This is a genomic window from Streptomyces sp. NPDC048484 (assembly GCF_040651415.1).
In the GTDB taxonomy this organism is placed as follows: domain Bacteria; phylum Actinomycetota; class Actinomycetes; order Streptomycetales; family Streptomycetaceae; genus Streptomyces.
Genome location: NZ_JBEZJY010000034.1, coordinates 57,672 through 115,076, shown reverse-complemented (window position 1 = coordinate 115,076; position 57,405 = coordinate 57,672). Strand labels below are relative to the sequence as shown.

Below are 57,405 nucleotides of genomic sequence, written 5' to 3'. Positions count from 1 at the left end.
TACGCGACCCCGCGCGCGTGCCCTCCAACTGGCGCTCCCGGCGCTCGCTGGACGATGAACTCACCGAGCAGGGTGTCGTGGGCATCAGCGGCATCGACACGCGCGCGCTCACCCGCCATCTGCGCGAGCGCGGCGCCATGCGCGTCGGCATCTTCTCCGGCAACGCGCTGCCCGACGAGGGCACCATGCTGACCGAGGTGCGCCAGGCCCCCGAGATGAAGGGCGCCAGCCTCTACGAGGAGGTGGCCACCAAGGAGTCGTACGTCGTCCCGGCCATCGGCCCCGACGGCGAAACCGTCCCGATCGGTGCCGCGAAGTTCACCGTGGCCGCCGTGGACCTCGGCATCAAGGGCATGACCCCGCACCGCATGGCCGAGCGCGGCATCGAGGTGCACGTGCTGCCCGCCACCGCCACCGTGGAGGAGATCTACGCGGTCGCCCCCGACGGCGTGTTCTTCTCGAACGGCCCCGGCGACCCGGAGCAGGCCGATCACCCGGTCGCCCTGATGCGTTCGGTACTGGAGCGTAAAACGCCTCTCTTCGGCATCTGTTTCGGCAACCAGATCCTCGGCCGCGCCCTCGGCTTCGGCACCTACAAGCTCAAGTACGGGCACCGGGGCATCAACCAGCCGGTGCAGGACCGCACGACCGGCAAGGTCGAGGTCACCGCGCACAACCACGGCTTCGCCGTCGACGCGCCGCTCGACAAGGTCTCCGACACCCCCTACGGGCGGGCCGAGGTCAGCCACGTCTGCCTGAACGACCAGGTCGTCGAGGGGCTCCAGCTACTCGACCAGCCCGCGTTCAGCGTCCAGTACCACCCCGAGGCGGCCGCGGGCCCCCACGACGCCGCCTACCTGTTCGACCGCTTCACGTCTTTGATGAACACAGTCCAGATGGAGGGCCAGCGTGCCTAAGCGCTCCGATATCCAGTCCGTCCTGGTCATCGGCTCCGGCCCGATCGTCATCGGGCAGGCCGCCGAGTTCGACTACTCCGGCACCCAGGCCTGCCGCGTCCTCAAGGCCGAGGGCCTGCGGGTGATCCTGGTCAACTCCAACCCGGCGACGATCATGACCGACCCGGAGATCGCCGACGCGACGTACGTCGAGCCGATCACCCCGGAGTTCGTCGAGAAGATCATCGCCAAGGAGCGGCCCGACGCCCTGCTGCCGACGCTCGGCGGCCAGACCGCCCTCAACACCGCCATCTCCATGCACGAGCAGGGAGTGCTGGAGAAGTACGGCGTCGAGCTGATCGGCGCCAACGTCGAGGCGATCAACAAGGGCGAGGACCGCGACCTCTTCAAGGGCGTCGTCGAGGCCGTACGCGCCAAGATCGGACACGGCGAGTCCGCCCGTTCGGTCATCTGCCACTCCATGGACGACGTGATCCAGGGCGTGGAGACGCTCGGCGGCTACCCCGTCGTCGTGCGCCCCTCCTTCACCATGGGCGGCGCCGGCTCCGGCTTCGCGCACGACGAGCAGGAGCTGCGCCGCATCGCCGGGCAGGGACTCACGCTCTCGCCGACCACCGAGGTGCTCCTGGAGGAGTCCATCCTCGGCTGGAAGGAGTACGAGCTGGAGCTGATGCGCGACAAGAACGACAACGTCGTAGTCGTCTGTTCCATCGAGAACTTCGACCCGATGGGCGTCCACACCGGCGACTCGATCACCGTCGCGCCCTCGATGACGCTGACCGACCGCGAGTACCAGCGCCTGCGGGACATCGGCATCGCGATCATCCGTGAGGTCGGCGTCGACACCGGCGGCTGCAACATCCAGTTCGCGGTCGACCCCGACGACGGCCGCATCATCGTCATCGAGATGAACCCGCGGGTCTCGCGCTCCTCGGCCCTCGCGTCGAAGGCCACCGGCTTCCCGATCGCCAAGATCGCCGCCAAGCTGGCCGTCGGCTACACGCTCGACGAGATCCCGAACGACATCACCGAGAAGACGCCGGCCTCCTTCGAGCCGACCCTCGACTACGTGGTCGTCAAGGCGCCCCGGTTCGCCTTCGAGAAGTTCCCCTCCGCCGACTCCACGCTGACCACGACCATGAAGTCGGTCGGCGAGGCCATGGCGATCGGCCGGAACTTCACCGAGGCGCTCCAGAAGGCGCTGCGGTCGCTGGAGAAGAAGGGCAGCCAGTTCACGTTCGTCGGCGAGCCCGGCGACAAGGCCGAGCTGCTGGCTCAGGCCGCCCGGCCCACCGACGGGCGCATCAACACCGTCATGCAGGCCATCCGCGCGGGCGCCACCCCCGAGGAGGTCTTCGACGCGACCAGGATCGACCCGTGGTTCGTGGACCAGCTGTTCCTGATCAAGGAGATCGCGGACGAACTGGCCGCCGCCGACAAGCTGGAGCCCTCGCTGCTCGCGGAGGCCAAGCGGCACGGCTTCTCCGACGTCCAGATCGGTGAGATCCGCGGGCTGCGCGAGGACGTGGTGCGCGAGGTACGGCACGCGCTGGGCGTGCGGCCGGTCTACAAGACGGTCGACACCTGCGCCGCCGAGTTCGCGGCCAAGACGCCGTACTTCTACTCCTCGTACGACGAGGAGACAGAGGTGGCGCCCCGCGAGAAGGCCGCGGTGATCATCCTCGGCTCCGGTCCGAACCGCATCGGCCAGGGCATCGAGTTCGACTACTCCTGCGTCCACGCCTCCTTCGCGCTGAGCGACGCGGGCTACGAGACCGTGATGGTCAACTGCAACCCCGAGACGGTCTCCACGGACTACGACACCTCCGACCGGCTGTACTTCGAGCCGCTGACGCTGGAGGACGTGCTGGAGATCGTCCACGCCGAGACGCTGGCCGGACCGATCGCGGGCGTGATCGTCCAGCTCGGCGGACAGACCCCGCTGGGCCTGTCGCAGGCGCTCAAGGACAACGGCGTCCCGGTCGTGGGCACCCCGCCCGAGGCCATCCACGCCGCCGAGGACCGCGGCGCCTTCGGCCAGGTCCTCGCCGAGGCCGGACTGCCCGCGCCGAAGCACGGCACCGCCACCACCTTCGCCGGGGCCAAGGCCATCGCGGACGAGATCGGCTACCCCGTACTCGTCCGGCCGTCGTACGTCCTCGGCGGGCGCGGCATGGAGATCGTGTACGACGAGACGCGGCTGTCCTCGTACATCGCCGAGTCGACCGAGATCAGCCCGTCCCGGCCGGTCCTGGTGGACCGCTTCCTGGACGACGCGATCGAGATCGACGTGGACGCCCTGTACGACGGCCACGAGCTGTACCTCGGCGGTGTCATGGAGCACATCGAGGAGGCCGGCATCCACTCCGGCGACTCGGCGTGCGCGCTGCCCCCGATCACGCTCGGCGGGTTCGACATCAAGCGGCTGCGGGCCTCGACCGAGGCCATCGCCAAGGGTGTCGGCGTGCGCGGACTGATCAACATCCAGTTCGCGATGGCCGGTGACATCCTGTACGTCCTGGAGGCCAACCCGCGTGCGTCGCGCACGGTCCCCTTCACCTCGAAGGCGACCGCGGTGCCGCTCGCCAAGGCCGCCGCCCGGATCTCGCTGGGCGCGACCGTCGCCGAGCTGCGCGCCGAGGGGCTGCTGCCGGCCGTCGGCGACGGCGGTGAGCTGCCGCTGGACGCGCCGATCTCCGTCAAGGAGGCCGTCATGCCGTGGTCGCGCTTCCGCGATGTCAACGGCCGCGGCGTCGACACGATCCTCGGCCCGGAGATGCGGTCCACCGGCGAGGTCATGGGCATCGACTCGGTGTTCGGCACGGCGTACGCCAAGTCCCAGGCGGGCGCGTACGGTCCGCTGCCGACCAAGGGCCGCGCCTTCATCTCCGTCGCCAACCGCGACAAGCGCTCGATGATCTTCCCGGCCCGTGAACTCGTCGCCCACGGCTTCGAACTGCTCGCCACGTCCGGCACGGCCGAGGTCCTCAAGCGCAACGGCATCAACGCCTCCGTCGTGCGCAAGCAGTCCGAGGGCGAGGGCCCGAACGGCGAGAAGACCATCGTCCAGCTCATCCACGAGGGCGAGGTCGACCTCATCGTCAACACGCCGTACGGCACCGGGGGCCGCCTCGACGGCTACGACATCCGTACGGCGGCCGTGGCCCGTTCCGTGCCCTGCCTGACGACCGTCCAGGCGCTCGCCGCGGCCGTCCAGGGCATCGACGCGCTCACCCACGGCGACGTGGGCGTACGTTCACTGCAGGAACACGCCGAGCATCTGACCGCGGCCCGCGACTAGCAGCCCCCAGGGGGACACCGGAAACGGTGTCCCCCTCTCTGTGAGGCTGTGTAAGGACAAACTGATCATGTACAAGCTCGCCTTCCGGCTCCTCTTCAAGCGGATGGACCCGGAGCAGGCCCACCACCTCGCCTTCCGCTGGATCCGGCTGGCCGTCCGCGTCCCCGTCCTGCGGACCTTCGTCGCCGCCGTGCTCGCGCCCCGGTACAAGGAGCTGCGGACCGAGGCGTTCGGACTGCGGATGCACGGGCCGTTCGGCCTCGCGGCCGGTTTCGACAAGAACGCCGTCGCTGTCGACGGGATGTCGATGCTCGGCTTCGACCACGTCGAGATCGGCACGGTCACGGGGGAGGCACAGCCGGGCAACCCCAGGAAGCGGCTGTTCCGCCTTGTGCCGGACCGCGCGCTGATCAACCGCATGGGGTTCAACAACGAGGGCTCCGCGGCCGTGGCGGAGCGCTTGAGGGCCCGTACGCCCGTCTTCAGGACGGTCCTGGGCGTCAACATCGGCAAGACCAAGCTCGTTCCGGAGGGCGAGGCCGCCGCCGACTACGTGAAGTCCACCGAGCGACTGGCCTCGTACGCCGACTATCTCGTGGTCAACGTCAGCTCCCCGAACACCCCGGGGCTGCGCAACCTCCAGGCGACCGAGTCGCTGCGGCCCCTGCTCACCGCCGTCCGCGAGGCCGCCGACCGCACGGTGACCACGCGCCGCGTGCCGCTGCTCGTGAAGATCGCACCGGACCTCGCGGACGAGGACGTCGACGCCGTCGCCGACCTCGCCGTCGAACTCGGCCTGGACGGGATCATCGCCACGAACACCACCATCGCGCGCGAGGAACTGGGCCTGCGGTCCGACGCCTCCCTCGCCGGGGAGAGCGGCGGACTCTCGGGCGCACCGCTGAAAGCACGCTCCCTGGAGGTGCTGCGCCGCCTCTACGCGCGCGTGGGGGACCGGATCACCCTCGTGGGCGTCGGCGGCGTCGAGAACGCCGAGGACGCCTGGCAGCGCATTCTGGCGGGCGCCACGCTGGTCCAGGGCTACAGCGCCTTCATCTACGAGGGCCCCTTCTGGGGTCGCGCCGTCCACAAGGGACTCGCGGCGCGGCTTCGCACGAGCCCGTACGCCACCCTCGCCGACGCGGTCGGCGCCGACGTGAGGACGAAGGTATGAGCGCAGACGGTATGAGCCAGGAACCCTTCGGCGCACGCCTGCGCCGTGCCATGGACGAGCGCGGCCCGCTGTGCGTCGGAATCGACCCGCACGCCTCCCTGCTCGCCGACTGGGGCCTGAACGACGACATCGCTGGCCTTGAGCGCTTCAGCCGCACCGTCGTGGAGGCGCTGGCCGGCCGGGTCGCCGTACTGAAGCCGCAGAGCGCGTTCTTCGAGCGCTTCGGGTCGCGCGGTGTCGCCGTACTGGAGAAGTCGGTCGAGGAGGCGCGCGCGGCCGGGGCGCTGGTCGTCATGGACGCCAAGCGCGGTGACATCGGTTCGACCATGGCGGCGTACGCCTCCGCTTTCCTGGAGAAGGGCTCGCCGCTGTTCTCGGACGCGCTCACCGTTTCGCCGTATCTCGGCTACGGGTCGCTCAAGCCGGCGGTCGAGCTCGCCCGGGAGAGCGGCGCCGGGCTGTTCGTGCTCGCGCTGACCTCCAACCCGGAGGGCGCCGAGGTGCAGCACGCGGTACGCCCTGAGGACACGGCTCTTCGGAACGTAGGCGCGACGATGCTGGCGCATCTGGCCGAGGAGAACGCGGGACAGACCCCGATGGGCTCCTTCGGGGCGGTCGTCGGCGCCACGCTCGGCGACCTCTCCTCGTACGACCTCGCCATCAACGGCCCGCTCCTCGCTCCCGGGATCGGTGCCCAGGGGGCGACCCCGGCCGACCTTCCCCGGGTCTTCGGAGCGGCGGTGCACCAGGTGGTGCCGAACGTCAGCCGGGGTGTCCTGCGGCACGGACCCGACATCGCCGCGCTACGCGCGTCGTCGGACCGCTTCGCGGAGGAGATCAGGGCGGCGGTACGAGCGGCTTAGCGGGCCGTGTCGCGCCTTCGGCGTACGTCTTCCGGAGGGCCCGCGTCTGAATACATGCTCAAATCCGGGGAGTTTTGTCGGAAATGTCGGACTCGATAGAGGCTGACCAGGACTTTTCCGCTGTTCTCGCTGACTCCGGCGGACTTGCCCGCTAGTCTCCGACGAGAGTCAACGGGCAAGACAGTTGCTCGTTGCTCACCAGGTGTGGAGCGATCAGGTTCCGCACCGGTCCGTATCCGACAGTTCGACATCCGAGGTGACGTAGGCGTGGCTCTTCCGCCCCTTACCCCTGAACAGCGCGCAGCCGCGCTCGAAAAGGCCGCCGCGGCTCGCCGGGAGCGGGCCGAGGTCAAGAATCGACTCAAGCACTCCGGCGCCTCCCTCCATGAGGTCATCAAGCAGGGTCAGGAGAACGACGTCATCGGCAAGATGAAGGTCTCCGCTCTCCTGGAGTCCCTGCCGGGCGTGGGCAAGGTCCGCGCCAAGCAGATCATGGAGCGACTCGGGATCTCCGAGAGCCGCCGTGTGCGGGGTCTCGGCTCCAATCAGATCGCCTCCTTGGAGCGCGAGTTCGGCGGCGGTGCTGCCTGACGTTCTCAGGCACCCCTGAGAACCTGGATAATCGCCGCATGGCAGCAACACTCCGGGGGACGTCCCCCGTACCCCCGGACGCACGTCCGCGGCTGACCGTGCTCTCCGGCCCCTCCGGGGTCGGCAAGAGCACGGTCGTCGCTCATATGCGCAAGGAACACCCCGAGGTCTGGCTCTCGGTGTCGGCGACGACCCGTAGGCCACGCCCCGGTGAGAAGCACGGCGTCCACTACTTCTTCGTCAGTGACGAGGAGATGGACAAGCTGATCGCCAACGGCGAACTGCTCGAGTGGGCGGAGTTCGCGGGCAACCGCTACGGCACGCCTCGTGACGCCGTGCTCGAACGGCTGGAGTCCGGCGAGCCGGTCCTCCTGGAGATCGATCTTCAGGGAGCCCGGCAGGTCCGCGAGTCCATGCCCGACGCTCTGCTGGTGTTCCTGGCTCCTCCCTCCTGGGAGGAGCTGGTGCGCAGACTCACCGGGCGGGGCACCGAGCCGCCCGAAGTCATCGAGCGCCGGCTGGCGGCCGCCAAGATCGAACTGGCGGCCGAGCCGGAGTTCGATGTCACCCTGGTCAACACCTCTGTCGAGGACGTGGCTCGTGAGCTGCTAGCCTTGATGGAAGTTGTCTGATCTTTCAAGTCTCTTCTAAGGTCAGTATCCCCCTTTCGGAAGGCAGAGCGTGTCCTCTTCCACCACCGCGCCCGAGGGCATCATCAACCCTCCGATCGACGAGCTCCTCGAGGCAACCGACTCGAAGTACAGCCTGGTGATCTACGCGGCCAAGCGTGCCCGCCAGATCAACGCGTACTACTCGCAGCTCGGTGAGGGTCTCCTCGAGTACGTCGGTCCCCTCGTGGACACGCACGTCCACGAGAAGCCGCTGTCGATCGCCCTCCGGGAGATCAACGCGGGTCTGCTGACGTCGGAGGCCATCGAGGGCCCGGCTACGTAGTATTTTCGGTTTGCAGTTTGTTTATCCACAGGCCCGGCAGCGCGACTGCCGGGCCTGTGGTGTGTGATGGGGACGTACGTTTTCCAGACATACATTTTCCGGGCGTACGTGATCCAGAGGGTCGGGGAGAGACGTGGACAAGCCGAAGGTCGTGCTGGGAGTCAGCGGAGGCATCGCCGCCTACAAGGCGTGCGAGCTGCTGCGCCGACTGACCGAGTCCGGGCACGACGTGCGCGTCGTACCCACCGGGTCCGCGCTGCACTTCGTCGGCGCCGCGACCTGGTCCGCCCTCTCCGGACATCCCGTCTCGACCGAGGTCTGGTCGGACGTGCACGAGGTGCCGCACGTGCGGATCGGCCAGGGGGCCGACCTGGTCGTCGTCGCGCCCGCCACCGCGGACCTGCTGGCGAAGGCGGCCCACGGACTGGCCGGCGACCTCCTCACGAACACCCTGCTCACCGCCCGCTGTCCGGTCGTCTTCGCGCCCGCCATGCACACCGAGATGTGGGAACACCCGGCCACGCAGGAGAACGTGGCGACGCTGCGCCGCCGGGGTGCCGTCGTCATCGAGCCCGCCGTGGGCCGGCTGACCGGCGTGGACACCGGCAAGGGGCGACTGCCCGACCCGTCGGAGATCTTCGAGATCTGCCGCCGGGTGCTCGCGCGGGGCGCGGCCGGACCGGACATCGCGGAGCGTCCGGACCTCGCGGGGCGTCACGTCGTCGTCAGCGCAGGGGGCACACGCGAGCCGCTCGACCCGGTCCGCTTCCTCGGCAACCGTTCCTCCGGGAAGCAGGGGTACGCCCTCGCGCGCACCGCAGTGGCCCGGGGCGCGCGGGTCACACTGATCGCCGCGAACACCGGGCTGCCGGACCCGGCGGGCGTCGACGTCGTCCAGGTCGGCACCGCCGTGCACCTGCGCGAGGCCGTACTCAAGGCGGCTCCGGACGCCGACGTCGTGGTGATGGCGGCGGCGGTGGCGGATTTCCGGCCCGCGGCATACGCGGCGGGAAAGATCAAGAAGAAGGACGGGGAGGAACCGGAGCCGATCGTTCTCGTTCGTAACCCGGACATTCTCGCGGAGATCTCGGCGGACCGTGCCCGCACCGGACAGGTGGTCGTCGGTTTCGCCGCCGAGACGGACGACGTCCTGGCCAACGGCCGGGCGAAGCTCCGCCGCAAGGGCTGCGACCTCCTCGTCGTCAACGAGGTGGGGGAGCGCAAGACCTTCGGCTCAGAGGAGAACGAGGCGGTCGTGCTCGCCGCCGACGGAGGCGAGACCGCGGTGCCGTACGGACCCAAGGAAGCACTGGCCGAAACCGTGTGGGATCTCGTGGCGCGCCGCCTGGGATGAATGGCTCAATCGCATCAGGAGACCCAAGGCGTCACAAGGCGTGACAAAACATCACAAGGTGCCGCTTGGAACCGGCTTGCAGGAGTGTGGGAACCTGGCGGAGACGGTCATCGTGTCGCAGAATGCGCGTGCCGCAGGTCACAGCGCTTCCGAGAGGCGAGACAGTAGCCCTGCGGCGGAGTACGACCGATAAACTGTTCTCGGACGACGCCGGGCGCAGCTCCCGGCCGTCCGCCAATGATCAGCCAGCAGCCGCTGCAACCACAGGGAGCGTTGTGTCCCGTCGCCTGTTCACCTCGGAGTCCGTGACCGAAGGTCACCCCGACAAGATCGCTGACCAGATCAGCGACACCATCCTCGATGCGCTTCTGCGTGAGGACCCGCACTCCCGGGTCGCCGTCGAGACGCTGATCACGACCGGCCTCGTGCACGTGGCCGGTGAGGTCACGACCAAGGCCTACGCGCCGATCGCGCAGCTCGTGCGCGACAAGATCCTTGAGATCGGCTACGACTCCTCGAAGAAGGGCTTCGACGGGGCGTCCTGTGGCGTGTCCGTGTCGATCGGCTCCCAGTCGCCCGACATCGCGCAGGGTGTCGACACCGCGTACGAGAAGCGGGTCGAGGGCGACGAGGACGAGCTCGACAAGCAGGGCGCGGGCGACCAGGGCCTGATGTTCGGCTACGCGACGGACGAGACCCCGGAGCTCATGCCGCTCCCGATCCACCTCGCGCACCGGCTCGCGCGCCGCCTCTCCGAGGTCCGCAAGAACGGGACGATCCCGTACCTGCGCCCCGACGGCAAGACCCAGGTCACCATCGAGTACGACGGCGACAAGGCGGTCCGCCTGGACACGGTCGTCGTCTCCTCGCAGCACGCCTCGGACATCGACCTGGACTCGCTGCTGGCGCCCGACATCCGCGAGTTCGTGGTGGAGCCCGAGCTGAAGGCACTCCTGGACGACGGCATCAAGCTGGAGACCGAGGACTACCGGCTCCTGGTCAACCCCACCGGCCGCTTCGAGATCGGCGGCCCGATGGGCGACGCCGGCCTGACCGGCCGCAAGATCATCATCGACACCTACGGCGGTATGGCCCGCCACGGTGGCGGCGCGTTCTCCGGCAAGGACCCCTCCAAGGTCGACCGCTCCGCCGCGTACGCCATGCGCTGGGTCGCGAAGAACGTCGTCGCGGCGGGCCTCGCCTCGCGCTGCGAGGTCCAGGTCGCCTACGCGATCGGCAAGGCCGAGCCCGTCGGCCTCTTCGTCGAGACCTTCGGCACCGCGAAGATCGACGCCGAGAAGATCGAGACGGCCATCTCCGAGGTCTTCGACCTCCGCCCGGCCGCGATCATCCGCGACCTCGACCTGCTGCGGCCGATCTACTCGCTGACCGCCGCGTACGGCCACTTCGGGCGCGCACTGCCCGAGTTCACCTGGGAGAAGACGGACCGGGTGGACGCACTGCGGAAGGCGGCGGGGCTCTAACCCGCTCCGGTCGGCTCAAGTTCCGCTGTTCTCGCGCCGGTTCCCGGCATCCCTCGGGATGCCGGGAACCGGCGTTTTCCGTCGCGTGGCTTCGTGTATCCCGGGCGCGTGGCGGTGTCAGTGCGGTCTGGTAGGAATGCAGCTGTGAGCAGCGAGGACGGGCAGGCGGGCGGCGGGGCCGAAGGGGCGCCGCCGGAGCAGCTTGCGTTGATCCGGGATGCCGTGCGCAAAGCTCCGCGCGCCAAGCCGCGGACCTGGCGCGGGGCCGCGGTCGCCAAGAACCTTCCTGTCGCGCGGGTGCTCGTCGACAAGGGCGTACTGCATCTCGACCGCTACTTCGACTACGCCGTGCCCGAGGACCTCGACGCCGACGCGCAGCCGGGGGTGCGGGTACGTGTGCGGTTCGGGGCCGGCCGGCATCGGGTGCGGGAGGGGCGGCGCGAGGGCGGCGGGCTGATCGACGGATTCCTCGTCGAGCGGCTGGCCGAGTCCGAGTACTCGGGGCCGCTCGCGGCCCTTGCCCAAGTCGTCTCGCCCGAGCCCGTGTTGAACGAGGAGTTGCTCGGCGTCGCGCGAGCCGTCGCCGACCGGTACGCCGGGAGCCTGGCCGACGTGCTGCAACTGGCCGTCCCGCCGCGCAACGCCAGGGCCGAGGGAAAGCCGTCGCCCGAGCCGCTGCCCGCCCCCGAAGCGCCCGCCGTGGGGTCCTGGGTCCGGTACCCGCGAGGGGCCGCCTTCATCGAGTCACTCGCGGGCGGCGGGGCACCCCGGGCCGTGTGGAACGCGCTCCCGGGGCCCGGCTGGGCCGAGGAACTGGCGCGGGCCGTGGCGGCGACGCTCGCCTCGGGACGTGGCGCGCTCGTCGTCGTGCCGGACGGGCGGGCCGTCAGCCGGGTCGACGCCGCGTTGACCTCGGTGCTGGGGGAGGGCAGGCATGCCGTACTCACCGCCGAGGCCGGGCCCGAGAAACGCTACCGGCAGTGGCTGGCCGTGCGGCGTGGGTCCGTACGGGCCGTGGTGGGGACCAGGGCCGCCATGTTCGCGCCCGTCCAGGATCTGGGCCTGGTGGCTGTCTGGGACGACGGGGACGGCAGCCACAGTGAGCTGCACGCGCCTCAGCCGCACTCGCGGGAAGTGCTGTTGCAGCGGGCCGCCCATGACAAGTGCGCCTTCCTGCTGGGCAGTTGGAGCTGCACTGTCGAGGCCGCACAGCTCGTCGAGAGCGGCTGGGCGGCTCCGATCGTCGCCGAGCGGGAGACGGTACGGGAGGCGGCTCCGCTCGTACGGACCGTCGGGGACCAGGACCTGGCGCGGGACGAGGCGGCCCGGGCCGCGCGGCTGCCCACCCTCGCCTGGCAGGCCGTCAGGGAAGGGCTGAAGCACGGGCCCGTACTGGTGCAGGTGCCCCGGCGGGGTTACGTACCGCGGATGGCCTGCGCGCAGTGCCGGGCGCCCGCGCGGTGCAGGCACTGCGCCGGGCCGTTGGAAGGGCAGGACGCCGGCGGCCTGCGGTGCGGGTGGTGCGGGCAGGAGGAGAGCGGCTGGCACTGTCCCGAGTGCGGCGGGTTCCGGCTGCGGGCGCAGGTCGTGGGGGCGCGGCGGACCGCCGAGGAGCTGGGGCGCGCGTTCCCCGCCGTGCCGGTGCGGACCTCGGGGCGCGAGCAGGTGCTGGACACGGTGCCGGGGTCGCCCGCGCTGGTCGTCAGCACGCCGGGCGCCGAGCCCGTGGCCGAGGGCGGCTACGCGGCGGCGCTGTTGCTCGACGGCTGGGCGATGCTCGGTCGGCCGGACCTGCGGGCCGGAGAGGAGGCGTTGCGGCGCTGGATCGAGGCGGCGGCACTGGTGCGGGGGCAGCGGGACGGCGGGACCGTGGTGGTCGTCGCCGAGCCGACGTTGCGGCCCGTGCAGGCGCTGGTGCGGTGGGATCCGGTCGGGCACGCCGTTCGTGAGCTGGCCGAGCGGGCCGAGCTGGGGTTCCCGCCGGTGTCGCGGATGGCGTCCGTGGCCGGGACGGCGGAGGCACTCGCCGAGTTCCTCGCCGCGGCCGAACTGCCCGGAGAGGCCGAGTTGCTGGGCCCGGTGCCGCTGCCTCCGCCGGATCCGGGGCGGCCGAGGCGGGCGGGCGCGGCGCCCGCCGGCGAACCGTGGGAGCGGGCGTTGATCCGGGTACCGCCGGGGAAGGGAGCCGCGCTGGCATCCGCCCTGAAGAGCGCGCAGGCGGCTCGGATGGCTCGTGGGGGGAGCGGGGGCAGCGGCGGGAGTGAGGCCGTACGGATTCGGATCGATCCGCCGGACATCGGGTGATCTCCCGACTGTCGCTGTCGCTGTCGCTGTCGCCGTTGCCGCCGACGCTGCTGTCGCTGCGGTGAGGGCGGCCGATTGGTGGCCGGTACGCGTCTGCCCCCGAGCTCTTTCGGGGGCAGACAGGCGCGTGTTCAGGGGCGGACGGGTGAGTACGTCAGCCGTTGCGGGGGCCCGGGAAGGCGCTCGGCCTGGCCTCCTCGCGGAGGGTGGGGCTGCCTGCCGTCGGCTGAGTCGGCATGGGCATCGGCACGGGCATGGGCATCGGCATGGAGCGGGCGGCCGGGACCGTGGGGATGCCCGTGTTGACGGCGACCGTGCGGGCTCCCGACGGCTCGGTCGCCCGCTCGGCCTCGGCGGCGGCCTGCGCGGTCGCCCGGCGAGCGCCGTACCGGCGGTGCACCGCCTGTTTCGTGACACCGAGGGCCGAGCCCACCGCGTCCCAGGAGAAGCCCAGTGAGCGGTCGAAGTCCACGGCGGCCGTGACCAGGGTCTCGACACTGTCCCGCAGCTCCTGGGCGAGACGGACGGTCGGAGCGGGTGCGCGTCCGTAGACGACGAAGCCCGTGGAGGGGCCGGAGCGGCGCGGGCGGTAGACGTTGCCCAGTTGGGCTGTCAGCGTGCGCAGTGCGTCCACCTGCCGGCGGACTCGCTCGATGTCCCGCACCAGCAAGTGCAGGCTGGCCCGAGCCTGGGCGTCGTGGGTTGCGTGGTCGGCCATGAACAAGCCTCTCGAACCGGCGTTGAAAAGGTCCGGGCCGCGATTGCGGCCCGTTTTGGTCAACTCTTTCTTGACCAACGCGTTTCACGGTGAGTGGTCACGCATCAGGGGCGTGGGACCGGATACGTACGCCCCCGGCGGTCTGCTGAGCGCTCGCCTCGGCACCGTCCTGACGAGGGCCTTTACCGCCTGGGGCAGCCGTGCGGCAGCTCCGCGGCGGTTTTGTCGGGTGGTCCGAATCCGTCGATGGCCGCCGGTCATGGGTGCGCCGGACGGGGGAGGGAACCCGCTCAGCCGTCGTCGTGCGTTGCCGTCCGGGGCCGTCCGGTCCAGCCTGCTCGGTCCGGTCCGGTGCGCTGGGGCCAGGTCCCGTCCCGTACGTGACCGCGGCCGAGGGGAGCTTCGGCAGTGCGCCCCATAGACTGGTGCGCTGCCCGTTGTGAATCCGCCCGAGAGGCCGACTGCCACCCATGAAGCTCGTCTTCGCCGGTACCCCCGAGGTCGCCGTTCCCGCTCTGGACGCCCTGATCGCCTCCGGGCGGCACGAGGTGGCCGCCGTAGTCACGCGGCCCGACGCGCCGGCCGGACGGGGGCGCAGGCTCGTCGCGAGCCCCGTCGCCCAGCGCGCCGAGGACGCCGGGATCGAGGTGCTCAAGCCGGTGCGGCCACGGGACGAGGACTTCCTCGCACGGCTGCGGGAGATCGCCCCCGACTGCTGTCCCGTGGTGGCCTACGGTGCGCTGCTTCCCCGGGTCGCGCTCGACATCCCCGCACACGGCTGGGTCAACCTGCACTTCTCGCTGCTGCCCGCCTGGCGCGGCGCGGCGCCCGTACAGCACGCGGTCATGGCCGGGGACGAGATCACCGGTGCGTCCACGTTCCTCATCGAGGAGGGGCTCGACTCCGGGCCCGTCTACGGGACCGTCACCGAGGAGGTGCGGCCCACCGACACCAGCGGGGACCTGCTGACGCGGCTCGCCTTCGCCGGGTCCGGACTGCTCGCGGCGACCATGGACGGGGTCGAGGACGGCACCCTCAAGGCCGTACCGCAGCCGGCGGACGGCGTCACCCTGGCTCCGAAGATCACCGTCGAGAACGCCCATGTGGACTGGACGGCGCCGGCGCTCCGGGTCGACCGGGTCGTACGCGGCTGTACGCCCTCGCCCGGTTCGTGGACCGTCTTCCGCGGGGAGCGGCTCAAGCTGATCCAGGTTGCGCCGGTTCCTGAGCGGACGGATCTGGCGCCGGGGGCGTTGTCGGTCGCGAAGAACAACGTGTACGTCGGAACCGGGTCGTATGCCGTCGAGTTGTTGTGGGTGCAGGCTCAGGGGAAGAAGCCGATGCGGGCGGCCGACTGGGCCCGGGGGGTTCGGATCGCCTCCGGCGAGGTGGTCGGGGCGTAGCCGGCCTTCGCGGCCGGCCGCGCCCACGCGGCGGAGCGGCATGGATGGCACAGCCCCCTCGACACCGGCGCCCTGGGAAGGGTGCTGCCCCGGGGCGACGTACGCTGGACCTGTATCTCTTCCACTAGCCGGAGCACCTTTTACGTGAACGAGCAGTCTCGTAGGCCCCGTCAGCAGGGCAAGCCCTATCGCCGTCCGAAGAAGGACGCCGTGCGGATGCTCGCCTTCGATGCGTTGCGGGCGGTGGACGAGCGGGACGCGTACGCGAATCTCGTGCTGCCGCCCCTGCTGCGAAAGGCGCGGGAGAAGGGCGACTTCGACGGACGCGACGCGGCACTGGCCACGGAGCTCGTGTACGGGACGCTGCGCCGGCAGGGGACGTACGACGCCGTCATCGCGGCGTGTGTGGACCGGCCGTTGCGCGAGGTCGATCCGCCGGTCCTTGACGTGCTGAGCCTGGGTGCGCATCAATTGCTCGGGACGCGGATCCCGACGCATGCCGCCGTGTCCGCGACCGTCGACCTCGCGAGGGTCGTGCTCGGGGACGGGCGGTCGAAATTCGTCAACGCCGTGCTGCGGAAGATCTCGCGGCAGGATCTGGACGGCTGGATCGAGCAGGTCGCGCCGCCCTACGACGAGGACGCCGAGGACCATCTCGCCGTCGTGCACTCGCATCCGCGGTGGATCGTCTCGGCGTTGTGGGACTCGCTGGGCGGCGGGCGCTCGGGCATCGAGGATCTGCTCGAAGCCGACAACGAGCGGCCCGAGGTGACCCTGGTCGCCAGGCCCGGGCGTTCCACCGCGGAGGAGATCCTCGGCGCGCTCGGCGAGGAGACCGCGCTGCCGGGGCGCTGGTCGCCGTACGCCGTGAGGTTGTCCGAAGGCGGCGAGCCGGGCGCCATCGACGCCGTACGCGAAGGGCGGGCCGGCGTCCAGGACGAGGGCAGCCAGTTGGTGGCCCTCGCTCTCGCCAACGCGCCCCTGGAGGGGCCGGACAAGGCCTGGCTCGACGGGTGCGCGGGACCCGGCGGCAAGGCGGCCATGCTCGCCGGGCTCGCCGCCGAGCGCGGGGCCGTGCTGCTCGCCTCCGAGAAGCAGCCGCACCGGGCCAAACTGGTCGCGAAGTCGCTCGCCGGGAACCCCGGGCCGTACCAGGTCATCGCCGCTGACGGGACGCGGCCGCCATGGCGTTCGGGGACCTTCGACCGCGTACTGGTGGACGTGCCCTGCACGGGGCTCGGTGCCCTGCGGCGGCGGCCCGAGGCCCGCTGGCGGCGGCGGCCCGAGGACCTGGACGGGTTCGCGCCGTTGCAGCGCGGGCTGCTGCGTACCGCGCTCGACTCCGTGCGGGTCGGCGGTGTCGTCGGGTACGCCACCTGCTCGCCGCACCTCGCCGAGACCCGGGCCGTGGTCGACGACGTACTCAAGCAGCAGGACGGCGAACTGCTCGACGCCCGGCCGCTCTTTCCGGACGTCCCGGCTCTGGGCGACGGTCCGGACGTCCAGCTGTGGCCGCACCTGCACGGCACGGACGCGATGTATCTGGCGCTGATCCGCCGGACCGGCTGACCACCGGCTGACCCGGCTGACCACCGGTCGGCCCCTGCCGACACCCATGCCGCCCGTCGTGGGCCCGGACTACTCCGCCGGGCCACCCGGTCGTGAAGCTGGCCCTGAAGTCGGTTCTGAAGCTGGAGCTGGGGCTGGGGAGTCCGCGCCGGTCGCCGGGGCCTTCGGCGGACGGTCCGTGTCTGCGCTGCCGTTGCCCGGGCCACCGTCCTCGTGGGCCAGCCGGTGCGGCCACCAGACCTTCGGCCCCACGTCCAGGAACAGCGATGTCACCAGGACCGATCGCACGACGAACGTGTCGAGCAGTACGCCCAGGGCCACCGCGAACCCGATCTCGGCGAAGGCGACCATCGGCAGTGTCCCCAGGGCGGCGAAGGTGCCCGCGAGGACCAGGCCCGCCGAGGTGATGACCGCGCCGGTGGCGGCAAGGCCGGTGACCACGCCCTTGCGCGTCCCCTGACGGGCGGTCTCCTCGCGGATGCGGGTGCTCAGGAAGATGTTGTAGTCGATGCCCAGCGCCACCAGGAAGACGAAGACGAACAGCGGGAAGTCCGTCGACTCGCCCGCGTAGTCGAACAGGTACCGGAACGCGAGCGCGCTGATGCCCAGCGCGGTGGCGAAGGACAACACCACCGTGCCGATCAGGAGCAGCGGGGCGACCAGGGCGCGGAGCAGGGCGCAGAGGATCAGCAGCACCACGACCAGCACCAGCGGGATGATCAGGACGTTGTCGTGCGTCGTCGCCCTGTCCATGTCCAGCAGAGCCGCCGTACCGCCGCCGACCTGGGCGTCGGCGTCCGGTACCGCGTGCACGGCGTCCCGTACCCGCTCCACCGTCCGCTTCGCGGCCTCACCGTCCGCGGGATCGGTCATGGTGGCCTCGACGAGGAACCTGCCCTCGAACCCGGGTTTCGTGCCGGGCGGCAGAACGAGGGATTCCGGCACGACACCGCGGGTGTCCGCGACCGCCCGGCGGACCTCCTGCGCCCGGGCGCGGTCGCCGACGACGACGAGCGGATCGCCGCTGCCCGCGGGGAAGTACCGCGCGGACACCTCCTGGCCGGTGATCGAGTCGGGTTCACCGGTGAAGGCGTCGGCGTTGCTGATGCCCTCCGCGCGCAGCTGGACGAGGCCCAGCGACAGCAGCGCGAGCGCCGCCGCCGTGACGCCCCAGACCAGCCGGGGGCGGCGGGAGAAGCGGTTGCCCATCCGCGCCCAGACACCGTGGGCGGTCGGATCGGCGGAGCCGGAGTGCGGGATCACCGGCCAGAAGATCCAGCGGCCGAAGATCACCAGCAGGGCCGGGAAGAGCGTCAGCATCGCCGTCAGCGCCACGGCGACACCGATGGCGGCGACCGGGCCGAGGCCGCGCGTCGAGTTCATCTCGGCGGCGAGCAGCACCAGCATGCTCAGGACGACGGTGGCGCCGGACGCGACCACGGCCGGGCCCGCCCGGTGCAGGGCCAGCGCCATGGCCTCGTGGCGGTCCTCGTGGCGGCGCAGCTCCTCCCGGTAGCGGGCCACCAGGAGCAGGGCATAGTCCGTCCCCGCGCCGAAGACGAGAACCGTGAGGATGCCCGCGCTCTGGCCGTTGACCGTCAGCCCCGCGTGCTCCGCGAGCAGATAGATCAGCGCCTGCGCGGTGAACAGCGCGGCGACCACGCCGAGCAGCGGGACCACCAGCAGGGTCGGGCTGCGGTAGGTGAGCAGCAGCGTCACGATGACGACGGCCATCGCCGAGATCAGCAGGGTGGAGTCGATGCCCTCGAAGGCCTCGGAGAAGTCGGCTGACGTGCCGCCCGGGCCTGTGATGTGCACGGCGAGCCCGTCGCGCCCCTTGCCGCCCTCGTCGGTGTACTCACGGATCGCGTCGACCGCGGGCGCGATGCGCTCCCAGCCCTTCTCGTCCATCGTGATCGGCACGGAGACCTGGGCCGCCCGTGGGGCCGTCCTCCGGTCGTACGCGGGGCCGAGGGTCTCCGCACCCCGCAGGCCGTGCGCGTGCAGCTCCTTGAGCTCTCGTACGTCCTCGGCGATCCGGTCCCGGTCCGCTGCCGTGAGGCCGTCCGCACGGGCGTACACGACGATCGCGGGGATCTGCTGCGGCCTGAAGTCCTCCGAGGCCTCCAGGACTTGGGTCGACTCGGCGGAACCGGGCAGCCAGGAGGCCGCGTCGTTGTCCTGGGCGTCGGTGAGCTTCTGGGCGAAGGGTGCCGTCAGCACGAGCAGCACCAGCCACAGTCCCACCACGAGCCACTTGGACCGCCGGCCGCAGACCAGTCGGCCGACACCCCGCCGTTGCTTTCCCCGCGCGTCCGACATGGCCACCCCCGTAGCCGCTCATGGAGCCGCTGAGCCGACAAGGATGGCATGGCCCGTCCCGCTGGTGCAGCCCCTCGACTCGAACGAGTTGGTACATACCGAACGGTCCGAGCCGGGACCGGGAGGCAACCGGCTCCGGACATGGCAGGCTTGTGGCATGGCCGCGCAGATCAACCCCAGCATCCTCTCCGCCGACTTCGCCCGCCTTGCCGAGGAGGCAAGGGCGGTGGAAGGGGCCGACTGGCTGCATGTCGACGTGATGGACAACCATTTCGTCCCGAACCTCACACTCGGTGTGCCGGTCGTAGAGTCTCTGGCACGTGCGACGGACACGCCGCTGGACTGCCATCTGATGATCGAGGACGCCGATCGGTGGGCTCCCCAGTACGTCGAGGCGGGTGCCGGTTCCGTCACCTTCCACGCCGAGGCGGCCGCGGCGCCCGTACGGCTCGCCCGCGAAATCCGCGCCAAGGGTGCCCGCGCCTCCATGGCGCTCAGGCCGGCAACCCCCATCGAGCCGTACGAGGACCTGCTCCCCGAACTCGACATGCTGCTGATCATGACCGTCGAGCCGGGCTTCGGGGGACAGGCGTTTCTCGACATCATGCTCCCGAAGATCCGCCGCACGCGTGAGCTGATCAGCAAGCACGGTCTCGAACTGTGGCTGCAGGTCGACGGCGGGGTCTCGGCCTCCACCATCGAGCGCTGCGCCGAGGCGGGGGCCGACGTCTTCGTCGCCGGCTCGGCCGTCTACGGGGCCGACGACCCCGCCCAGGCGGTACGTGCATTGCGCACGCAGGCGGAGGGGGCGACGGCCCAGGCAGCATGGGCATGCGACCACTGAACCAAGGGAACGTGAACGCCGCCCCTCAGGGCTGATCAAGTACGCCGGATCTGCAAGGATGAACGGCGAATCCAGAGTGTGAACAGCAGTGAGGAGATCCCCGTGTCGGGTATGTCGGCGGGCCGGGCAGCCATGCGGATGGGACCCGCCGAGCTGGTGCAGGCGGCGGCCATGGCCCGCCGCTTCTACCTTGAGGGCAAGTCCAAGATCCAGATCGCCGAGGAGTTCGGTGTCAGCCGCTTCAAGGTGGCCCGGGTCCTGGAGACCGCTCTCGAACGGGATCTCGTGAGGATCGAGATCCGTGTTCCCGCCGAGCTGGACGCGGAGCGCTCCGACGCGCTGCGCGCCCGCTACGGTCTGCGGCATGCCGTTGTCGTCGAGTCCCCGGCCGAGGCCGAGGAGTCGCCCGACCCGGAGAACCTCGGTGAGGTGGCCGCCGACCTGCTCGGTGAGCTGGTGGCCGAGGGCGATGTGCTCGGCCTCGCCTGGGGCCGCTCCACCATCCACATGGCGGCGGCGCTCGACCGGCTGCCGCCGTGCACGGTGGTGCAGCTGACGGGTGTCTACGACGCCGGGACTGCCGAGCGCGGCTCGGTCGAGGCCGTCCGCCGGGCCGCCCAGGTCTCCGGCGGCGACGCCCATCCCATCTACGCGCCGATGCTGCTGCCGGACGTGGCCACCGCATCCGCGCTGCGCAGTCAGACCGGGATCGCCCGGGCCTTCGAGTACTTCGACAAGGTCACCGTGGCCTGCGTGTCCATCGGGTCCTGGGAGGCCGGGATCTCGACGGTGCACGACATGCTCACCGAGGAGGAGCGCGCCCACTACGCGTCCCTCGGAGTCGAGGCCGAGATGTCCGCGCACCTCTTCGACGCCGAGGGCCGCCGCGTCGGGCGGGACCTGGGGGAGCGGTGCATCACCGTCGAGGCCGACCGGCTGCGGAGGATCCCCGAGGTTGTCGCGATCGCCGGCGGGGCTCGCAAGGCGGCCGCCATCGACGCGGTGCTGCGGTCGGGCCTCGTCACCAGCCTGGTGACGGACACGGCGGCCGCGGACGCCCTGATGACGGCGGGCCGGACACCGCGTCCCGCCCTCGACCGGGAGGACCCCGACGGGCCCTGATCCGCTTCCCCGTCCGGTCCCGGTCCGCGACACCGATGATCACTACAACTCGTTCAGGGCGGTGCTGAGATGACGCACGACGTGCCGGGCCCGCACGTGGTCACGCTGGACCTCGACGGCGTCGCGGACAAGGCGGGCCTCATGGAGCGCTGCGTACGCGCCCTGGAGCTGCCGGACTGGTTCGGCCGCAACTGGGACGCGCTCGCCGACAGCCTCACCGACCCGTCCGTGTGGCCCCCGGCCGCCGGCGACGCAGGGCTGCTGGTCGTCGTCACCGGCTGGCGGGCGTACGCGCGCACGCGGCCCGACGAGTGGGATATCGCCGAGGACGTCTTCGCCCAGGCGGCGGGCCGCACCCCGGCGCTCACCGTGGCGCTGGCCCTTGGAGGTTCCCACCAGTAGCCGGCGGGCCGGCCTGGATGATCGGCCGAGGGCGTGCATACCCCCCGACATGGGACGATGCAGTACGTGCTCTTCCCTCGGGCTGTCCTGTTCGGGGGCCACCTCTGATCGACTGGGATGTGCAGCACGTGCGTTTCCTCAACGACATCCAGCCCGCGTACGACCTGACGTACGACGACGTCTTCATGGTGCCGAGCCGTTCCGCGGTCGGCTCGCGGCAGGGCGTCGACCTGGCTTCGCCGGACGGCACCGGCACCACGATTCCGCTGGTGGTCGCCAATATGACCGCGATCGCGGGCCGCCGGATGGCCGAGACCATGGCCCGCCGCGGCGGGCTCGTCGTCATCCCGCAGGACATCCCGATCGAGGTCGTCACCGAGGTCGTCTCCTGGGTCAAGAGCCGCCATCTCGTGCTGGACACCCCGATCGTCCTCGCCCCGCACCAGACCGTCGCCGACGCGCTGTCCCTGCTCCCCAAGCGCGCGCACAACGCCGGTGTCGTGGTGGACGGCGAGAGCAGGCCGGTCGGTGTGGTCACCGACGCCGACCTGAGCGGAGTCGACCGCTTCACGCAGCTGTCCGAGGTCATGTCCCGTGACCTGTTGCTGCTCGACGCCGGGATCGAGCCGGGCGAGGCGTTCACCAGGCTCGACCACGCCAACCGCAGGTACGCCCCGGCCGTCGACAAGGACGGCAGGCTCGCCGGCATCCTCACCCGCAAGGGCGCCCTGCGCGCCACGCTCTACACCCCCGCCACCGACGCGGACGGCCATCTGCGCATCGCGGCCGCCGTCGGTATCAACGGCGATGTCGCGGGCAAGGCCAAGCAGCTGCTCGCGGCGGGCGTCGACACGCTCGTCGTGGACACCGCCCACGGCCACCAGGAATCGATGATCTCCGCGGTCCGGGCCGTCCGCGGCCTCGATCCCCAGGTGCCGATCGTCGCGGGCAACATCGTCGCCGCCGAGGGCGTACGCGACCTGATCGAGGCCGGCGCCGACATCATCAAGGTCGGTGTCGGACCGGGCGCCATGTGCACCACGCGCATGATGACCGGCGTGGGCCGCCCGCAGTTCTCGGCCGTCCTGGAGTGCGCGGCCGAGGCGAAGAAGCACGGCAAGCACGTGTGGGCCGACGGTGGTGTGCGGCACCCGCGCGATGTCGCCATGGCGCTGGCCGCGGGCGCGTCGAACGTCATGGTCGGCTCGTGGTTCGCCGGTACCTACGAGTCCCCGGGCGACCTCCAGCAGGATGCCCAGGGACGTCTCTACAAGGAGTCGTTCGGCATGGCGTCCGCGCGTGCGGTGCGCAACCGCACGACGGAGGAGTCGGCGTACGACCGGGCCCGCAAGGCGCTGTTCGAGGAGGGGATCTCGACCTCCCGGATGTTCCTCGACCCGTCCCGGCCGGGCGTCGAGGACCTGATCGACTCGATCATCGCGGGTGTGCGCTCCTCGTGCACCTACGCCGGCGCCAACTCCCTGGAGGAGTTCGCCGAGCGGGCCGTCGTCGGAATCCAGAGCGCCGCGGGCTACGCGGAGGGCAAGCCGCTGCACGCCAGCTGGAGCTGAACGCCGCGCCCGCGCTGCGGAGCCGCAGAGCTCCGCAGCCCCGCGCAATGAACGTCCGCCCCGCGCCGAGGAACGCAACGATCCTGCGGAGACGCGCAAGGGTGCTGCATTACGGCCGGAAAGTCCGGCCTCATAGAGTCGTGCGCTGAACGTAGTGTGGCGGGGACCCCGTGCACGGTGGTCCCTCACACCGGGCTGTCGTGGGGCCGCGCCGCCTTGACCGGCAGCGATGAAGGAGCCAGCCGCGTGCACGACCACGGCGCACCCCTGCAGTCCCGCAGTCACCCCACTCCCAGCCCCGCCTCCGTTCCCACGCCCCCGGGCTCGGGGTCGGGCTCGGGTCTGATGCGCCGCAAGCCCGTGGAGAGCCTGGTCGCCGAGAGCGGGCAGGGGGAGGGCGGCAGCCTTCGGCGCTCCCTCGGCCTGTGGCAGCTGACGATGATCAGCATCGGTGCCACGCTCGGTACCGGCATCTTCGTGGTGCTCGGCGAGGCCGTCCCGAAGGCGGGCCCGGCCGTCACCGTCTCCTTCGTGATCGCCGGACTCACCGCGCTCTTCTCGGCCCTCTCGTACGCCGAGCTCGCGGGCACCATCCCGGTCTCCGGATCCTCGTACTCGTACACGTACGCGACCATGGGCGAGCTGATCGCCTGGATCTGCGGCTGGTGTCTCGTCCTGGAGTACGGCGTCTCCGTCGCGGCCGTGGCCGTCGGCTGGGGCGAGTACCTGAACGAGCTGCTCGACGGCACGATCGGCGTCACCATCCCGGACGCGCTCTCCGCGCCGCCCGGCGACGGCGGGATCTTCAACCTGCCCGCGCTGATCGTCGTCCTGCTCGCCATGGCGTTCCTGCTCGGCGGCGCCCGCGAGTCCGCGCGCGCCAACACCGTCATGGTCGTCGTCAAGATCGCCGCGCTGCTGCTGTTCTGCGTGATCGGTCTGCAGGGCTTCCGTTCCGGGAACTACGAGAACTTCATGCCGGTCGGCATGGCCGGCGTCAGCGCCGCCGGAGCCACCCTCTTCTTCTCGTACATCGGGTTCGACGCGGCCTCCACCGCGGGCGAGGAGGCCAAGAACGCCCAGCGCGACCTGCCCCGCGCCATCATGCTCTCCCTGATCATCGTGACCGCGCTGTACGTGCTCGTCGCTGCCGTCGCCGTCGGTGCCAGGCCCTGGCAGCGGTTCACCGGCTCGGAGGCCGCGCTCGCCGGGATCATGAAGGACGTCACCGGTCACGCCTTCTGGGGCACGCTGCTGGCGGCCGGAGCGGTCGTCGCCATCGCGAGTGTCGTGCTGACCGTGCTCTACGGGCAGACCCGCATCCTCTTCGCGATGTCCCGAGACGGACTCGTGCCCAAGGTCTTCTCGCGCGTCCACCCGAGGAGCGGGACCCCGCGCGTCAACACGGTCATCGTGTCCCTGTTCTGCGGTGTCCTCGCCGCCGCGATCCCGCTCGGGCAGCTCGCCGACGCGACCAGCATCGGCACGCTCTTCGCCTTCGCGCTGGTCAACGTGGCCGTGGTGGTGCTGCGGCGTACCCGGCCCGAGATGCCCCGTACGTTCCGGGTGCCGCTGTCGCCGGTGATGCCCGCGGTGGGCTTCGGCCTCTGTGTGTGGATGATGGGCAGCCTCGACACCGTGACCTGGGTGGTCTTCGGGGTCTGGATGGCTGTCGGGCTCGTGTTCTACTTCAGTTACGGCTACCGGCGCTCACGTCTGGTGCTGTGACCGGGCCGGTCGGCTGAGCGGGGGCCCAGCCGTCGGCAGCCCGTCCCAGCCGTCAGCCGTTCCCCGACGCCGTTCCCGGCGGGCCCCAGCGGGTCCCCCGGTTTCCGAAGAGAAGTGATCCGCCCGCAGTGCTGAACGATCTCGACGAACGCATCGTGCACGCCCTCGCCGAGGATGCCCGGCGCTCCTACGCCGACATCGGTCAGGAGGTCGGGCTGTCCGCGCCCGCCGTGAAACGGCGGGTGGACCGGCTGCGGTCCACCGGGGCCATCACCGGGTTCACCGTTCGCGTGGACCCGGCGGCGCTCGGGTGGGAGACCGAAGGGTTCGTCGAGATCTACTGCCGCCGCAACACCTCGCCCGAGACCATTCAGCGAGGGCTTGAGCGGTATCAGGAGATCGTGGCCGCATCCACCGTCACCGGGGAGGCCGATGCGGTCGTGCAGGTCTTCGCCTCCGACATGCGGCATTTCGAGCGGGTGCTGGAGCGGATCGCCGGGGAGCCGTTCGTCGAACGGACGAAGTCCGTGCTGGTGCTTTCGCCGTTGTTGCGGAGGTTCTCCTCAGGGGCGCCCACGTAGCGCTCTGCGGGGACGGGCGCCCCTTGTGGGGCTCTGGGGGAGTCGGATATTTCGCTGGGCAGGCCGGTTGGCCCGGACTAGCATCGGTGTCATGACCTGGCGACATTGATTCACCAGCCGTGCCTTCCGAAGGTCCCGAGGACCGCCTCGGACGCCGTACCTCCGGCGTCCGAACTCTCTCCGCGGTCCCTTCGGGAAGGCCTCATGACACTCTCACCTGCGCGTGTGCCCGACGCCGGTGCCGGTTCCGGCTCCGCCGTCCGGCAGCTGACGGCCACGCTGTACGGCTACGCGTTCCTCGACGACTTCGTCCTGCTCTATCCGGTGTACGCGCTGCTGTTCGCCGACTCCGGGCTCACGGTCTGGCAGATCTCCTCGCTGTTCGCCCTCTGGTCGATCACCGGTGTGTTCCTGGAGGTCCCCTCCGGCGCCTGGGCCGACTCGGTGTCCCGCCGGACGCTGCTGTGGCTGGCCCCGCTGCTCACCGCCACGGGCTTCGCCCTGTGGGTGACCGTCCCGTCGTACGGCGCCTTCGCGCTCGGCTTCGTCCTGTGGGGCGCCGGGGGAGCGCTCAGCTCGGGTGCGCGGGAGGCACTCGTCTATGACGAACTGGACCGGCTCGGCGCCGCCGACCGGTACGCGCGCGTCATGGGCCGGGCACGAGCGGTGGGCCTGCTGGCCGTGATGGCCGCGATGGCGCTCGCCGGCCCGGTGTTCGCACTGGGCGGCTACCCGGCCGTGGGCACGGCCAGTGTGCTGGCCTGCCTGCTGGGCGCGGCGACGGCGACCCGTTTCCAGGAGCACCGGGTACCGAAGGCGGCCGACGACGACGGCGAGAGCAAGAGCGATGGCAAGAGCAGTGGCTGTGGCGGCAGTGGCGGTGGCGGTGGCGGCTGGACGGTGTCCCTGCGGGGCGGACTGGCCGAATGCCGGGAGAACCGGTCCGTGCGCCGCGCCCTGCTGCTCGTACCGGCCGTCGCCGCGGTGTGGGGCGCTCTCGACGAGTACACGCCGCTGCTGATCCGTGACACCGGGGTGGCCGACCGTACGGTGCCCTACCTGCTCCTGCTGGTCTGGGCGATCGTCACGGCCGGCAGTTTGCTGGCCGGGGCCGCCGAACGCCTGGGCACGACCGGGCTCGCGGTGCTGCTCGCGGGCGGCGGGCTCGCCCTGGCCGTGGGCGCGGCCACCCGGACCCCGGCCGGTCTCGTTCTCGTGGGCGTCGCCTTCGGCTGCTTCCAGCTGGCGGAGGTGCTCGCCGACGTCCGGCTCCAGCACCGTATCGACGAGACCCGCAGGGCCACCCTGACCTCCTTCGCGAGCCTGGGCACGGAGGTGGTCACGGTCGCCGTGTTCGGCGTGTACGCGCTGATCGGTACGACCGCCGCGCACAGCACCGTCTTCGCCGTGCTCGCGGTGCCCTACCTGGTGACGGGGCTGGTGCTGGCGGCCAGGAAGCGGGGTGCCGAGGCACGGCCGTGAAGCCCCCGGTGCCCTTCCTGACCTGACGACCCGGACGCGCAGCCATGCAGCGACCCGGGGCGCGCAACGAATCGCCGCCCGGCCCCTCATGCACGCAACGATCAGCTCACCGACGCGCAACGGCTGCTCCTTGTCCCCCGGAACCCGCCGCCCGTACCGTCGATCTGGCTGCCCGTCCGGCCCTCCAGACCCTTCGCCCCCGGTGAGGAACACGCATGCGCACCGCCCTGCTCCAGAGCTCCGGCCGCCCCGGATCCGTCGTCGAGAACCTCAAGGTCCTCGACGGGGCCGCGCGCCGTGCCGCCGCCGCGGGCGCCGGGCTGCTGATCGCCCCGGAGCTGTTCCTCACCGGCTACGCGATCGGCGCCGATGTGCACCGGCTGGCCGAGCCCGCCGACGGCGACTCCGCGGACGAGGTCGCCGAGATCGCTGGCCGGCACGGCGTGGCTATCGTCTACGGCTACCCGGAGCGCTCCTCGGACCTGGTCTTCAACTCGGCCCAGCTGATCTCCTGCGACGGCACGCGCCTCGCGAACTACCGCAAGACCCATCTCTTCGGCTGCTTCGAGCAGGAGTGGTTCACCCCCGGCGACGAGCCGGTGGTCCAGGCCGAGCTGGACGGGCTCCGGGTCGGCCTCATGATCTGTTACGACGTGGAGTTCCCGGAGAACGTCCGCGCGCACGCCGTCGCCGGCACCGACCTCCTCGTGGTGCCCACGGCCCAGATGCACCCGTTCCAGTTCGTCGCCGAGTCCGTCGTGCCGGTGCGCGCCTTCGAGAACCAGATGTACGTCGCGTACGTCAACCGGGTCGGCGCGGAAGGGGAGTTCGAGTTCGTCGGGCTCTCCACCCTGGCGGGCCCCGACGGCGGCGCCCGGGCCCGCGCGGGCCGCACGGAGGAACTCGTCCTCGGCGAGGTGGACCCCGTTTTCCTCGCCGCCTCGCGCGAGGCCAACCCGTATCTGAAGGACCGTCGCCCCGGCCTCTACGGGGCCCTGGTCTGACACCCCCACACAACCAGCCCCACCAGCCGCACCAAAAGCTTTCGTGCAAGGAGTCCGTACCCCATGACGTCCACGGTGCCCCCCGCCGTCCCGCACACCGGCGCACAGCCGCCGATCACCATGTTCGGCCCGGACTTTCCGTACGCGTACGACGACTTCCTCGGGCATCCCGCGGGCCTGGGCCAGCTGCCGGCGACCGAACTCGGCACCGAGGTGGCGGTCATCGGCGGCGGCCTCTCCGGCATCGTGGCCGCGTACGAGCTGATGAAGATGGGTCTCAAGCCCGTCGTGTACGAGGCCGACGAGATCGGCGGCCGGCTGCGGACGGTGGGTTTCGAAGGCTGCGACCCCTCCCTCACGGCCGAGTTGGGCGCGATGCGTTTCCCGCCGTCCTCCACGGCGCTCCAGCACTACATCGACCTGGTGGGGCTGCGGACCGAGCCGTTCCCCAACCCCCTGTCCCAGGCCACGCCCTCGACCGTCGTCGACCTCAAGGGCCAGTCGCACTACGCCGAGACGCTCGCCGACCTGCCGCAGGTCTACCGTGACGTGGCGACCGCCTGGAACGCCTGCCTGGAGGAGGGCGCCGACTTCTCCGACATGAACGAGGCGATGCGCGAGCGCGACGTCCCCCGCATCCGCGAGATCTGGGCGAAGCTCGTGGAGAAGCTCGACGACCAGACCTTCTACGGATTCCTCTGCGACTCCGAGGCGTTCAAGTCCTTCCGCCACCGCGAGATCTTCGGTCAGGTCGGCTTCGGCACGGGCGGCTGGGACACCGACTTCCCGAACTCCATCCTGGAGATCCTGCGCGTCGTCTACACCGAGGCCGACGACCACCACCGCGGCATCGTCGGCGGCAGCCAGCAGCTCCCGCTGCGCCTGTGGGAGCGCGAGCCGGAGAAGATCGTGCACTGGGCGTACGGGACCTCGCTGGCCACGCTGCACGACGGGGAGCCCCGGCCCGCCGTGACCCGCCTGAACCGCACCGCGGGCAACCGGATCACCGTCACCGACGCCTCCGGCGACATCCGTACGTATCAGGCGGCGATCTTCACCGCCCAGTCCTGGATGCTGCTCTCCAAGGTCGCCTGTGACGACGCGCTGTTCCCGATCGACCACTGGACCGCGATCGAGCGCACCCACTACATGGAGAGCTCCAAGCTCTTCGTGCCGGTCGACCGGCCGTTCTGGCTCGACAAGGCCGTCGACGACAGGGGGAATCAGACCGGCCGGGACGTCATGTCGATGACGCTCACCGACCGTATGACGCGCGGCACCTACCTCCTCGACGACGGTCCGGACCGGCCCGCCGTGATCTGCCTCTCCTACACCTGGTGCGACGACAGCCTCAAGTGGCTGCCGCTGTCGGCGAACGAGCGGATGGAGGTCATGCTGAAGTCGCTCGGCGAGATCTATCCGAAGGTCGACATCAGGAAGCACATCATCGGCAACCCGGTCACCGTGTCCTGGGAGAACGAGCCCTACTTCATGGGCGCGTTCAAGGCCAACCTGCCCGGCCACTACCGCTACCAGCGGCGCCTGTTCACGCACTTCATGCAGGACCGGCTGCCCGAGGACAAGCGGGGCATCTTCCTCGCGGGCGACGACATCTCCTGGACGGCCGGCTGGGCCGAGGGCGCCGTACAGACCGCGCTCAACGCCGTGTGGGGCGTCATGCACCACTTCGGCGGCGCGACCGACCCGGCCAACCCCGGCCCCGGCGACGTCTACGACGAGATAGCTCCGGTGGAACTCCCCGAGGACTGAGGCGGTGCCCTTCGGGGGCGCGCCTCGGCGGTTTCCAGGGGCGCGGGGAACTGTGCGACCAGCCCCCACCGGCCCGCAGGTAAGTCACTGCCCGGGCAGCGCAAGATCCGGCCCAACTCCCAGCGGGGTAAGCAGACAACGGCCCACCAGCCCGACCCCCGTGTCGAGCCGCTCGACGAACTCCTCGGCCAGGTCGGGGAGTTCGCGCAGGGCCCACACGGCTCGCGCGGCGGACCACGCCGCGTCCCGCGCCCGCTCCAAACTCCAGGCGCCCAGCAGATGGGTCAGCGGATCGGCGATCTGGAGGAGGTCGGGCCCCGGCATCAGATCCTCACGGATCCGCTCCTCCAGCGAGACGAGGACATCACCCACCCGGTCGAACTCGTCCTCCAGCTCGCCCGGTTCGCAGCCGAGCGTACGACAGGCGTCCACCACCGCGAGCGCCAGATCGTGCCCGATATGCGCATTGATACCGGCGAGGGCGAACTGCAGCGGACGTACTCCGGGATGACCTCGCAGCTGGAACAGCGGCCGCCAGCACGCGGGGGGACGGCGCTCCTCCGCGACCGCCTCGACGGCCCCGAGGTAGCGCTCCGCGAACCGCACGTCCAGGGCGATCGCGGCCCGCGCGTCGGGGAAGCGCCCCGCGTCCAGGTGTCTGCCGACCTCCTCGGTGACGGCGAGGTAGACACGGTTGAAGACCGCGACCCCGTCACGCTCCGGCCAGCCCGCACCGAGCGCACGCATCCGGTGCAGCACCGCGTCGAGGCTGTCAACGTGTGCCGCGTCTTCTCCGAAGCATTCCAACCGCACCATGACGGCAGGGTCCCAGGCCTAGGGTGTGTGCCGGGCCGCCGGGCCGAGCGCTTCCCCAGAACGGGGTATTACGCGGGGCCCGGAGGAGGGGGAGCACCACGTGTCAGTCCGACGTGCCGAGCGTCTGGCCGCGAGGAGGGCGGAGCGCCGACGGGCCGCCCGGCGTGGTGCCATGGTGGCGGTGGCCTCCGCCGTCGTCGTGGTCGGCACCGTGACGGGGATGATGTCCGCGCTGGACGACGGCCGGGGCGACGACGAGGCGCGCCCCGACGCGACCAGTTCGCCGCTCCTGCAGCCGCTGCCCGCCGTGCCCACCCCCTCGCCCTCGACGACCTCCGGCTCCCCGTCGCCCTCGCCGTCCGCCTCCAGGGCGGGGCCGAGCCCGAAGCACTCGAAGTCCGCGTCGGCGAAACCGCGTACCGAGCCCGCGTCCGTGCGGCTGTACCGCCATTCCGACTCCCAGGTCCTGGACTGGGTCCGGGCCAACCCCGACGATCCGCGCCGCTCGGTCATCGAGTCCCGGATAGCCGACCGGCCCGCCGCGGTCTGGTTCGCGGACTACACGCCGTCGAACATCACCGCCCGCGTCAGGGCGGTCACGTCGGCCGGTGCGGCGAAGGGCAGCGTGCCGGTCCTCGTGCCGTACGCCATACCGAACCGTGACTGCGGCGGGGCCTCGCAGGGCGGTGCGCCCGACCTCGGCGCGTACGACCGATGGATCGAGAAGTTCGCGGCGGGCCTCGGTTCGGGTGACGTCGTCGTGATCCTGGAGCCCGACGCGACAGCCCAGTCCGAATGTCTCTCCGAGAGTCAGCGGACGGCGCGTTTCGCCTCGTTGGCCCGGGCGGGCCGGGTCCTCAAGGCGGCGCACCCGAAGGCACGGGTCTACTTCGACGCGGGCCACTCGGACTGGCACTCACCGGGGAAACAGGCCGGACTGCTGCGCCGGGCCGGGGCCGCGTCCGCCGCGTCGTCGGACGGGATCTTCAGCAACGTCTCCAACTTCAACCGCACCGGCGACGAGGTGGCGTACGTCCGCCGGACCCTCGACGCGCTCGGTGGTCCCGCGAGTCTGGGCGCCGTGATCGACACCAGCCGCAACGGCAACGGCGCCCCGGACGACGGCGAGTGGTGCGACCCCGGGGGCCGCAAGCTGGGGCAGGCGCCGACCCTGAAGACCGGAGAGGCCCGGATCGACGCCTATCTGTGGGTGAAGCTGCCGGGCGAGTCCGACGGCTGCAAGGGCGCACCGGGGACGTTCACGCCCGACTACGCCTACGACTTGGCACGCTGACCGTTCGTCGAGCCGTAGCCGGAGCCGGCTTCGGAGTCCTCGGTGGGTGCACCGGAAGCCGGAACCTTCGCGTCCGCCGTGCCTGCCTCGGTGCCCGACGTACCGGCCTTCGTGTCCGGGGTGCCGACCGCTGCGCCCGCCGTGCGGCCGCTGGACCGCAGGACGCCCGCGAACGCGGTGATCCCGAAAGCCAGCGCGGTCACCAGGACGAAGGAGGTCACCAGGCTCGTCGCACCCGCGACGGTACCGATCGCGGACGGGGCGATCAGGCCGGAGGTGTACGTGATGGTGGCGACGCCCGCGATGGCCTGGGCCGGATTCGGCCCACTGCGGCCGGCCGCGGCGAAGCAGAGCGGTACGACCACGGCGATGCCGAGGCCCAGCAGCGCGAAGCCGGTCATGGCCAGGGCGGCGTTCTTCGCCAGCACGACGAGCAGTGCGCCGGCGGTGGCGAGAAGGCCGCTGACCTGCACCGTGCGCACCGGTCCGAACCTGTCCACCACCGCGTCGCCGGCGAACCGCGCGAGCGCCATGGTCAGGGTGAAGCCGGTCGTGCACGCGGCCGCGAGGCCGGCGGAACTTCCGATGACGTCCCGCAGATAGACCGCGGACCAGTCCAGGCTCGCCCCCTCCGCGAACACCGCGCAGAAGCCGATCGCGCCGATGAGCAGCGCCGACTTCGGCGGCAGCGCGAAACGCGGGGGCGGTTCCGTGTCGTCGGTGGCGCGCAGGTCCAGTACGCCCTGGCAGGCGACGATGCCGAGCACGGTGAGCGCCACGCCGGCGAGCGCGTGGTGCACACGGGCGTCCGTGCCCAGATGTGCGGCGAGCGTACCGGCGGCCGAGCCGACCAGGGCGCCCGCGCTCCACATGCCGTGCAGCCCTGACATGATCGACTTGTCCAGCCGGTTCTCGACCTCCACGCCCAGGGCGTTCATCGCCACGTCGGCCATGCCCGCCGTCGCCCCGTACACGAAAAGGGCCAGGCACAGGGTGAGCAGGTTCGGCGCGAGCGCCGGGAGGGCGAGAGCGAGCGTCCACAACGAGATGAGTCCGCGCAGAGCCGTGCGGGCGCCGAAGCGGTGACTGATGCTGCCCGCGATGGGCATGGACACGGAGGCGCCGATCGCGGGAAAGGCGAGCGCCAGGCCGAGCTGCCCCGCGCTCACCGACGCGTGGTCCTGGATCCATGGCACGCGTGTCGCGAACGAGCCGGTGACGGCCCCGTGCACGGCGAACACCGCCGCCACGGCGTACCGGGAGCGCTTCACCTCGCGCCGGTCGTAGACCACTGCACTCATTCTTCCGGCCCCTGCCTGTCGTCCTCTGTCATTCCCTGTTGCCCTCTGGCGTTTTCTGTTGTCCTCCCGCTCTGCCGCCGTAAACTATCAGGCAGCTTGCCTGATAGATAGACGGTTTTTGAGCCCGCCGCCGACGGTGGCCCTGATCTGGAAGGATCCCGGCATGCCCGCATCACCGAGCACCGCCCGGGCCATCAACGACCGGCTCGCCCTGCGTCTGCTGCAGCAGGAAGGGCCCTTGACGGCTGGGGAGTTGAAGCAGCTCACCGGCCTGTCCCGGCCCTCCGTCGCCGACCTGGTGGAACGCCTCGCCGCGGCCGGGCTGATCGGCGTGACGGGGGAGTCGGGTGAGCAGCGACGCGGTCCGAACGCCCGTCTGTACGGCATCGTCGCCGACCGGGCGCATCTGGCGGCCCTCGACCTGCGCACCGAGGGTGTGGCCGTGGTCGTCGCGGATCTGTTGGGCACGGTGCTGGCCGAAGCGTCGGTTCCGATCGCGGACGAGACGGACACCGGGCTCGCCGTCGAGCAGGCGGTCGCGCTGGTCGAACGTACGGCCAAGGAGGCGGGTGTCGAGCGGCTGCACACCGTCGGTGTCGGGGCCCCCGGCCTGATCGACCCCGCCACCGGTGAACTTCGCAACTCCTCCGGCCTGCCCGAATGGCACCGCCGTCTCGCCGCGGCCCTCCAGGAGCGGCTGCCGGCCCGCGTCGTCGTCGAGAACGAGACCAACCTCGCGGCCCTGGCCGAGCAGCGCGAGGGGGCCGCCCGCGACCGCGACACCTTCGCCCTGCTCTGGTTCGGCCACGGGATCGGCGCCGCCGTGGTCCTCGACGGCGTCCTGCGCCGGGGTGCCTCCGGCGGCACCGGGGAGATCGGCTTCCTGCCGGTGCCGGGCACGGGCGGCCTGCCGTCCGCGACGGACTGCGAGGGCGGCTTCCACTCGCTCGCGGGCGCCGCCGCGATCACCGAACTGGCGCACCGGCACGGCGTCGTGGCGCCCGCCCTGTCCCATGAACCGCATGCGGCGGCGCTGGTACGCGAGGCGGTGTCGCGCACCACCGGCGCGACCACCGGCTCCGCCTCGGCCTCCGGATTCCTCGACGTGCTCGCGGATCGCGTCGCCCTCGGTGCCGCGTCCGTGATCGCCGTGCTGGACCCGGGATGCGTGGTTCTCGCCGGTGAGGTCGGCCGGGCGGGCGGCGAAGTGCTGGCGGCCCGGGTGCGGGACCGGCTCGGCCGGATGACACCACTGCCCACCGAGGTGCGGGCCGGCGCTCTGGGCGGCGGCGCGGTCCTGCGTGGCGCGCTGCTGACGGCGCGCGACGGGGCCCAGGACGAGCTGTTCGCGCCTCCGGAGAGATGAGGCGGGGTCGCCGGTCGCCTCCCGAGGCGTGGCCAGGGGCGCCCCGAAGCCCGGGCCCTTGCGCGTGTCCCCGAGTTCGTACCCGGATGCGGAGACCGGGATGCGGAGACCCGGCGGCGGGGCAAGGGCCTCCGTCACCGCCGCCGGGTCGATCTGGGGTGGGCCGGCGATCGCGGGCCCGGAGAGGCGCCGGTGAACGCAGACCCTAGAGAGGACTAGACCAAAGCGTCAATAGGTTTGGACCATTACCGGACACCTTGCTCCTGGGAAAATTGACGCGTCACGAGTGTCCCGTGAAGTCCATCGGTACACTTTGTGAGCCACCCCACAACATTCACTCGTATGGGTGTCGATCAGGCGTGGCACACTGAGTCTGTACCAGAAGCAGCGCACTCCGGGGTCGGTGAAAGTCCGAACCGGCGGTTACAGTCCGCGACCCGGTCGCTTCCAGCGGCCGGTTGACCAGGTGAAATTCCTGGACCGACGGTTAAAGTCCGGATGGGAGGCAGTGCGCGGCGGGCGGGCATTCGTGCGCGCCGCCGTCTGTTTCGGCGTGTCCTACGGGCACGTCCTACGCGGCGTCGCCCTCGGTGCCCCCGCTCGTTTCACATCTGTCGTCATCGACAGGCCCCGGAGTCCGTGCCCGAAGAGGCAGGAGGACCCGGGAAGTGTTCACCGGAATCGTTGAAGAGCTGGGTGAGGTCACCGCCGTCGAGAACCTCGGCGACGCCTCCCGTTTCCGGCTCCGTGGCCCCGTGGTCACCGAAGGTGCACGTCACGGAGACTCCATCGCTGTCAACGGCGTCTGTCTGACGGTCGTCGACCACGAAGGCGGCGAGTTCACCGCCGACGTGATGGCGGAGACCCTGAACCGCTCCAGCCTCGGCGTCCTCGCCGTCGGCTCCCGCGTCAACCTCGAACGGCCCATGGCCGTCGGCGAGCGCCTCGGCGGACACATCGTGCAGGGCCACGTGGACGGCACGGGCGAGGTCATCGAGCGCAAGCCGTCCGAGAACTGGGAGATCGTGAAGATCTCGCTGCCCGCGGACCTCTCGCGCTACGTGGTCGAGAAGGGCTCCATCACCGTCGACGGCATCAGCCTCACCGTCGTCGACGCCGGCCCCGACTTCTTCACCGTCAGCCTCATCCCGACCACCCTCGACCTGACCACCCTCGGCCGCAAGCAGCCCGGTGACCCGGTCAACCTCGAGGTCGACGTGATCGCCAAATACGTCGAGCGGCTGCTCGGCCCGCAGGGGCAGGCAGGGGGGCGGACCGGGCTGCCCGGCACCGCCACCGGTACGCAAGGAGCGACACGGTGAACTGGCTCAATTCCGAGGCGTTCACGCTCTTCGATCAGCACATCAAGTGGGCCGACATGATCGGCAACGTGATCGGGCTGATCGGCCTCGCCCTCGGCTGGCGCCGCTCCATCTGGACCTGGCCCGTCCAGTTCCTGTCCGGCGCCATCCTCCTCGCCGCCTTCGCCACCGCCCACCTCTCGGGCAGCGCGGGCAAGCAGCTGGTGGTCATGGCCGTCGCGCTGTGGGGCTATCAGCAGTGGAACCGCCGCAAGGGTGGCTCGGCCATGGGCACGGACGGCTCCATCGCCGTCCGGTTCGCCACCTGGCGCGAGCGTGGATACCTGCTCGGCGCCGCGGCCGTGGGCACCCTCGCGGTGGGGAGCCTCTTCACGGCGTACCCGTCGCTCTCCTGGGACCCCTGGCCCGACGCGTACATCTTCGTCGGCACGGTCGTCGCGATGTACGCCCAGGCGCGCGGCATGGTCGAGTTCTGGTTCGCCTGGCTGCTCGTCGACCTGGTGGGCGTGCCGCTCAACTTCGCCAACGGCTTCGCGTTCTCCGGATTCGTCTACATCATCTACGGCGCGCTCGTCCTGTGGGGCATGCGCGACTGGTGGCTGCGCTCCCGCAAGGCCGGGCAGCCCGTCCTGGAAGGAGCCCCGGCATGACAAGCGCACCGGTCTGGTACAGCACCGGACACGATCAGGACACTTCGGACTTCGCTCTCGACCCGGTCGAAAGGGCCGTCGCGGACATCGCCGCGGGCCGCCCCGTCGTGGTCGTCGACGACGAGGACCGGGAGAACGAGGGCGACCTCGTCATCGCCGCCGAGAAGGCGACCCCCGAGATCATCGCCTTCATGATGAGCGAGTGCCGCGGTCTGATCTGCGCGCCCATGGAGGGCGACGAGCTCGACCGCCTCCAGCTCCCGCAGATGGTCGAGAACAACACCGAGTCGATGCGCACGGCCTTCACGGTCTCCGTCGACGCGGGCCCCGCCTACGGCGTGACCACCGGCATCTCGGCCACCGACCGCGCCACCACGCTCCGGCTGCTGGCCGGCGGCGAGGCCGAGGCGACCGACTTCGTACGCCCCGGCCACATCTTCCCGCTGCGCGCCAAGCCCGGCGGTGTACTCGTCCGCAACGGCCACACCGAGGCCGCCGTCGACCTCGCCCGGCTCGCGGGCCTGCGGCCGGCCGGCGCCATCGTCGAGATCGCCGGTGAGGACGGGCGGATGCTGCGCCTGCCCGAGCTGATCCCGTTCGCTCGCAAGCACGGACTGACGATCATCTCCATCGAGGACCTGATCGCCTACCGCCGTACCGCCGAGCCCACGGTCCGCCGTGAGGCCAAGACCCAGCTCCCCACCGCCTTCGGCGAGTTCACGGCCTACGGCTACCGGTCCACCGTCGACGGCGTCGAGCACGTCGCGCTGGTCCACGGCGAGATCGGCGACGGGGACGACGTCGTCGTGCGCGTCCACTCCGAATGCCTCACCGGCGACGTCTTCCACTCCCTGCGCTGCGACTGCGGCCCCCAGCTCGAAGCCTCCCTGGAGCGCATCCAGAGCGAGGGCCGCGGCGTCGTCGTCTACCTCCGCGGCCATGAAGGGCGCGGCATCGGGCTCCTGTCCAAGCTGCGCGCGTACGAGCTCCAGGAGCGCGGCCGCGACACCCTCGACGCCAACCTGGAACTCGGCCTGCCCGCCGACGCCCGCGACTACGCGGCCGGCGCGCAGATCCTTGAGGACCTCGGTGTCCGCAGCCTGCGGCTGATGACCAACAACCCCGACAAGACCGACGCGCTCGTCCGCCACGGCCTCAAGGTCACGAGCCGCGAGCCGATGCCCGTACAGGCGGGCGAGCACAACCTCCGGTACCTGCGCACCAAGCGGGACCGGATGGGGCACGATCTGCCCTGGCTGGACACGACCACCGTGTCCGCCTGCGGCAACCAGTAACAGCACAGCACAGCACGAACGGCACAGCACGAGGAGACACACACGTGAGCGGCAAGGGCGCACCCGAACTGTCCGTACGCAACTGCGGTGACCTGCGGGTCGCCGTCATCGCGGCACAGTGGCACGAGAAGGTCATGGACGGACTCGTCGACGGCGCGCTGCGCGCCCTCGGCGAGCTGGGAATCGACGAGCCGACCCTCCTGCGGGTCCCCGGCAGCTTCGAGCTGCCGGTCGTCGCGAAGGTTCTCGCGGGCCGCGGTTACGACGCGATCGTCGCGCTCGGCGTCGTCATCCGCGGCGGCACCCCGCACTTCGAGTACGTGTGCCAGGGCGTCACCCAGGGCCTCACCCAGGTCTCCATCGACACCGGTGTCCCCATCGGTTTCGGCGTGCTGACCTGTGACACCGAGGAACAGGCCCTGGACCGCGCGGGCATCGAGGGCTCGAACGAGGACAAGGGGCACGAGGCGGTGACGGCGGCCGTGGCGACCGCGGCCACCCTCCGATCGGTATCCGAACCCTGGCGCTGACGTAGGCCCGCGAGCGCGTAGGGTGAACACCACCATGTCCAAGAAGACTTTCGAGGAGCTCTTCACCGAGCTCCAGCACAAGGCAGCCACCGGCGACCCCGCCACTTCCCGCACCGCTGAGCTGGTCGGCAAGGGGGTCCATGCCATCGGCAAGAAGGTCGTCGAAGAGGCCGCCGAGGTCTGGATGGCCGCAGAGCACGAGGGCAAGGAAGCAGCCGCCGAGGAGATCTCGCAGCTGCTCTACCACGTCCAGGTGATGATGGTCGCTCGCGGCATCACCCTGGACGACGTGTACGCCCACCTCTGAGCCCTCGCACCCGACACCCGCACGCCCCCGCTCCCGCACGAACACGCACGAACGAAGGAAGCCGACCTCATGCTGCGCATCGCCGTCCCCAACAAGGGTTCCCTGTCAGGCCCCGCGGGGGAGATGCTGCATGAGGCCGGCTACCAGCAGCGCCGGGAGGCCAAGGAGCTCAGGATCGTCGACCCGGAGAACGAGGTCGAGTTCTTCTACCTGCGCCCCCGGGACATCGCGATCTACGTCTCCTCCGGCCGCCTCGACATCGGCGTCACCGGCCGTGACCTGCTCATCGACTCCGCGGCCGACGCCGAGGAGATCCTGCCGCTCGGTTTCGCCCGCTCCACCTTCCGTTTCGCGACCAAGCCCGGCACGGCCAGGACCATCGAGGACCTCGTCGGCAAGACCGTCGCCACCTCGTACGAGGGCATCGTCGCCAAGTACCTCGCCGACCAGGGTATCGACGCGTCCGTCGTGCACCTCGACGGCGCCGTCGAGACGGCCATCGAACTCGGCGTCGCCGAGGTCATCGCGGACGTCGTCGAGACCGGCACCTCGCTGCGCAACGCGGGCCTTGAGGTCTTCGGCGAGCCGATCATGAAGTCCGAGGCGGTCGTCATCCGCCGTACCGGCGCGGAGACCTCCGGGGACACCGAGCCCAAGGTCCAGCAGTTCCTGCGCCGTCTCCAGGGCGTCCTCGTCGCGCGGACCTACGTGATGATGGACTACGACTGCCGCGTCGAGCAGTTGGAGAAGGCCGTCGCGCTCACCCCGGGTCTGGAGTCGCCGACCGTCTCGCCGCTCCACAACGAGGGCTGGGTGGCCGTACGCGCCATGGTCCCGTCCAGGGAAGCCCAGCGGATCATGGACGACCTGTACGAGATCGGCGCGCGGGCCATCCTGACCACGGCCATCCACGCCTGCCGCCTCTGAGGAACAGCTTCGCCATGTCGGACGTACCAGAGCTGCCCGCTCTCCCCGTGACCTTCAGGCCCGGGCGTACCCGTGCCGTGCTGCTGACCGCCGGTACCACGATGTTTGTGGTCATCACCACGGTCGCACTGCTGCTTGAGAAGCTCGGTCCGGGGGAGCGGCTCAGCTTCGTCTTCACCGGGGCGCTGCTCTTCGGCGTTCTCGTCCTGCTGGCCCGCCCGAAGGTCGTCGCCGACGAATCCGGGGTCACCGTCGTCAACATCACCAACACAAGACGGCTGGCCTGGGCGGAGATCCTGCAGGTCAACCTGCGTCCGGGGGACCCGTGGGTCTTCCTGGACCTCAGCGACGGCACCAGTCTGCCCGTGCTCGGCATCCAGCCGGGCATCGCCAAGCAGCACGCCATCAGCGACGCCCGTGCCCTGCGCGCACTCGCCGAGGCCCACTCCCTCGGCGAGGAGGACGGGCCGCACGACGAACATCACGGCTGACTCTCAGCCCTCCACCCTGCCGTCCGGGCCCATATCTTGATTAATCTGTTGGCGGAGGCGTTTTCGTTGCGTCTTTGCCGCTGACTTTCCCCCCGGAATTCATCGGCCCCCTGCTAGTCGAGGAGTGACTCCCTCCAGCGATGGACGGATCGTCCTGTAGTACCTGCGCCGCCCCCTCCCGACCCATCGAGGCGGCGGCATGACCATCCCCCTGCTGCTCCTCGGAGCGGCATTCCTGTTGATCCTCGCCAACGGCTTCTTCGTGGCGGCCGAGTTCGGTCTCGTCACGGTGGAGCGCCCCGACGCCGAGAAGGCCGCGGCCGAGGGCGACCGACGGGCCCGTACCGTCGTCAATTCCCTCAAGGAGCTGTCCTTCCAGCTCTCCGGCACACAGCTCGGCATCACCATCACCTCGCTGGTCGTCGGCATGCTCGCCGAACCGGCGCTCGCCGAGCTGCTGCACGGCCCGTTCACCGCCGTCGGCATCCCCGAGGGCGCTGTGTCCGGGGTCGCCGTGGTGGTCGGCATGCTGCTGGCCTCGGCCGTGCAGATGGTGATCGGCGAACTCGTGCCCAAGAACTGGGCGGTGTCCAAGCCCCTGCAGGTCGCGCGGTTCGTCGCGGGCCCGCAGCACGCCTTCTCGACCCTGTTCCGGCCGGTGATCGCCGGGCTGAACTCCGTCGCCAACCGGCTCGTGCGGGCGCTGGGCGTGGAGCCCACCGCGGAGCTGGCCTCCGCCCGCACACCCGGTGAGCTCGTCTCCCTGGCGCGGCACTCGGCCCGGGCCGGCGCCCTGGAGCAGGACACCGCCGACCTGTTCGTACGTACGCTCTCGCTGGCCGACCTCACCGCGCAGCACGTCATGACCCCCCGGGTGAAGGTCAGCGCCCTGCAGTCCTCCGCGACCGCCGAGGACGTCGTCAACCTCACCCGTGCCACCGGCCTCTCCCGCTTCCCCGTCTACCGGGAGCGGATCGACGAGATCGTCGGCATGGCCCACCTGAAGGACGCCCTCGCCGTGCCCTCGCACGACCGGCTGCGCACACCGGTCACCAGAATCGCCCAGGCCCCGCTGCTCGTCCCGGAGACGCTGCCCGTGCAGCCCCTCCTGGAGCGGCTGCGCAACGAGCAGCCCATCGCCGTGGTCGTCGACGAGTACGGCGGCACGGCCGGTGTCGTCACCCTGGAGGACATCGTCGAGGAACTCGTCGGCGAGGTCCGCGACGAGCACGACGGACAGGACGTACCGGAACTCGCCGCGGCACCGCCCGAGGACGGCCGGCCCGCCTGGGACGCCGACGGCAGCTGCCGCGTCGACCTCCTCCAGCGCATCGGTCTGGACGTCCCCGAGGGCCCGTACGAGACGGTCGCGGGCCTCGTCGCCGACCTGCTCGGACGTATCCCGGCGCCCGGCGACCGGGCCGAACTGCCGGGCTGGCGTCTTTCGGTGCGCCAGGTCGGGCACTACCGGGCCGAGCGGGTCCGGCTCGTCAGGACCTCCGCCGCCGGGTCCGACGCGGGGTCCGTCGCTGTTCCCGGCCCCGCTTTCGCTCCTGTTTCCGCCGCGGTGGAGGCCGTCCGATGAGCGTGATCCAACTCCTGTTCGCCGGCCTGCTCGTACTCGCCAACGGGTTCTTCGTCGGCGCCGAGTTCGCACTGGTCTCCGTACGGCGCAGCCAGATCGAACCGCTCGGCACGGCACGCGCCCGGCAGGTCATGTACGGCCTGGAGAACCTGCCGCACATGATGGCCGCCGCGCAGTTCGGCATCACCATGTGCTCGCTGACGCTCGGCGCGGTCGCCGAGCCCACCGTGGCGCACCTCCTGGAGCCGGTCTTCCACGTCGTGCACCTTCCCGAGGGCATGATCCACCCGCTCGGGTACGTCATAGCCCTCGCCGCGGTGGTCTTCCTCCACCTGGTGGTCGGCGAGATGCTGCCGAAGAACCTGGCGATGGCCGCCCCCGAGAAGACCGCGCTGTGGCTCAGCCCCGGTCTGGTCGCCTTCGCCCGGCTGTGCAAGCCGGTCACCGTGGGCCTCGACGCCTGCGCCCGCGTCATCCTGAAGCTCTTCCGCGTCGAGCCCAGGGACGAGGTCGAGGCGGTCTTCACCAGCGAGCAGCTCAACCGGCTCGTCGAGGACGCCGGCCAGGCCGGTCTCCTCGACCCTGCGGAGCAGGAGCGCCTGGAGGACGCCCTGGAGCTGGGCTCCCGCCCGGTCACGGACGTCCTCCTGAGCCGCGAGTCGCTGGTCAGCGTGGGCCCTTCGGTCACGCCGGGCCAGGTCGTCGCGCTCACCGCCCGCACCGGGTACTCGCGTTTCCCGGTGGTCGCGGAGAACGGCGCCGTCATGGGCTATCTGCACGTGAAGGACGTACTCGACCTGGAGGAGTCCGAGCGGGCGGTGCCGCAGCAGATCTGGCGCCCCATGACGACCCTCAGCGCCGAACTTCCGCTGGACGACGCCCTGACCGTGATGCGCCGCGCCGCGACGCACCTCGCGCAGGTCGCCGACGCGTCCGGACGGGTGCTCGGCCTGGTTGCCCTGGAGGACGTACTGGAGCTGCTGGTGGGAGAGGTACGGGACCCGGCGCACCGGGATTCCGGGGCGGTACGGGTCAGCGAGCCCCGCTCCGAGGTTCCGGACCCCTCGGAGACGCCGCAGCAGGCTCTGGCCAGCTGACGCAGTGAGACCCGCGCCCCTTGTCTTGCAGGGGCGCGGGTCTGTGACATGTGCGGCTCCGCCGCGGGGCGCGACAAGCCACGACGGCGCCGCACCCGCGAGACGACACCAGGCTGCCGAGCTCGTGGGCGCACCCGTGGCTACCCGCCCGAGGGATCCTGGGGCCCCCGCCCCGACAACACCTCTCCGTACGCCTGCATCAGATCGGCCAGCCGCAGCGTGGACAGATCGTCCCGGGTGAGATGCCCCGGATATCCCGACAGCCGCAAATCACGATACGCACAGCTCTTCTCGTACAGCGTCCGCAGGAAACGCCCGTTGCCGAGTTCGTCGATCCACCCCTGGTCCACGACGTGACCGCTGATGGAGCGCAGCTCGTCGAGCGTTTCCTCGTCCCACACGTCGCCGTTCTCCGCGGCCAGCACCTCGCCGATCGAGGTGAGCTCGAGAGGGCGGTACGAGGGGAAGTCGACGCGGGTCGTGAAGCGGGACGACAGACCGGGGTTGGCGGCCAGCAGGCGGTCCATGCCCTCCGGGTAACCCGCGAGGATCACCACCAGGTGGTCGCGGTTGTCCTCGGCGCGTTTGAGCAGGACCTGCAGCGCCTCGTCGCCGTACGCGTCGCCCTTGCCGTAGCCCGAGTTGGAGAGCGAGTAGGCCTCGTCGACGAAGAGCACCCCGCCGATCGCCGAGTCGATCAGCTCGTTGGCCTTCACGGCGGTCTGGCCGAGATACTCGCCCACCAGGTCGGCGCGCTGGGCCTCGACGAGGTGGTCGCCGCCGAGCAGGCCGAGCGCGTAGAAGACCCGGCCGAGAATGCGGGCCACGGTGGTCTTGCCGGTGCCGGAGGGGCCGGAGAACACGAAGTGCCGCTTCGGCGGCTGGACCGGCAGGCCCTGACCGGCGCGCAGCCGTGCCATGTTCAACTGCGCCGAGAGCGCTTTGACCTGGCGCTTCACGGGTTCGAGGCCGACCATGCGCTCCAGCTCGGAGAGTGCCTCTTCGAGCAGCGCGGGATCGGTGGGTCCGGTCGGCAGATGCGGTGGCACCACCGGCACGATGGCCTTCTCGCGGACCCGGTCCGACTCGGACGCCCGTGGCGTGCCGGGCGGCGGCAGGCCGGGCTCCGACAACTTCAGGTCCCGGCCCTCCGCGCCGAACAGCGGGTCGACGCCGTCGGGGCCGTCCAGCATGTCCTGACCGACCCCGGTGAGCGTGATCGCCGCGAGGTCGGCCGTCTCGTCGTACCCGTCGCCCTCGGAGATCGCCGCGAGCCGGGCCGAGGTGTCCATGAACGCCGGGTCGACCCGGTGCACCGCCCGGTACAGGGGGAGAGCCGCCGCGGAGCGGCCCGTGCCCTCGTGCGCCCGCGCCAGCCAGTACCGCAGCTCCTTGCGCTGCGGCTGCTCGCTGCGACAGCGCATCAGCGCGGACGACAACAGCGGCTCGGCCTGCCCGTACATCTCCAGGCGTACCCGAGCCATACCGCCGAACAGGCCCGCCTCGATGCCCAGCATCGGATCGTCGATCAGGGGATCCGTGTGCCGGACCAACTGCTCCCAGTCCTTGACGAGATAGGCGCGGCAGGCGTGCAGGAACCGGACCTGGGGATCAGTGTCCACCGGGGGCAGGCCCGCCAACGCCCGGTCCAGCTCCGGGACATGACGCCCGTCGAGCCAGTGGGAGGAGTGCGCGAGCAGCAGATCCCGGGGCGACTCCAGGACAGGTTGTACCCACCAGCCCAGCCAGTACCAGGAGTTGAGTGTGCGCCGATGGCGGGTGCGCTGCTCCCCGAAGCGGTCCCGGTGCCGGAACATCCGGAGCAGCGCGGTCGTCGTGTCGATGCGCAGTGCGTGCAGCCCGAGCCAGCCGTCCGCCATTCCCGGATCCATCCGGACCGCGGCGCGGAACTCCTCCTCCGCCTGCGGATAGGCCCCCATCGTGTAGGCGTCCACACCTCGCAGCCAGGCGAGGTCGGCCGGGGCCTCGGGGCCCTGCGTGCCGAAGTCCATCACGTCCCCCACAAACCGTGCCCCCGTTGATCACCGGGCGGGCCGGTGCCCGTCGGCAGTCTTCGTCGAACCGCTGTGCTGCGGACGGGAGTTGCGCGCGGTGCGGAGAGCAGCCGTCCGAAGGTCGCACCAGAGGCATCGTACCTGCGGGGGAGCACCGCGCCGTAGGGTGCCGCACGACGGGTTCTTCGAGGTGGGAGCAGACGGGACGCCTCAGGGTGGTTACTGAGGGTGAGTGAATTACGCCTCGGAGCGTCCGGAAAGCGCCAGGAGACAGAACGAAGCCCCCGATCACGGGGGAACAACCGGGGGCTTCGCGCCTCTGAGGCGGCCCCAAAAGGCCGCGTATTGAGAACGTAAGACCTGTACGGCCTGTCGGTCAAGCCGAGTTGAGGTACTCGGGCAACTTCTCGGACAGGGGCCTTCACGAAATCACCATACAGCCGCCGGTCCGTCACGGTCAGTGACGGTCGATTCCTTCGCCGGCGTCCCGGTGGCTCCCGGGAGTACCTCATATCCGTCTGAACACTGCCGTACCAGAAAGTCGGCGAACGGTTTCGAGGGGTCTTCGGCGAAGTGCCGGCGCTCCGCGGAAACCCACCCTTCCCAGAAGTCGCTCTGGGCCGGACCGTCCCGCCGGTGCCCGCGCTCCCATGCGGCCTCGTGGGTCAGGTCCATCCACAGCAGCCCCGCCAGACGCGGCCGCAGCGCACGACGTCCCGCACCGACCCCCTCGACGAGGATCACCGGCGCGGGCGGCAGGCCGCGGGCCGGCCCGAGGTCGCGCAGCTGCCAGTCGTACGGGCGATAGCGCGCGGTCTCCCCTCGCTCCAGGGGCTCGACGACGTCCCGGAGCAGTCGCCCCGTCCACGCGAAGAGTTCCTCGTGTGTGGCGATGTCGTCCAGGTGCAGCACAGGGGCGCCGCCCAGCGACCCGGCCAGACACTCCGCGAACGTGGTCTTGCCGGAACCCGCGTGGCCGTCGACGCCGACGAGCCGGACGGAGCCGCAGGAGGGCGGCAGCCGGTGCAGCCGGTGGGCGAGCGCGTGGACGTGAATGGGGGTTCCTGGACGCTGGGGATATGTATGTGTTCCGGAGGAACACTACCGGGCCCGACACAGGGCGGATCAGGTGAAGGAGCCCGTTGCCGGCCCCGGATCGATCACTGGTCTTGGCCAATATTGGTCGGCGCCGCAACACCCGAAGTGCTGGCAGAAGCCGTGATCGAGTTCCATAGTGGGGTCATAGTTGGGCCAGCCCGTTCCGGACACCTGGGGGTCTCCCGTCCATGACCAGAGCTGAACAGCCTTCCCGTAGAACCGTCCTGGCCGCGGCGGTGGCCGCGGCCACCGCCGGAGCGGCGAGCCCGGCCGGCGCCGCGGAAGCGACGGCCCGCCCCGCGAAAGCCCCGGCCGCCGCTCCGTCGAAAGCACCTTCCGGCCTCGTGGACAACCATGCCTGGATCTCGTACACCGACTGGCGGGGTGGTACCGCGGAAGGGACCCGTGCCGTGTCCGGGGCGCGCCCGGGCCTGGAGATCAGTACCCCCCGAGGCAGCAGCGCCTATCAGGACCCGCACACCGGCACGACCGCCACCTGGGAGTACGCGCGCTGGACCTCCCCCGTCCACCGCCTCGCCGTCCCCTCCACCGAGGTCATCGCCTCCTGGAACGCGCGGACCCCGGCGGGCACCTGGCTGCAGATCGAGCTGACGGGCACGTACTCCGACGGCACCAACGCGCCCTGGTACGTGATGGGCCGCTGGGCGGCGGGCGACCGGGACATCAGGCGGACCTCGGTGGACGACCAGAGCGACGGCAAGAGCAGCGTCTGGACGGACACCTTCGCCATCGACGACGTGGCCTCGGGGCTGCGCCTGCAGTCGTACCGGCTGCGGCTGACCCTGTACCGCAAGCCCGGGACCAAGGCGACACCGACCGTCTGGCGGCTCGGCGCGATGGGCTCCGACGTCCCGGACCGCTTCACCGTCCCGGCGTCGGCGCCCGGTCTCGCGCGGGAGCTGAGGGTGCCGCGCTACTCGCAGGAGATCCACGCGGGCCAGTACCCCGAGTACGACAACGGCGGCGAGGCCTGGTGCAGCCCCACCTCCTCCCAGATGATCATCGAGTACTGGGGGCGGAAACCCACGGCCAAGGACTTGGCCTGGGTCAAACCCGAGTACGCCGACCCGCAGGTGTGCCACGCGGCACGGTTCACCTTCGACTACCAGTACGACGGCTGCGGCAACTGGCCCTTCAACGCGGCGTACGCGGCCACGTACAAGGATCTTCAAGGCGTGGTGACGCGGCTCGGCTCGCTCACCGACCTGGAGACGCTGATCGCCGCCGGTGTCCCGGTCATAACGTCCCAGTCGTTCCTCGAGTCCGAGCTGACGGGCGCGGGGTACGGCACGGCCGGGCACCTGATGACGGTCATCGGCTTCACCGCCGGCGGCGACGTGATCGCCAACGACCCGGCCTCGCCCGACGACAACGCGGTACGGCGTGTCTACAAGCGGCGCGAGTGGGAAAATATCTGGCTCCGCACGAAGAGGTACAACGCCGCCGGGAAGGTCGTCTCCGGCACCGGCGGGGTCTGCTACCTCTACTTCCCGGCCAGTCCCACGGCCCGCCAGCGCGAGGCCCTGGCGAAGGTGGGCGTTCGCTGAGCACGCGTGCCGGTACGGCCCAGGGGCGGCTCCTCGCGCGCAGAGCGCAGAGGGGCCGCCCCTGTGATGCATGCCATACCGCCCTGTCGCGCCCGCCCCCCACGCCCGCCCGTCAGGCGTGACCAAGCTCTCCCCCGCAAAAGCCCGATCCGGTGTCAAGGTGGACGGACCGGTCGGGGGGAGTCCGTCGAAACCGGTGGGGGGGCCATCGAAAGTCGACCGTGAGCGAGCTGCCATGACCACGACCTCTGCCACCGCCGGACGCGTCCGTGCCCGTACGGGCGGCCCCAGGGACGACGGGCCGAAGATCTTCGAGCACGTCATGGGCTGGACCTTCGTACTGGTGCTCGCGATGTTCGTGACCCAGCTCGGCCTGGTCTGACGGGGCGGGGCCGGCCGATCGGCCGACCTCGCCCCAAGTCCCGTACAGGCGCTGCTAGTTGATCGCCCTGATCAGTTCGCCGTTCGACGTGTCACCGCTCAGCTCCCAGAAGAAGGTGCCGCCCAGGCCCTGCGCGTTCTTGTAGCTCATCTTCCCGGCGACGGTCGACGGGGTGTCGTAACTCCACCAGCTGTTACCGCACTTGGCGTACGCCGTGCCGCCCACCGTGCCGGTGACCGGGCACTTCGTCTTGAGCACCTTGTAGTCGTCGATGCCCTGCTCGTACGTTCCCGCCGCCGGGCCACTCGCCGTGCCGCCGGGCGTCGCCTGGGTGACTCCGGTCCAGCCGCGCCCGTAGAAGCCGATGCCGAGCAGCAGCTTCGAGGCCGGGACGCCCATGCCCTTGAGCTTGGCGATCGTCGCGGAGGTGTGGAAGCCGGCCTTCGGGATTCCCGTGTAGGAGTTCAGTGCCGAGTGCGGAGCCGTGGGGCCTGTCGCGTCCCAGGCACCGAAGAAGTCGTACGTCATCGGGTTGTACCAGTCGACGTACTGGGCGGCGCCCGCGTAGTCCGCCGCGTCGAGCTTGCCGCCTGCGGTGGCGTCGGCCGGAATCGCCGAGGTGACCAGCGCGGAACCGCCGAACTTGGCGCGGACGGCCGACATCAGGTTCTTGTACGCGGCCTTCCCGCTGGTGTCACAGGTGAGGCCGCAGGTGTTGGGGTACTCCCAGTCGATGTCGATCCCGTCGAAGACGTCCGCCCACTTCGAGTTCTCGACCAGGTCGTAGCAGGACTGCGCGAAGGCCGCGGGGTTCCTGGCCGCCTCCGTGAAGCCCCCGGACCAGGTCCAGCCGCCGAAGGACCAGAGGACCCTGAGGTTCGGGTTCTTCTTCTTCAGCTCGCGCAGCTGGTTGAAGTTGCCGCGCAGCGGCTGGTCCCAGGTGTCCGCGACCCCGTCGACCGACTCGGCCGCGGTGTGGGTCCGCTCGGTGGCCGCGTAGTTGTCGCCCATCGCGCACTTGCCGCCGGTGACGTTGCCGAAGGCGTAGTTGATGTGCGTCAGCTTGGCCGCGGAGCCGGACGTCTGGATGTTCTTGACCAGGTATTTCCGGTCGTAGGTCCCCCATTCGGTGAAGTAGCCGACGACCTTGGATCCGGCCACCTCGGGGGTGGCCGTCGTGGGAGAGGACGCCGTGGGGGTGGCGGTCTTCCCGGTCGTACCGGCCGCGGTGGCCGTGCCCGCGCCGGCGAGCAGCCCCGCGCCGAGGACGGCGCAACAAGCGGCGGACAGGAGCGCCCGGAACCGGAGGCGGGGGCGCAGTGAGGTGAGCATCGGATCTCCTCGTGGGGGAGAGGGGAAACAGCGTCGATTGGCATGAACGCGGTGAAGCGTTGGAGCGAAACAGTAGGAGGACTAGACCAGTTGGTCAATGGTTCGTACCAATCGGTCCATGGATTCTTTACTCTTGAGTAAGCGGTCGTTAACTGGTGACTCGATGCCACCGATCGGGCATACTCACTGCGCACAGCCGCTGATCAGCCGCTTCCGAGACCCGGAGACGCGAGCATCGCCTGTGACCAGTGAGACCCGGCGGGGCAGCCCCATCCAGGTGTGCGTTCGCCGATGTGCCCGACAGGGAGGAGAGCGTCACCATGCCTGACCGCGCCCCGCAGCCGGTGGACCGTCAACTGCCCACGGACGAGGCCCGGGATCTGATCTCGCTCGTCCGTGACATCGCGCAGCGTGAGATCGCCCCGAAGGCTGCCGGGGAGGAGGACGCCGGACACTTCCCGCGCGAGACCTTCACCCTGCTCTCGGAGTCGGGACTGCTCGGCCTTCCCTACGGCGTCGAGTACGGCGGCGGAGGCCAGCCGTACGAGGTCTATCTGCAGGTGCTCGAAGAACTCGCCGCGGCTCGCCTCACCGTGGGCCTCGGGGTCAGCGTGCACTCACTCGCCTGCCACGCCCTCGCCAACTACGGCACCAAGGAGCAGCGGGCCGAGCACCTCCCGAAGATGCTCGGCGGCGGTCTCCTGGGGGCCTACTGTCTCTCCGAGCCCGCGTCCGGCTCGGACGCGGCGTCGCTGCGTACGAAGGCTGTACGGGACGGCGGGGGATCGTGGGTGCTCACCGGTACCAAGGCCTGGATCACACACGGCGGGGTCGCCGACTTCTGTACCGTGCTCGCGCGGACCGGCGGCGAGGGGGCGCGGGGCATCACGGCGTTCCTGGTGCCCGGTGACGCCGAGGGGCTGAGCGCCGCGGCGCCCGAGAAGAAGATGGGCATGAAGGGCTCGCCCACCGCCCAGGTCCACTTCGACGGGGTGCGGATCTCCGACGACCGGCGCATCGGCGAGGAGGGGCAGGGCTTCGCGGTCGCCCTGTCCGCGCTGGACTCCGGCCGGCTCGGCATCGCGGCGTGCGCCGTCGGAGTCGCCCAGGCCGCGCTGGACGAGGCGGTCGCCTACGCCACGGGACGCGAGCAGTTCGGCCGGCCGATCGCGGACTTCCAGGGCCTGCGCTTCATGCTCGCGGACATGGCGACGCGGATCGAGGCGGGGCGCTCGCTGTACCTCACCGCGGCACGGCTGCGTGACGCGGGACGGCCCTTCGCCAGGCAGGCGGCCATGGCGAAGCTGTTCTGCACCGATGCCGCGATGCAGGTCACCATCGACGCCGTGCAGGTGCTCGGCGGATACGGCTACACCGCTGACTTCCCTGTCGAGCGGTACATGCGCGAGGCCAAGGTGCTGCAGATCGTCGAGGGCACCAACCAGATCCAGCGGATGGTCATCGCCCGTCACCTCGCGGGTCCCGAGTCGCGCTGAACCGTCCGTACCCGTACAACGCCGAAGGGGTCACCAGCCTCGCCCACTCCGCGTCGTGGAGGCCCGGCAGGGTCCGGCCGAGGTCGGACCACGCGCGGACCATGGCGCGGTAGATGGGAGGGTCCGGGGGCTGGGGAGATACGTGGGGCTTCCGTGGCAGTTGAGTCACCCGCGTCCATCGTGTCTCCTGTGGCCACTGTGTCTCTTGGGACCTCTGGTTCATCTGGGCCCCTTGGGTCCCTTGGGTTCCTTGGATCCAGTGAGTCCCGTGAATCCCCTGGGTCCCTTGACCTCCTTGGGAAAGCGCTTCCGCGAAGGGGGGAAAATATCCGCGGCGACGGCCCGTCTCCGGGTATGTGTCCGCGTATGTCCCTGTGTAGGTCTCTGAGTACGTATGGGTCATACCGGGCCAACGCGCCACGGGGCGGGCAGGTCACCGATGGGCTGATTCGCCTGTGAGTTCGCGGGTGCTCGGGCCCGGGGTCAGAGGGCCCCGGGGCTCCCGGGCTCTGGCCCCCCGCGGTCTTCTGACGTACCGTCAACTCCGCCGCCACGGCCCGCCCCGTCTCTCCGCTCCGCGGGCGGCGTCCGCACCGCGTGCCCCGGGAGGCAGCCGATGCCCGACGACCGTCCCGTAGCTCTCGACGAGTACCCCGTGCACCAGGTCCCCCTGTCGATGAAGCACGTGGCGACAGGGGACCGGAACGCCTACGACCGGTGCATCTTCCACGTCTTCGACCACCGGGGCCGGGCGCTGCTCGTCCTCGGGCTCGGGGTGTACCCGAACGTCGGCGTCATCGACGCGTACGCGACCCTGCGCGTCGGTGACACCCTGCACGCCGTGCGCGCCTCGGACGCGCTGGACGACGACACCCGGATGAAGCAGGCCGTCGGCCCGCTCCGGATCCTCGTCGAACGCCCCCTGAAGGACTTCGTCCTGAGCTGCGCGGCCGACCCCGACGACCCGGACGGACTGTCGTACGAGATCAACTGGTCCGCGGACTTTCCCGCACTGTGGGAACCGCATCACCTGCAACGCAGGGGCGCCCGCCTCACATTGGAGGGCAGGCGCTTCGTCCAGGCGGGCCGGTGCGACGGCTGGATCCGGGTCGCGGGGGAGGAGATACGGTTGTCCGGCGACGGCTGGACCGGCACGCGCGACCGCAGTTGGGGCACGCGCCCGCTCCCCGGCGAGGAGGGCGGCCGGTTGGCCGAGGAACACCGGACCGAGGGCTTCCACTGGCTCTGGTGCCCCGTCCGCTTCGAGGAGCGCTTCCTGATGGTCGTCACCCAGGAGGACGCCGACGGCTACCGGACCCTGAACGACGCGACGCTCGTACAGGACGGACAGCGGGACCGCCAACTCGGCTGGCCGCAGGCCGAGATCAGTTACCGGAGCGGCACCCGTCACCCGGAGCGGGCGACCATCCACCTCGGAGATCCCCGCAAGCCGCTCGAACTGGGCGCCGAGATCCTGGCCTCCTCCCCACTCGCCGTCGGCGCGGGCTACCCGCCCGCCGAGGACTGGCAGCACGGCACCTGGCAGGGCAGGAACTGGACCGACCGCCGCACGTACGACCTCTCCGACCCGGCCGCTCTCGGGCTCGCCGCGTACGGAGTGACCGACCACGCGGCCCGCTTCACCCTCGACGGGCAGCGGGGCTACGGGATCTTCGAGCACGGCTCGTTCGGGCGGCACGACCCGAGCGGGTTCACCGGTTTCGACTCGGTCGCGCCGTGACGCAGGCTCTGAGGGAGTGGTGACATGGCGACGGCACCCCGTCCCCGTACGACGACCCGTGACCCCGACGCGCTGGCACGACGGCTGACCGCCTGGCTCGCCGGCCGGCTGCCCGGCGCCGAGGCGGTCCACGTCCGCGTCCCCGAGTCCAACGGACTGTCGAGCGAGACCCTGCTCTTCGACATCGAACACCCCGAACCCCCGTTGCGTGCCTGCGCGTTGAGGCTCGCGGCGGACCCGGCGGCGTACACCGTGTTCCCGGTCTACGACCTGCCGCGTCAGTACCGCACGATGCGGCTGGTGGCCGAGCACACGGACGTTCCGGTGCCGCGCGTGCTGTGGCTGGAGGAGGACCCGGGGCCGCTCGGGGCGCCCTTCTTCGTCATGGAGCGCGTCGAAGGCCGCGTGCCGCCCGACGTCATGCCCTACACGTACGAAGGGAACTGGCTGCACGCGGCGACCGACGCCGAGCGCGATCGGCTGGAGGCGGCTTCGGTCGGGCTCCTCGCCCGGCTGCACGACCAGGCCCCGGTGAAGGAAGCCGGGTTCCTCGCGGCGCCCGGCTCCGGCAGCCCTCTGCGACGTCACGTGGAGGCCCAACATGCCTACTACGAATGGGTGATTGACGGGCTGTCACGCTCGCCCCTCATCGAGCACGCCTTCGACCGGCTCGACGCACTCTGGCCGCGGGACGAGGGCGAAACGGCGCTCAGCTGGGGTGATGCGCGCATCGGAAACGTCATCTACGACGGCTTCGAACCCGCCGCCGTTCTCGACTGGGAGATGGCGGCGCTGGGCCCGCGCGAGGTCGACCTCGGCTGGATGATCTACCTGCACCGCTTCTTCCAGGACCTCACGGTGAGCTTCGGGCAGCACGGTCTGCCGGGCTTCCTGCACCGGGACCGGCTGGAGGCGCGCTACGCCCGGCTCACCGGCCACACACCGCGGGACATGGACTTCCACATCCTGTACGCGGCTCTGCGGCACGCCGTCGTCATGCTGCGCGTCGCCTACCGGCAGGTGCACTTCGGTGAGGCGGCCGTTCCCGCGGACCCGGACACCCTGATCCTGCACCACGACAGCCTGCGAGCCATGGTGCAGGGCAGTTACGGGAACTGAGGGCCCCGAGCGGCAGGGACCGGGCCGGACCGGGGCGTGTCGGACGCGCCGCAGAAGCGCTCAGGCGGCCTCGGACCGCATCACCGGCACCCGCAGAGGCCGTGAGCCGACGCCGCCGACGTGCGAGAAGGGCTGGGTCCGCCAGTCGAGGCCCTGGGGGAGCGTCAACAGCAGAGCGGTGTCCTGCTCCTGGACCTCGAGCGTCTCGTCCGCGGGCCGGGCGTCGGCCGCCGCGCGGCCCGTACCGGCGCAGACCGTGAGCCCGAAGGGGTTCCACGGCGACGCGCAGAGCGCGTGCTCCGGCAGGCTCTCCTCGTCCGCCAGGAGCGCGATGGGCTGAGTGCAGTCCGGGCAGATCACCCGGTACATCTCGAAGGTGTCGTACGCGTCGAGCTCCTCGCCGTCCAGGGCGTCCGGTTCGACGCCCTCCGGCTGGGGCTCGACGACCGGCTGCTGCCGCTTGGGCGCGGAACGACCAGGACGCTTCAGACTCTGCATGGGCTACTCCCCCTGTGGTGGGCCGACGAGGCACTGCGACCTCGGCCACAGCAAGCACTTCCCGTCCCGTCTCCGCGGTAATCACGAGAACATCACGGAAGCCTCCGGCTTCATGTGGCGTTCGTCACATGCCGCCCGCAGGTGCCCGCCGGCCTCCGCAGGTGTCCGACCCGGTCGGCCGCCGAGTACCCGGCGGGATCAAGGGCACTGTAGGTTCTCCGCCATGGAGGAGCTGGACCGCCACATCGTGCAGCTGCTCGTCGAAGACGGGCGGATGAGCTACACCGACCTGGGCAAGGCCACGGGCCTGTCCACGTCGGCCGTGCACCAGCGGGTGCGCCGGCTGGAGCAGCGCGGCGCCATCCGCGGCTACGCCGCGGTCGTCGACCCGGAGGCCGTGGGACTGCCGCTGACCGCCTTCATCTCGGTGAAACCCTTCGACCCCAGCGCTCCGGACGACATCGCCGAACGCCTGGCCGGCGTCCCGGAGATCGAGGCCTGCCACAGCGTCGCCGGCGACGAGAACTACATCCTCAAGGTCCGCGTCTCGACACCGCACGAGCTGGAGGAGCTCCTCGCGCGCGTGCGCACGCTGGCAGGGGTGTCCACCCGGACGACGGTGGTCCTCTCGACGCCGTACGAGGCACGGCCGCCGAAGATCTGACGGCTGCCCCCTTGTGCCGGGACGGTGCCGGGACCCGCGCGCCGGGCGGTCCCGCCGAGGGGCGAGACTGTTCCCCATGAGTGACAGCACCACCGACCCCGAGCCGGACCGCGCCCCCTCAGGGGCGCCGCGCACGACACCGCCCGGCCAGGACGACGGTTCCGGCGGAGCGCTGACCGTGCTGCTGCGCGGCGGGGAAGTCCACAGCCCCGCCGACCCGTTCGCCACCGCGATGGTCGTGGAACGCGGACAGGTCGCCTGGGTCGGCTCGGAGGGCGCCGCCGACGCGTTCTCGGACGGCGTCGACGAGGTGGTGGACCTCGAAGGCGCACTCGTCACCCCGGCGTTCACCGACGCGCACGTGCACACCACGGCCACCGGCCTCGCCCTCACCGGCCTCGACCTCTCGGGCGCCCGCACCCTCGGCGAAGCGCTGGCCCGCGTACGGGACTTCGCGGCCTCCCGTCCCGCCGACCGCACGCTCCTCGGCCACGGCTGGGACGCCTCCCGCTGGCCCGAGCGGCGGCCCCCGCGGCGCGACGAGCTGGACGAGGCCACCGGCGGGCGCCCGCTGTACCTCAGCCGGATCGACGTCCACTCGGCCGTCGCCACCACGGCTCTGCTGGACACGGTGCCGGGCGTACGCGGGGCAGCCGGATTCCAGGACGGCGAACCGCTCACCCGCGACGCCCATCACGCCGTACGGGCCGCGGCGTTCGCGGGCGTGACCCCGCAGCAGCGCACTGAGGCCCAGCGCGCCGCCCTGCGGCACGCGGCCTCGCTCGGCATCGGATCCGTGCACGAGTGCGCGGGCCCGGAGATCTCCTCCGAGGACGACTTCACCGGACTGCTGCGGCTCGCCGCCGAGGAGGCGGGCCCCCGCGTCGTCGGTTACTGGGCCGAGCAGGACGTCGCCAAGGCCCGCGCGCTGGGAGCGGCCGGCGCCGCGGGCGACCTCTTCGTGGACGGCGCACTCGGTTCGCACACGGCCTGTCTGTACCGGCCGTACACCGACGCGGCCCACACGGGCACCGCCTACCTGGACACCGCCGCCGTCGCCGCGCATGTGGTGGCGTGCACCGAGGCGGGGCTCCAGGCGGGCTTCCACGCCATCGGGGACGCCGCTGTGGCCTCCGTGGTCGACGGCATGCGCGCAGCGGCGGAGAAGGTCGGCCTGGCCCGTGTACGCGCCGCCCGTCACCGGGTCGAGCACGCCGAGATGCTCACGCCCGAGACGATCGCCGGCTTCGCCGACCTCGGGCTCACCGCCTCCGTCCAGCCGGCCTTCGACGCGCTGTGGGGCGGCGAGGACGGCATGTACGCCGAGCGCCTGGGTGCCGAGCGGGCTCGTACGCTCAACCCGTTCGCCGCCCTGCTGCGCGCCGGCGTGCCACTCGCCTTCGGCTCGGACAGCCCCGTCACACCGCTCGACCCGTGGGGCACCGTCCGCGCCGCGGGCTTCCACCGAACGCCTGAGCACCGGGTGTCCGTCCGAGCCGCCTTCACGGCGCACACGCGGGGCGGCTGGCGGGCGGTCGGCCGGGACGACGCGGGCGTCCTGGTGCCGGGCGCGCCCGCGGACTACGCCGTGTGGCGTACCGGCGAACTCGTGGTCCAGGCCCCGGACGACCGGGTGGCCCGCTGGTCGACCGACCCCCGCTCCGGCACCCCGGGTCTGCCCGACCTGTCACCCGGCGCGAGCCTGCCCGTCTGCCTGCGCACCGTGGTGGGCGGCCGAACCGTATTCGTACGGCCGGACGAGTGATGTCCCGGGGTGGCGCGGCGCCGATCATGGTCCGACGGCCTGTCGCGCGACCTGCGTATCCTCCGCGCTGACCAGGCACTTAATGGAAAACCCGCAGGTCGAACGACTGTTGACAGTGAACGGCAGGTGGCCGGTAGGTTCGGCCGGGTCCACCACCGGACGTCCGACCGGGGAACTTCCGCGCAGTCGCCGCAGCGCAGTTGGGTCAGGGGTGGTGCGCCGCACCGGCGCACCACCACTGGGAGCCAGGCCCAGCGTCCGTGCCACGGGGCGAGGGAACGTTCCGGCCGGATGGTGTGACCCGGGTGGGGCCCGGACGCTCAGTAGACAACGGCTTTCGGTCGACCCGCAGCCAGCGGGCCCCAGGTCGGCCCGAAGGGCGCCGGGCCCCGATCCGCAGTTCCGCCCCTCCGCGGGCCCCTTTGTGGGACTTTCGAGTGGACGTCTTACCTGCGTGAGGAGATGCGCTCGCTAAGGTGGTGCCCCTCTCGCACGAAAGTCTTAAGGGGAAGCTGTGAACGACGGCGTTGGGCGACGGTTCGGTCCGCTCGGCACGACCTTGGTGATCATCCCGACCTTCAACGAGGCGGAGAACATCAAGACGATCGTCGGCCGGGTGCGGGCGGCCGTGCCCGCGGCGCACGTCCTGATCGCCGACGACAACAGCCCCGACGGCACCGGGAAGTTCGCCGACGAGCTGACCGTCGAGGACGACCAGGTCCACGTGATGCACCGCAAGGGCAAGGAGGGTCTCGGCGCCGCCTACCTCGCGGGCTTCGGCTGGGGCCTGGAGCACGGGTACGGCGTCCTGGTCGAGATGGACGCCGACGGCTCGCACCGGCCCGAGGAGCTGCCCCGGCTGCTGACCGCGCTCAAGGGCGCCGACCTGGTGCTCGGGTCCCGCTGGGTGCCGGGCGGCCGGGTGGTGAACTGGCCCAAGTCCCGTGAGTACATCTCGCGGGGCGGAAGCCTGTACTCGCGCGTTCTGCTCGACGTACCGATCCGTGACGTCACCGGCGGCTACCGGGCCTTCCGTCGCGAGACCCTGGAACGCCTCGGCCTCGACGAGGTCTCCTCGCAGGGCTACTGCTTCCAGGTCGACCTGGCCCGTCGGGCCGTCAAGGCGGGCTGTCACGTGGTGGAGGTGCCCATCACCTTCGTAGAGCGTGAGCTGGGCGACTCCAAGATGAGCCGCGACATCCTGGTGGAGGCGCTGTGGCGGGTCACCACGTGGGGCGTGGGGGAGCGGGCCGGGCGCATCCTGGGGCGCAAGAAGCCCTGAGAGCCC

Annotated in this window: 49 protein-coding genes and 1 riboswitch (1 of these 50 cut by a window edge); of the genes, 40 read left to right on the top strand and 9 right to left on the bottom strand. The window is 70.9% G+C overall.

All coding sequences use genetic code 11. The features are described 5' to 3' along the window. The 10 genes from carA to AB0D14_RS30525 all read left to right on the top strand — a co-directional run. Nucleotides 1-917 carry the 3' portion of a glutamine-hydrolyzing carbamoyl-phosphate synthase small subunit gene (gene carA, locus AB0D14_RS30570; protein ID WP_362785577.1) on the top strand. 283 nt of this gene lie to the left of the window's left edge, so only the last 917 of its 1,200 coding nucleotides appear in the window; its start codon lies beyond the left edge, outside the window; its stop codon occupies nucleotides 915-917. Next, on the top strand, nucleotides 910-4,218 hold the full coding sequence (carB, locus tag AB0D14_RS30565; protein WP_362785574.1) for a carbamoyl-phosphate synthase large subunit: 3,309 nt from the start codon (nucleotides 910-912) through the stop codon (nucleotides 4,216-4,218). Before carA ends, carB begins: the two co-directional genes overlap by 8 nt. A 67-nt stretch (nucleotides 4,219-4,285) precedes the next feature. Beyond that, nucleotides 4,286-5,392: a quinone-dependent dihydroorotate dehydrogenase gene (locus tag AB0D14_RS30560; RefSeq protein WP_362785572.1), complete on the top strand. Its 1,107-nt coding sequence runs from the start codon at nucleotides 4,286-4,288 to the stop codon at nucleotides 5,390-5,392. Between the two features lie 11 nt (nucleotides 5,393-5,403). After that, nucleotides 5,404-6,255 (top strand): orotidine-5'-phosphate decarboxylase, encoded by an 852-nt coding sequence (pyrF, locus tag AB0D14_RS30555; RefSeq protein ID WP_362785604.1) that lies wholly within the window; start codon nucleotides 5,404-5,406, stop codon nucleotides 6,253-6,255. Nucleotides 6,256-6,522: 267 nt separating this feature from the next. Beyond that, entirely contained in the window at nucleotides 6,523-6,846 is a 324-nt protein-coding gene (locus AB0D14_RS30550; RefSeq protein ID WP_005319887.1) for an integration host factor, read from the top strand. A 38-nt stretch (nucleotides 6,847-6,884) separates the two neighbouring features. After that, entirely contained in the window at nucleotides 6,885-7,478 is a 594-nt protein-coding gene (gene gmk / locus AB0D14_RS30545) for a guanylate kinase (RefSeq protein ID WP_362785570.1), read from the top strand. A gap of 49 nt (nucleotides 7,479-7,527) precedes the next feature. Continuing rightward, a complete protein-coding gene (gene rpoZ / locus AB0D14_RS30540; protein ID WP_362785567.1) occupies nucleotides 7,528-7,800 on the top strand; it encodes a DNA-directed RNA polymerase subunit omega in 273 nt (90 codons plus the stop codon). 133 nt (nucleotides 7,801-7,933) lie between these two features. After that, a complete protein-coding gene (coaBC, locus tag AB0D14_RS30535; RefSeq protein ID WP_362785563.1) occupies nucleotides 7,934-9,154 on the top strand; it encodes a bifunctional phosphopantothenoylcysteine decarboxylase/phosphopantothenate--cysteine ligase CoaBC in 1,221 nt (406 codons plus the stop codon). Nucleotides 9,155-9,429: 275 nt separating this feature from the next. Beyond that, complete coding sequence (gene metK, locus AB0D14_RS30530; RefSeq protein WP_362785560.1) at nucleotides 9,430-10,638, top strand: methionine adenosyltransferase; 1,209 nt, start codon at nucleotides 9,430-9,432, stop codon at nucleotides 10,636-10,638. A 144-nt stretch (nucleotides 10,639-10,782) separates the two neighbouring features. Then, nucleotides 10,783-12,942 (top strand): primosomal protein N', encoded by a 2,160-nt coding sequence (locus AB0D14_RS30525; protein WP_362785557.1) that lies wholly within the window; start codon nucleotides 10,783-10,785, stop codon nucleotides 12,940-12,942. Nucleotides 12,943-13,096: 154 nt separating this feature from the next. On the opposite strand, the gene AB0D14_RS30520 is transcribed toward AB0D14_RS30525, so the two are convergent. Continuing rightward, complete coding sequence (locus tag AB0D14_RS30520; protein ID WP_362785554.1) at nucleotides 13,097-13,660, bottom strand: hypothetical protein; 564 nt, start codon at nucleotides 13,658-13,660, stop codon at nucleotides 13,097-13,099. 470 nt (nucleotides 13,661-14,130) lie between these two features. On the opposite strand from AB0D14_RS30520, the gene fmt reads away from it, so the two are divergent. Together fmt and AB0D14_RS30510 are read left to right on the top strand one after the other, a co-directional pair. Next, the gene (fmt, locus tag AB0D14_RS30515) at nucleotides 14,131-15,063 is read left to right on the top strand and encodes a methionyl-tRNA formyltransferase (RefSeq protein ID WP_362785550.1); all 933 of its coding nucleotides are present in this window, start codon (nucleotides 14,131-14,133) and stop codon (nucleotides 15,061-15,063) included. Between the two features lie 144 nt (nucleotides 15,064-15,207). Then, a complete protein-coding gene (locus AB0D14_RS30510; protein ID WP_362785547.1) occupies nucleotides 15,208-16,632 on the top strand; it encodes a transcription antitermination factor NusB in 1,425 nt (474 codons plus the stop codon). A gap of 69 nt (nucleotides 16,633-16,701) precedes the next feature. Here AB0D14_RS30510 and AB0D14_RS30505 read toward each other — a convergent pair whose 3' ends face one another. After that, a complete protein-coding gene (locus AB0D14_RS30505) occupies nucleotides 16,702-18,954 on the bottom strand; it encodes an MMPL family transporter (RefSeq protein ID WP_362785545.1) in 2,253 nt (750 codons plus the stop codon). 157 nt (nucleotides 18,955-19,111) lie between these two features. Here AB0D14_RS30505 and rpe point away from each other — a divergent pair, with 157 nt between their 5' ends. The 9 genes from rpe to AB0D14_RS30460 all read left to right on the top strand — a co-directional run bounded on the left by rpe (nucleotide 19,112) and on the right by AB0D14_RS30460 (nucleotide 29,458). Further along, nucleotides 19,112-19,798: a ribulose-phosphate 3-epimerase gene (gene rpe, locus AB0D14_RS30500; RefSeq protein ID WP_362785543.1), complete on the top strand. Its 687-nt coding sequence runs from the start codon at nucleotides 19,112-19,114 to the stop codon at nucleotides 19,796-19,798. Nucleotides 19,799-19,876: 78 nt separating this feature from the next. Beyond that, complete coding sequence (locus tag AB0D14_RS30495; RefSeq protein WP_362785540.1) at nucleotides 19,877-20,920, top strand: sugar-binding domain-containing protein; 1,044 nt, start codon at nucleotides 19,877-19,879, stop codon at nucleotides 20,918-20,920. Nucleotides 20,921-20,989: 69 nt separating this feature from the next. Further along, complete coding sequence (locus AB0D14_RS30490; protein WP_362785538.1) at nucleotides 20,990-21,322, top strand: barstar family protein; 333 nt, start codon at nucleotides 20,990-20,992, stop codon at nucleotides 21,320-21,322. A 128-nt stretch (nucleotides 21,323-21,450) separates the two neighbouring features. Further along, nucleotides 21,451-22,893: a GuaB1 family IMP dehydrogenase-related protein gene (locus tag AB0D14_RS30485; RefSeq protein WP_362785602.1), complete on the top strand. Its 1,443-nt coding sequence runs from the start codon at nucleotides 21,451-21,453 to the stop codon at nucleotides 22,891-22,893. Between the two features lie 246 nt (nucleotides 22,894-23,139). After that, nucleotides 23,140-24,621: an amino acid permease gene (locus AB0D14_RS30480; RefSeq protein WP_362785535.1), complete on the top strand. Its 1,482-nt coding sequence runs from the start codon at nucleotides 23,140-23,142 to the stop codon at nucleotides 24,619-24,621. A 128-nt stretch (nucleotides 24,622-24,749) separates the two neighbouring features. After that, nucleotides 24,750-25,202 carry an Lrp/AsnC family transcriptional regulator gene (locus AB0D14_RS30475; RefSeq protein ID WP_362785532.1) on the top strand — a complete coding sequence of 151 codons (453 nt, stop codon included), beginning with the start codon at nucleotides 24,750-24,752 and terminating at the stop codon, nucleotides 25,200-25,202. Between the two features lie 204 nt (nucleotides 25,203-25,406). Further along, nucleotides 25,407-26,684, top strand: a complete 1,278-nt coding sequence (locus AB0D14_RS30470) for an MFS transporter (protein WP_362785529.1) — start codon at nucleotides 25,407-25,409, stop codon at nucleotides 26,682-26,684. Nucleotides 26,685-26,899: 215 nt separating this feature from the next. Then, a complete protein-coding gene (locus tag AB0D14_RS30465) occupies nucleotides 26,900-27,688 on the top strand; it encodes a carbon-nitrogen hydrolase family protein (RefSeq protein ID WP_362785526.1) in 789 nt (262 codons plus the stop codon). A 63-nt stretch (nucleotides 27,689-27,751) separates the two neighbouring features. Beyond that, nucleotides 27,752-29,458: an NAD(P)/FAD-dependent oxidoreductase gene (locus AB0D14_RS30460; protein ID WP_362785523.1), complete on the top strand. Its 1,707-nt coding sequence runs from the start codon at nucleotides 27,752-27,754 to the stop codon at nucleotides 29,456-29,458. Nucleotides 29,459-29,542: 84 nt separating this feature from the next. On the opposite strand, the gene AB0D14_RS30455 is transcribed toward AB0D14_RS30460, so the two are convergent. After that, the gene (locus tag AB0D14_RS30455; RefSeq protein WP_362785520.1) at nucleotides 29,543-30,274 is read right to left on the bottom strand and encodes a DUF5995 family protein; all 732 of its coding nucleotides are present in this window, start codon (nucleotides 30,272-30,274) and stop codon (nucleotides 29,543-29,545) included. A gap of 172 nt (nucleotides 30,275-30,446) precedes the next feature. Here AB0D14_RS30455 and AB0D14_RS30450 point away from each other — a divergent pair, with 172 nt between their 5' ends. Beyond that, complete coding sequence (locus tag AB0D14_RS30450) at nucleotides 30,447-31,568, top strand: glycoside hydrolase family 6 protein (protein ID WP_362785599.1); 1,122 nt, start codon at nucleotides 30,447-30,449, stop codon at nucleotides 31,566-31,568. Here AB0D14_RS30450 and AB0D14_RS30445 read toward each other — a convergent pair. Beyond that, nucleotides 31,550-32,869 (bottom strand): MFS transporter, encoded by a 1,320-nt coding sequence (locus AB0D14_RS30445; protein ID WP_362785517.1) that lies wholly within the window; start codon nucleotides 32,867-32,869, stop codon nucleotides 31,550-31,552. The two genes, AB0D14_RS30450 and AB0D14_RS30445, sit on opposite strands and share 19 nt — an antisense overlap. Nucleotides 32,870-33,032: 163 nt before the next feature. Between AB0D14_RS30445 and AB0D14_RS30440 the strand changes: the two genes are divergently transcribed. From AB0D14_RS30440 to AB0D14_RS30395, 10 genes are all read left to right on the top strand, one after another. Next, a complete protein-coding gene (locus AB0D14_RS30440) occupies nucleotides 33,033-34,235 on the top strand; it encodes an ROK family transcriptional regulator (RefSeq protein WP_362785514.1) in 1,203 nt (400 codons plus the stop codon). Nucleotides 34,236-34,620: 385 nt separating this feature from the next. After that, nucleotides 34,621-34,751: riboswitch (FMN riboswitch) on the top strand. Nucleotides 34,752-34,903: 152 nt separating this feature from the next. After that, the gene (locus tag AB0D14_RS30435; protein ID WP_362785511.1) at nucleotides 34,904-35,557 is read left to right on the top strand and encodes a riboflavin synthase; all 654 of its coding nucleotides are present in this window, start codon (nucleotides 34,904-34,906) and stop codon (nucleotides 35,555-35,557) included. Next, complete coding sequence (locus AB0D14_RS30430) at nucleotides 35,554-36,207, top strand: nicotinamide mononucleotide transporter family protein (protein WP_362785508.1); 654 nt, start codon at nucleotides 35,554-35,556, stop codon at nucleotides 36,205-36,207. Before AB0D14_RS30435 ends, AB0D14_RS30430 begins: the two co-directional genes overlap by 4 nt. Beyond that, the gene (locus tag AB0D14_RS30425) at nucleotides 36,204-37,502 is read left to right on the top strand and encodes a bifunctional 3,4-dihydroxy-2-butanone-4-phosphate synthase/GTP cyclohydrolase II (protein ID WP_362785505.1); all 1,299 of its coding nucleotides are present in this window, start codon (nucleotides 36,204-36,206) and stop codon (nucleotides 37,500-37,502) included. Before AB0D14_RS30430 ends, AB0D14_RS30425 begins: the two co-directional genes overlap by 4 nt. 44 nt (nucleotides 37,503-37,546) lie before the next feature. Continuing rightward, entirely contained in the window at nucleotides 37,547-38,032 is a 486-nt protein-coding gene (ribH, locus tag AB0D14_RS30420; RefSeq protein WP_362785502.1) for a 6,7-dimethyl-8-ribityllumazine synthase, read from the top strand. 34 nt (nucleotides 38,033-38,066) lie between these two features. Then, nucleotides 38,067-38,339 (top strand): phosphoribosyl-ATP diphosphatase, encoded by a 273-nt coding sequence (locus tag AB0D14_RS30415; protein ID WP_149510532.1) that lies wholly within the window; start codon nucleotides 38,067-38,069, stop codon nucleotides 38,337-38,339. A gap of 69 nt (nucleotides 38,340-38,408) precedes the next feature. Beyond that, nucleotides 38,409-39,266, top strand: a complete 858-nt coding sequence (hisG, locus tag AB0D14_RS30410; RefSeq protein ID WP_362785499.1) for an ATP phosphoribosyltransferase — start codon at nucleotides 38,409-38,411, stop codon at nucleotides 39,264-39,266. 14 nt (nucleotides 39,267-39,280) lie between these two features. Then, entirely contained in the window at nucleotides 39,281-39,757 is a 477-nt protein-coding gene (locus AB0D14_RS30405; RefSeq protein ID WP_362785497.1) for a PH domain-containing protein, read from the top strand. Between the two features lie 199 nt (nucleotides 39,758-39,956). Then, nucleotides 39,957-41,342, top strand: a complete 1,386-nt coding sequence (locus AB0D14_RS30400; RefSeq protein ID WP_362785494.1) for a hemolysin family protein — start codon at nucleotides 39,957-39,959, stop codon at nucleotides 41,340-41,342. Next, the gene (locus AB0D14_RS30395) at nucleotides 41,339-42,439 is read left to right on the top strand and encodes a hemolysin family protein (RefSeq protein ID WP_362785491.1); all 1,101 of its coding nucleotides are present in this window, start codon (nucleotides 41,339-41,341) and stop codon (nucleotides 42,437-42,439) included. Before AB0D14_RS30400 ends, AB0D14_RS30395 begins: the two co-directional genes overlap by 4 nt. Nucleotides 42,440-42,579: 140 nt before the next feature. On the opposite strand, the gene AB0D14_RS30390 is transcribed toward AB0D14_RS30395, so the two are convergent. Continuing rightward, complete coding sequence (locus tag AB0D14_RS30390; RefSeq protein ID WP_362785489.1) at nucleotides 42,580-44,451, bottom strand: AAA family ATPase; 1,872 nt, start codon at nucleotides 44,449-44,451, stop codon at nucleotides 42,580-42,582. A 432-nt stretch (nucleotides 44,452-44,883) separates the two neighbouring features. After that, complete coding sequence (locus AB0D14_RS30385; protein ID WP_362785596.1) at nucleotides 44,884-45,510, bottom strand: hypothetical protein; 627 nt, start codon at nucleotides 45,508-45,510, stop codon at nucleotides 44,884-44,886. A gap of 230 nt (nucleotides 45,511-45,740) precedes the next feature. Between AB0D14_RS30385 and AB0D14_RS30380 the strand changes: the two genes are divergently transcribed. Next, nucleotides 45,741-47,120: a peptidase C39 family protein gene (locus AB0D14_RS30380; protein WP_362785487.1), complete on the top strand. Its 1,380-nt coding sequence runs from the start codon at nucleotides 45,741-45,743 to the stop codon at nucleotides 47,118-47,120. A gap of 235 nt (nucleotides 47,121-47,355) precedes the next feature. Next, nucleotides 47,356-47,502, top strand: a complete 147-nt coding sequence (locus AB0D14_RS30375) for an SCO1431 family membrane protein (RefSeq protein WP_362785485.1) — start codon at nucleotides 47,356-47,358, stop codon at nucleotides 47,500-47,502. A gap of 54 nt (nucleotides 47,503-47,556) precedes the next feature. Here AB0D14_RS30375 and AB0D14_RS30370 read toward each other — a convergent pair whose 3' ends face one another. Then, nucleotides 47,557-48,834 (bottom strand): glycoside hydrolase family 18 protein, encoded by a 1,278-nt coding sequence (locus tag AB0D14_RS30370; protein ID WP_362785482.1) that lies wholly within the window; start codon nucleotides 48,832-48,834, stop codon nucleotides 47,557-47,559. A 320-nt stretch (nucleotides 48,835-49,154) separates the two neighbouring features. Here AB0D14_RS30370 and AB0D14_RS30365 point away from each other — a divergent pair, with 320 nt between their 5' ends. Continuing rightward, the gene (locus AB0D14_RS30365; protein WP_362785480.1) at nucleotides 49,155-50,330 is read left to right on the top strand and encodes an acyl-CoA dehydrogenase family protein; all 1,176 of its coding nucleotides are present in this window, start codon (nucleotides 49,155-49,157) and stop codon (nucleotides 50,328-50,330) included. Here AB0D14_RS30365 and AB0D14_RS30360 read toward each other — a convergent pair. After that, nucleotides 50,293-50,499 (bottom strand): hypothetical protein, encoded by a 207-nt coding sequence (locus AB0D14_RS30360; protein ID WP_362785478.1) that lies wholly within the window; start codon nucleotides 50,497-50,499, stop codon nucleotides 50,293-50,295. The two genes, AB0D14_RS30365 and AB0D14_RS30360, sit on opposite strands and share 38 nt — an antisense overlap. Nucleotides 50,500-50,946: 447 nt before the next feature. On the opposite strand from AB0D14_RS30360, the gene AB0D14_RS30355 reads away from it, so the two are divergent. Beyond that, nucleotides 50,947-52,071: a hypothetical protein gene (locus AB0D14_RS30355; protein ID WP_362785476.1), complete on the top strand. Its 1,125-nt coding sequence runs from the start codon at nucleotides 50,947-50,949 to the stop codon at nucleotides 52,069-52,071. Nucleotides 52,072-52,095: 24 nt separating this feature from the next. Next, on the top strand, nucleotides 52,096-53,190 hold the full coding sequence (locus tag AB0D14_RS30350) for a phosphotransferase family protein (RefSeq protein ID WP_362785473.1): 1,095 nt from the start codon (nucleotides 52,096-52,098) through the stop codon (nucleotides 53,188-53,190). Nucleotides 53,191-53,250: 60 nt separating this feature from the next. Here AB0D14_RS30350 and AB0D14_RS30345 read toward each other — a convergent pair whose 3' ends face one another. Next, nucleotides 53,251-53,688 carry a hypothetical protein gene (locus tag AB0D14_RS30345; RefSeq protein WP_362785470.1) on the bottom strand — a complete coding sequence of 146 codons (438 nt, stop codon included), beginning with the start codon at nucleotides 53,686-53,688 and terminating at the stop codon, nucleotides 53,251-53,253. Nucleotides 53,689-53,911: 223 nt separating this feature from the next. On the opposite strand from AB0D14_RS30345, the gene AB0D14_RS30340 reads away from it, so the two are divergent. From AB0D14_RS30340 to AB0D14_RS30330, 3 genes are all read left to right on the top strand, one after another. Beyond that, nucleotides 53,912-54,352, top strand: coding sequence for an Lrp/AsnC family transcriptional regulator (locus tag AB0D14_RS30340; protein WP_362785467.1), 441 nt, complete (start codon nucleotides 53,912-53,914; stop codon nucleotides 54,350-54,352). Nucleotides 54,353-54,428: 76 nt separating this feature from the next. Beyond that, nucleotides 54,429-56,117, top strand: coding sequence for an amidohydrolase (locus AB0D14_RS30335; RefSeq protein ID WP_362785464.1), 1,689 nt, complete (start codon nucleotides 54,429-54,431; stop codon nucleotides 56,115-56,117). 514 nt (nucleotides 56,118-56,631) lie between these two features. Next, nucleotides 56,632-57,399 carry a polyprenol monophosphomannose synthase gene (locus AB0D14_RS30330; RefSeq protein WP_362785461.1) on the top strand — a complete coding sequence of 256 codons (768 nt, stop codon included), beginning with the start codon at nucleotides 56,632-56,634 and terminating at the stop codon, nucleotides 57,397-57,399. Nucleotides 57,400-57,405: the final 6 nt, after the last annotated feature.

What these genes read in the sequence shown, in the direction of transcription:
- AB0D14_RS30560 (WP_362785572.1), top strand. Translation starts at nt 4,286, where the DNA reads ATGTACAAGCTCGCCTTCCGGCTCCTCTTCAAGCGGATGGACCCGGAG.
- pyrF (WP_362785604.1), top strand. Translation starts at nt 5,404, where the DNA reads ATGAGCCAGGAACCCTTCGGCGCACGCCTGCGCCGTGCCATGGACGAG.
- gmk (WP_362785570.1), top strand. Translation starts at nt 6,885, where the DNA reads ATGGCAGCAACACTCCGGGGGACGTCCCCCGTACCCCCGGACGCACGT.
- AB0D14_RS30520 (WP_362785554.1), bottom strand. Translation starts at nt 13,660, where the DNA reads ATGGCCGACCACGCAACCCACGACGCCCAGGCTCGGGCCAGCCTGCAC.
- fmt (WP_362785550.1), top strand. Translation starts at nt 14,131, where the DNA reads ATGAAGCTCGTCTTCGCCGGTACCCCCGAGGTCGCCGTTCCCGCTCTG.
- AB0D14_RS30505 (WP_362785545.1), bottom strand. Translation starts at nt 18,954, where the DNA reads ATGTCGGACGCGCGGGGAAAGCAACGGCGGGGTGTCGGCCGACTGGTC.
- rpe (WP_362785543.1), top strand. Translation starts at nt 19,112, where the DNA reads ATGGCCGCGCAGATCAACCCCAGCATCCTCTCCGCCGACTTCGCCCGC.
- AB0D14_RS30490 (WP_362785538.1), top strand. Translation starts at nt 20,990, where the DNA reads ATGACGCACGACGTGCCGGGCCCGCACGTGGTCACGCTGGACCTCGAC.
- AB0D14_RS30470 (WP_362785529.1), top strand. Translation starts at nt 25,407, where the DNA reads ATGACACTCTCACCTGCGCGTGTGCCCGACGCCGGTGCCGGTTCCGGC.
- AB0D14_RS30465 (WP_362785526.1), top strand. Translation starts at nt 26,900, where the DNA reads ATGCGCACCGCCCTGCTCCAGAGCTCCGGCCGCCCCGGATCCGTCGTC.
- AB0D14_RS30460 (WP_362785523.1), top strand. Translation starts at nt 27,752, where the DNA reads ATGACGTCCACGGTGCCCCCCGCCGTCCCGCACACCGGCGCACAGCCG.
- AB0D14_RS30455 (WP_362785520.1), bottom strand. Translation starts at nt 30,274, where the DNA reads ATGGTGCGGTTGGAATGCTTCGGAGAAGACGCGGCACACGTTGACAGC.
- AB0D14_RS30450 (WP_362785599.1), top strand. Translation starts at nt 30,447, where the DNA reads ATGGTGGCGGTGGCCTCCGCCGTCGTCGTGGTCGGCACCGTGACGGGG.
- AB0D14_RS30445 (WP_362785517.1), bottom strand. Translation starts at nt 32,869, where the DNA reads ATGAGTGCAGTGGTCTACGACCGGCGCGAGGTGAAGCGCTCCCGGTAC.
- AB0D14_RS30440 (WP_362785514.1), top strand. Translation starts at nt 33,033, where the DNA reads ATGCCCGCATCACCGAGCACCGCCCGGGCCATCAACGACCGGCTCGCC.
- AB0D14_RS30425 (WP_362785505.1), top strand. Translation starts at nt 36,204, where the DNA reads ATGACAAGCGCACCGGTCTGGTACAGCACCGGACACGATCAGGACACT.
- AB0D14_RS30415 (WP_149510532.1), top strand. Translation starts at nt 38,067, where the DNA reads ATGTCCAAGAAGACTTTCGAGGAGCTCTTCACCGAGCTCCAGCACAAG.
- hisG (WP_362785499.1), top strand. Translation starts at nt 38,409, where the DNA reads ATGCTGCGCATCGCCGTCCCCAACAAGGGTTCCCTGTCAGGCCCCGCG.
- AB0D14_RS30405 (WP_362785497.1), top strand. Translation starts at nt 39,281, where the DNA reads ATGTCGGACGTACCAGAGCTGCCCGCTCTCCCCGTGACCTTCAGGCCC.
- AB0D14_RS30400 (WP_362785494.1), top strand. Translation starts at nt 39,957, where the DNA reads ATGACCATCCCCCTGCTGCTCCTCGGAGCGGCATTCCTGTTGATCCTC.
- AB0D14_RS30395 (WP_362785491.1), top strand. Translation starts at nt 41,339, where the DNA reads ATGAGCGTGATCCAACTCCTGTTCGCCGGCCTGCTCGTACTCGCCAAC.
- AB0D14_RS30390 (WP_362785489.1), bottom strand. Translation starts at nt 44,451, where the DNA reads ATGGACTTCGGCACGCAGGGCCCCGAGGCCCCGGCCGACCTCGCCTGG.
- AB0D14_RS30380 (WP_362785487.1), top strand. Translation starts at nt 45,741, where the DNA reads ATGACCAGAGCTGAACAGCCTTCCCGTAGAACCGTCCTGGCCGCGGCG.
- AB0D14_RS30375 (WP_362785485.1), top strand. Translation starts at nt 47,356, where the DNA reads ATGACCACGACCTCTGCCACCGCCGGACGCGTCCGTGCCCGTACGGGC.
- AB0D14_RS30370 (WP_362785482.1), bottom strand. Translation starts at nt 48,834, where the DNA reads ATGCTCACCTCACTGCGCCCCCGCCTCCGGTTCCGGGCGCTCCTGTCC.
- AB0D14_RS30365 (WP_362785480.1), top strand. Translation starts at nt 49,155, where the DNA reads ATGCCTGACCGCGCCCCGCAGCCGGTGGACCGTCAACTGCCCACGGAC.
- AB0D14_RS30355 (WP_362785476.1), top strand. Translation starts at nt 50,947, where the DNA reads ATGCCCGACGACCGTCCCGTAGCTCTCGACGAGTACCCCGTGCACCAG.
- AB0D14_RS30350 (WP_362785473.1), top strand. Translation starts at nt 52,096, where the DNA reads ATGGCGACGGCACCCCGTCCCCGTACGACGACCCGTGACCCCGACGCG.
- AB0D14_RS30345 (WP_362785470.1), bottom strand. Translation starts at nt 53,688, where the DNA reads ATGCAGAGTCTGAAGCGTCCTGGTCGTTCCGCGCCCAAGCGGCAGCAG.
- AB0D14_RS30340 (WP_362785467.1), top strand. Translation starts at nt 53,912, where the DNA reads ATGGAGGAGCTGGACCGCCACATCGTGCAGCTGCTCGTCGAAGACGGG.
- AB0D14_RS30335 (WP_362785464.1), top strand. Translation starts at nt 54,429, where the DNA reads ATGAGTGACAGCACCACCGACCCCGAGCCGGACCGCGCCCCCTCAGGG.